The sequence below is a fragment of the Streptomyces sp. WAC06614 genome, from assembly GCF_003949795.1.
GTDB lineage: Bacteria > Actinomycetota > Actinomycetes > Streptomycetales > Streptomycetaceae > Streptomyces.
Genome location: NZ_RPRY01000021.1, coordinates 1 through 45,062 on the forward strand (window position 1 = coordinate 1; position 45,062 = coordinate 45,062).

Below are 45,062 nucleotides of genomic sequence, written 5' to 3' on the forward strand. Positions count from 1 at the left end.
CCGCCGCCCGCCCCGACGTATGGCTGCCCTTCCCCGCCGAGGAGGTCCCGGGGCTGCCCGACGCCTTCGACTACCGCCACTGGGACGGGGAGGAGGAGTTCCCCGCCGACCCGGCCGACTGCGTCTTCTACGTCACCCCGTACATGAAGTCCCCCGAGGTCACGCTGCGCCCCGTCGTGCACATGCCGCGGCTGGCGGTGCTGCAGACCCTCACCGCCGGCATCGACCACGTCCTCGGCGGGCTCGACCGGCTGGCCCCCGGCGTCACGCTGTGCAACGCGCGCGGCGTCCACGACGCGAGCACCGCCGAACTCGCCCTCGCCCTCACCCTCGCCTCCCTGCGCGGCCTGCCCGGCATGGTGCGCGGCCAGGACCGCGAGGAGTGGCGGTTCGGCTTCTACGAGGCCCTGGCCGACAAGGTGGTGCTGATCGTCGGCTACGGGGCGGTCGGCGAGGCGATCGAGGACCGGCTCGTGCCGTTCGAGTGCGCGCGGGTGCTGCGCGTCGCGCGCTCGGGGCGCACCACCGTGCGCGGCCCCGTGCACGCCCTCGCCGACCTGCCGGACCTGCTGCCCGGCGCGGACGTGGTCATCCTGTGCACCCCGCTCACCGAGCAGACCCGGGGCCTGGCCGGGGCCGAGTTCCTGGCCCGGATGAAGGACGGGGCCCTGCTGGTGAACGTGGCCCGCGGCCCGGTCGTGGACACCGGCGCCCTGCTCGCCGAGCTCCGGGAAGGCCGGCTGCGCGCCGCCCTGGACGTGACCGACCCGGAGCCGCTGCCCGCCGGGCACCCGCTGTGGCACGCCCCGCACGTCCTCATCACGCCCCATGTCGGCGGGAGCAGCTCCGCGTTCGAGCCCCGCGCCAAGCGGCTGCTCGCCCGCCAGCTCACCCGTTTCGCCGAGGGCGGGACGCTGGAGAACGCGGTATTGATCACCGAATGAGCCCGATGATGCACACTCCGCGATCACTCGGGCGCGGACTGTATCACCGACTCCTCATATCGTCACGCAGCGTAGAGCATCTATATCCCTGAGTGACGAAAGTGGTGTATCGTCCGGAACAAGGGGCTGCGCCACGAACGTCTGGCGCTGGGGAGTGATCGGACACTTTGGGGGGCGACGGGCGATGCACGGCCAATGGACGAACGACCCGACGCGGCAGAGCCGCCCGGAGCGCAGCGGGTGCGCACCGGACACCGCCCGAGGAGCGGACCGGTGAGCGCCCCCGGCACGCTCGTGGCCCGGCCGCCGGCCACCGGCGGCGCGGGCGGCACCGGCCGGAGCCTGATGGCCCAGCTGCTGCTCGCCCTCCTGTGCGGCGGGTACGCCGTCGGCGCCGGCCTCGGCTGGGGCTCGCCGGAGATCGCCCTCGTCATGGGCGACTTCGGCCTGGCCGCCGCGGGCGCGCTGGCCGCCGTCTCCTGCTACCACTACGCCCGCACCCACCGCTCCCGCGAGCGCCCCGCCTGGCTGCTGTTCGCCTTCTCCTCCCTCATGGGCGCCTGCGGCAACACGGTCTGGGGCTGGTACGAGGTCGTCCTCGGCCGGGAGGTGCCGCAGCCCTCGGTCGCCGACTTCGCCTTCCTCTGCTTCGCGCCGCCCGCCATCGTCGGCCTGCTCGTCCTCGCCAAGCGCCCCGTCACCCGGGCCGGCTGGGTCTGCCTCGCCCTCGACTCCTGGCTCATCGGCGGCTCGCTGCTCACCCTCTCCTGGAGCCTGGCCCTCGCGCACGCCGCGCAGACCGCCCAGGACGGCGCCCCCGGCAGCGTCCCGCGGGCCGCCCTCTCCCTGGCCTACCCGCTGCTGGACATCGCCCTGGTCTCGATGGTGCTGGTCCTGCACTTCCGGCGCTCCCCGGGCAACCGCTCGGCGGTCAACACCGCCATCGCCGCGCTCGCCCTCACCGTGCTCAGCGACGCCCTGTTCACCTCGCCGCTGCTGCGCGCCAACTACCAGTCCGGCCAGCTCCTCGACGCCGGCTGGTTCGCCGGCTCGCTGCTGCTCGCCTACGCGCCCTGGGGGGCCCGCCGGCTCGGGTACGGCCAGGAGGGCTCCGGGCCGCCGCGGGGTCCCCGCCCGGTCAGCCGCCCCCTCACCGGCTCGCTGCCCGCCCTCACCCCGTACCTGGCCGCCGCGGTGTGCACCCTCGGCATCCTCTACAACGTGGACGGCCGCAAGATCGACCGGATGGTCGTCTTCACCGGCTGCACGGTGGTCCTCGCGCTGGTGATCCGCCAGGGGATCATGCTGCTCGACAACATCGCGCTCACCCAGGAGCTGGCCCAGAAGGAGAACCACTTCCGCTCCCTGGTCCAGGGATCCAGCGACGTCATCATGATCGCCGCCCCCACCGGCACCCTGCGCTACGTCAGCCCCGCCGCGGCCGGGGTCTACGGCCGCGACGCCGAGGAGCTGGTCGGCACCCAGCTCGCCGACCTGATCCATCCCGACGACCTCGGCGGGGTCGTCCACGAGGTCCGCCGCTTCCTCGCCGCACCGCCCGCCGAGGAGCCGACCACCCGCATCGAGTGCCGCTTCAAGTCCGGCAGCGGCGAATGGCTGAACGTCGAGTCCACCGTCAACCGCCACCAGGGCGGCCTGATCCTCAACAGCCGGGACGTCACCGAACGCGTCCGCCTCCAGGCCCAGCTCCAGCACAGCGCCGAGCACGACCCGCTGACCGACCTGCCCAACCGGGCCCTGTTCACCCGCAGGGTCCGCCAGGCCCTGACCGGCCGGCGGGCCGGCGACCACAGCACGGCCGTGCTCTTCATCGACCTCGACGGCTTCAAGGCCGTCAACGACACCATCGGCCACCAGGCCGGCGACGAACTGCTCGTGGAGGCCGCGCGCCGGCTCCACGACTCCGTCCGCGCCGGGGACACCGCCGCCCGCCTCGGCGGCGACGAGTTCGCCGCGCTGATCCTCGGTGACGGCAGCCGGGACCGCAGTGCCCGCGCCCACCAGGTCCACGAGATCGCCGACCGGCTGCGCACCACCCTGTCCCAGCCGTACCGGATCTCCGGGCACGAGGTCCGGGTCGCCGCCAGCATCGGCGTGGCCTTCGCCGACCCCGGCATCACCCCCTCGGACCTCATGCGCAACGCCGACCTGGCGATGTACCGCGCCAAGGCCGGGGGCAAGGACCGGGTCGAGCTGTACGCCCCCCAGATGCAGGCCGAGGTGGTCCGCAGGGCCGAGCTGGCCGGGCGGCTGCGCACCGCGCTCCACGAGGGCGAGTTCGCCCTGCTCCACCAGCCCGTCGTCTGCCTGGCCACGGGTGAGATCACCGCGGTGTCCGCCCAGGCCCGCTGGCGTTCCGCCCAGGGCATCCTCTTCACCCCCGCCGAGTTCCTCCGGGTGGCCGAGCAGAACGAGGGCGCAGCCGCTCCCGACCACCCGGCCGGGGCGGCCGGCCGTACTGCCGAGCTGGGCCGCTGGCTGCTGGAGGAGGCCGTGGAGCAGGCCGCCGACCGCCGTCACGCCGGGCACGACGTCCCCGTGGCCGTCCGGATGACCGCCCAGCGGCTCCTGGACCTGGGAGTCCCCACGGCGGCAGCCGGGGGAGGCGTCCCGCTGGGCTCGGTGGAGGCCCTGCTGTCCCGGCACGGCGTCCCCTCGGGCGCCCTGGTGCTGGAGCTGGCCCTGTGCGACCCCCGGGTCCCCTTCGACGACCTGGAGCGCCGCCTGACCGCCCTGCGCCGCCTCGGGGTGCGCATCGCCCTGGACGGCTTCGGCAGCGGCTACGCGGCCATCAGCGCGCTGCGCCGGCTCCCCGTGGACCTGCTCAAGCTCGACCGGGGGCTGGTCGAGGGAGTGGTGGAATCGGCCAGACTGCACAAGATCACAGCAGGTTTGTTGCGCATTGCAAATGACTTGGGCATGCAATCCGTGGCCGACGGGGTGGACCTTCCGGAGCAGGTGCTCGCCCTGCGCGCCATGGGCTGCACGCACGGCCAGGGCATGGCCTTTTCCGGCCCCCTGGACGAATACCGGCTGCGGCGCGCCCTGGCGAGGAGTACGTTTCCAGTACCGGGCGGGGCGGCCCAGCCTGCCTTGGCCGGTGGTTCCCTGGGGGGTTCGATGGCCATCCACAGAGGCTCAAATAATGAGACGCCCGTCCCACCCACTTGACATCCACCTCCCGGCGGAGGGAGGGTCTGTGCCATGCGCACCCGAATTCTCGTACTTGGAAAGCGCGTCGGCTGAAGCCGGGACCGACCTGTCCCCGCTCCGCACACCCGACGCGCTCCCCTCGCTTGCCTGACGGCACGAGGGGTTTTTTGTTGCACTGGCACACGTCGCATACCGCCACAAACGCCGCTAACGCCGAATCCTCGTAAAACCCTCAGCTTCGAGAAGAGAATGCCGATGACCGAGCAGGCCTCCGGGGCCCACCATCCGCAGCCGCGGGCCCGTTCCGCCGGCGGACCGCAGCCCGCCGCAGTTGAGCACGTCACGGGTGCGCAGTCCCTCATCCGTTCTCTCGAAGAGGTGGGGTGCGACACCGTCTTCGGCATCCCGGGCGGCGCCATCCTCCCGGCGTACGACCCGATGATGGACTCGCAGAAGGTCCGTCACATCCTGGTCCGGCACGAGCAGGGCGCCGGCCACGCCGCCACCGGCTACGCGCAGGCCACCGGCAAGGTCGGCGTCTGCATGGCCACCTCCGGGCCGGGCGCCACCAACCTGGTCACGCCCATCGCCGACGCCCACATGGACTCCGTCCCGCTCGTCGCGATCACCGGCCAGGTCTCCTCCAAGGCGATCGGCACCGACGCCTTCCAGGAGGCGGACATCGTCGGCATCACCATGCCGATCACCAAGCACAACTTCCTGGTCACCAAGGCCGAGGACATCCCGCGCACGATCGCCGAGGCCTTCCACATCGCCTCCACCGGCCGCCCCGGCCCGGTCCTGGTCGACATCGCCAAGGACGCCCTCCAGGCCCGCACCACCTTCACCTGGCCGCCCACCACGGACCTGCCCGGTTACCGGCCGGTCACCAAGCCGCACGCCAAGCAGATCCGCGAGGCGGCCAAGCTGATCACCCAGGCCAAGCGGCCGGTGCTGTACGTCGGCGGCGGCGTGATGAAGTCCGGCGCCACGGCCGAGCTGAAGGTCCTCGCCGAGCTGACCGGCGTCCCCGTCACCACCACCCTGATGGCGCTGGGCTCCTTCCCCGACAGCCACCCCCTGCACGTCGGCATGCCCGGCATGCACGGCGCGGTCACCGCCGTCACGGCCCTGCAGAAGGCCGACCTGCTCATCGCGCTCGGCACCCGCTTCGACGACCGCGTCACCGGCAAGCTCGACAGCTTCGCCCCGTACGCCAAGGTCATCCACGCGGACATCGACCCGGCCGAGATCGGCAAGAACCGGGCCGTCGACGTCCCGATCGTCGGGGACGCCCGCGAGGTCATCGCCGACCTGGTCCAGGCCGTCCAGCAGGAGCACACCGAGGGCAACACCGGCGACTACAGCGCCTGGTGGAAGGACCTCAACCGCTGGCGCGAGACCTACCCGCTGGGCTACGACCTGCCCGAGGACGGCATGCTCTCCCCGCAGCAGGTCATCCAGCGGATCGGCCAGCTCGCCCCCAAGGGCACCGTCTACGCGGCCGGCGTCGGCCAGCACCAGATGTGGGCCTCGCACTTCATCGACTACGAGGAGCCCCGCACCTGGCTCAACTCCGGCGGCGCCGGAACCATGGGCTACGCGGTCCCGGCCGCGATGGGCGCCAAGGTCGGCATGCCGGACCGTACGGTCTGGGCGATCGACGGCGACGGATGTTTCCAGATGACCAATCAGGAACTGGTCACCTGTGCCCTGAACAACATCCCGATCAAGGTCGCGATCATCAACAACGGTGCGCTGGGCATGGTCCGACAGTGGCAGACCCTGTTCTACAACCAGCGGTACTCCAACACCGTCCTGCACGCCGACGACACCGGCCACGACACGGTCGGCTCCCAGCTCGGCGAGTCCACCGCCCCCCGCAAGGGCACCCGCGTCCCGGACTTCGTGAAGCTCTCCGAGGCCATGGGCTGCGTGGCCCTGCGCTGCGAGGACCCGGCCGACCTGGACAAGGTCATCGCCGAGGCCAACGCGATCAACGACCGTACGGTGGTCATCGACTTCATCGTCCACGAGGACGCCATGGTCTGGCCGATGGTCGCCGCCGGCACCTCCAACGACGAGGTCATGGCAGCCCGGGGCGTCCGTCCCGACTTCGGCGACAACGAAGACGACTGAGCCGAGAGAGCGAAAGAGAGAGAACGACGCACATGTCCAAGCACACGCTCTCCGTCCTGGTCGAGAACACGCCCGGCATCCTCGCCCGGATCGCCGCCCTGTTCTCCCGCCGCGGGTTCAACATCGACTCCCTCGCGGTCGGGGTCACCGAGCACCCCGACATCTCGCGCATCACGATCGTCGTGAACGTCGAGGACCTCCCGCTGGAGCAGGTCACCAAGCAGCTCAACAAGCTGGTCAACGTCCTGAAGATCGTCGAGCTGGAGCCGACCGCGGCGATCCAGCGCGAGCTGGTCCTCGTCAAGGTCCGCGCCGACAACGAGACCCGCTCGCAGATCGTCGAGATCGTCCAGCTCTTCCGCGCCAAGACGGTCGACGTCTCCCCGGAGGCCGTCACCATCGAGGCCACCGGCGGCGCCGACAAGCTCGAAGCGATGCTCAAGATGCTGGAGCCGTTCGGCATCAAGGAGCTCGTCCAGTCGGGCACGATCGCCATAGGGCGTGGCGGCCGGTCCATCACGGACCGCAGCCTGCGGGCCCTGGACCGCAGCGCCTGATCCGGGCGGTGCCGGGGCCCCCTCCGGGGCCCCGGCCGCCGACCTCTCGCATCCCGAGACCAGCACACCGAATTCCGTTCCCCGCCGTACGGTGGGAGCAACACCAGCGCACCAAGGAGATATCCCAGTGGCCGAGCTGTTCTACGAGAACGACGCCGACCTGTCCATCATCCAGGGCCGCAAGGTCGCGGTCATCGGCTACGGCAGCCAGGGCCACGCCCACGCGCTGTCGCTGCGCGACTCCGGCGTCGACGTCCGCGTCGGCCTGCAGGAGGGCTCCAAGTCCAAGGTGAAGGCCGAGGAGCAGGGTCTGCGCGTCGTCTCGGTGGCCGAGGCCGCCGAGGAGGCCGACGTCATCATGATCCTGACCCCGGACCCGATCCAGGCGAAGGTCTACGAGGAGTCCATCAAGAACCACCTCAAGGACGGCGACGCGCTGTTCTTCGGCCACGGCTTCAACGTCCGCTACGGCTTCATCAAGCCCCCGGCCAACGTGGACGTCGCCCTGGTCGCCCCCAAGGGCCCGGGCCACCTGGTGCGCCGTCAGTACGAGGAGGGCCGCGGTGTCCCGTGCATCGCCGCCGTCGAGCAGGACGCGACGGGCAACGCCTTCGCGCTCGCGCTGTCGTACGCGGCCGGCATCGGCGGCACCCGCGCCGGCGTCATCAAGACCACCTTCACCGAGGAGACCGAGACCGACCTGTTCGGTGAGCAGGCCGTCCTCTGCGGCGGCGCCTCCGCGCTGGTCAAGGCGGGCTTCGAGGTCCTGACCGAGGCCGGCTACCAGCCGGAGATCGCCTACTTCGAGTGCCTGCACGAGCTGAAGCTCATCGTCGACCTCATGTACGAGGGCGGCCTGGAGAAGATGCGCTGGTCCGTCTCCGAGACCGCCGAGTGGGGCGACTACGTCACCGGCCCGCGCATCATCACCGACGCCACCAAGGCCGAGATGAAGAAGGTCCTCGCCGAGATCCAGGACGGCACCTTCGCCGAGACCTGGATGGCCGAGTACCAGGCCGGTCTGCCCAAGTACAACGAGTACAAGAAGGCGGACGAGGAGCACCTGCTGGAGACCACCGGCAAGAAGCTCCGCAAGCTGATGAGCTGGGTCTCCGACGACGAGAGCTGAGCCCGGCGGTAGGGGCCGGGACGCGAGCGTCCCGGCCCCTTCGTCCCTACGGTCCGTAGCCGCTTGTCCACCCTGGCCAACCCCGGACGGGTGATCTCTCCGGACAGGCGGAAAACCGGTCCCTCCGCGCCACTACACTGCTCAACACATACGCGTCAGGCCCACAGTGTCGTGCGTCTTCCACGCGGCTAGCCCCTCCACCGCCTGCGGCCGTCGGGACGGCCGTCCTCCCCCGCAGCGCTGCGCGCGCGGGAGGTGCCCCCATGGATATGTGAGGACCCACGTGAGCTCGAAACCTGTCGTACTGATCGCCGAGGAGCTGTCGCCCGCCACCGTCGAGGCGCTCGGCCCGGACTTCGAGATCCGGCACTGCAACGGCGCCGACCGCGCCGAGCTGCTGCCCGCGATCGTGGACGTCGACGCCATCCTGGTCCGCTCCGCGACCAAGGTCGACGCCGAGGCGATCGGCGCCGCGAAGAAGCTGAAGGTCATCGCCCGGGCCGGGGTCGGCCTCGACAACGTCGACGTCTCCACCGCCACCAAGGCCGGTGTGATGGTCGTCAACGCCCCGACCTCCAACATCGTCACCGCCGCCGAGCTCGCCTGCGGTCTGCTGATCGCCACCGCCCGCCACATCCCGCAGGCCAACACCGCCCTGAAGAACGGCGAGTGGAAGCGCAGCAAGTACACCGGTGTCGAGCTCAGCGAGAAGACCCTCGGCGTCGTCGGCCTCGGCCGCATCGGTGTCCTGGTCGCCCAGCGGATGGCCGCCTTCGGCATGAAGGTCGTCGCCTACGACCCCTACGTCCAGCCCGCGCGCGCCGCCCAGATGGGCGTCAAGATGCTCTCGCTCGACGAGCTGCTGGAGGCCGCCGACTTCATCACCGTGCACCTGCCCAAGACCCCCGAGACCCTCGGTCTCATCGGGGACGAGGCCCTGCACAAGGTGAAGCCGTCCGTCCGGATCGTGAACGCCGCCCGTGGCGGGATCGTGGACGAGGCCGCGCTGTACACCGCGCTCAAGGAGGGCCGGGTCGCCGGCGCCGGCCTCGACGTGTACGCGAAGGAGCCCTGCACGGACTCCCCGCTGTTCGAGCTCGACCAGGTCGTGTGCACCCCGCACCTCGGCGCGTCCACGGACGAGGCCCAGGAGAAGGCCGGTATCGCGGTCGCCCGTTCGGTGCGCCTGGCGCTCGCCGGTGAGCTGGTCCCGGACGCGGTCAACGTCCAGGGCGGGGTCATCGCCGAGGACGTCCGCCCGGGCCTGCCGCTCGCCGAGAAGCTCGGCCGCATCTTCACCGCGCTCGCGGGCGAGGTCGCGGTCCGGCTCGACGTCGAGGTCTGCGGCGAGATCACCCAGCACGATGTGAAGGTGCTCGAACTCTCCGCGCTCAAGGGCGTGTTCGAGGACGTGGTCGACGAGACCGTCTCCTACGTCAACGCTCCGCTGTTCGCGCAGGAGCGCGGTGTCGAGGTGCGCCTGACCACCAGCTCGGAGTCCCCGGACCACCGCAACGTGGTGATCGTGCGCGGCACCCTGGCCGACGGCCAGGAGGTCTCGGTCTCCGGCACCCTGGCGGGCCCCAAGCACCTGCAGAAGATCGTGGGCGTCGGCGAGTACGACGTGGACCTGGCGCTGGCCGACCACATGGTCGTCCTGCGCTACACCGACCGCCCGGGTGTCGTCGGCGCGGTCGGCCGGGTGCTCGGCGAGGCCGGGCTGAACATCGCCGGCATGCAGGTCGCCCGTACCGAGGAGCACGGCGAGGCGCTCGCGGTCCTCACCGTGGACGCGGCCGTACCGGCGACCGTCCTGACCGACATCGCCGAGGAGATCGGCGCCACCTCGGCCCGCTCGGTCAACCTGAGCTGACGCGGCGCACGGCACAGGCCGGAGAAGGCCGAAAGGGCCCGGGGATCTCCCCGGGCCCTTCGTCGTCCTCGCAGCACAGCGGCTATACGTTCGTATGAGACTTCCGTCTGGAACGCTTGTCTTGATAAGGTCCCGGCATGGGACACAAGGAAGATCTCCTCGAAGGTGCCAAGAAGTGCCTGGTCGAGAAGGGTTTCGTGCGCACCACGGCACGCGACATCGTCAACGCCTCGGGTGCCAACCTCGCCTCGATCGGCTACCACTACGGCTCCAAGGACGCCCTGCTCACCCAGGCGTTCGTGGAACTGGTCCAGGAGTGGGGCGACGCCTTCCCGGCCGACCGCCCGGGGGAGGGCGGCTCCCTGGAGCGCTTCCGCGGGTTCTGGGAGGGCGTGCTGGCCCAGCGGGACACGGCCCGCCCCGTGTGGAGCGCCAGCCTGGAGGTGGCCCTCCAGCCCGACCGGATGCCCGAGCTGCGGACCCTGCTCGCCGCCTCGCAGGGCGAGGGCCGGCGCGGCCTGGTGGCGATGCTGACCGACCTCCCGGAGGAGGACCTCTCCGACCGTGACACCCGGACCCTCGGCGCCTTCTACCAGGTACTGCTGAACGGCCTGATGGTCCAGTGGATGTTCGACCCGGACACGGCCGTCTCCGCCGAGGAACTCACCGAGGGCATGCGCCGGGCGGCCGAGGCCATGGTGGGACGGCAGGCGTAGTCGCGCCCCGGCTCAGCCCAGCAGCCGGGCCGACTTCAGGGCCATGTGGAGGAGCAGGCGGTCCTCGCCCTCGTCCAGGTCGAGGCCGGTGAGCTGCTCCACCCGGGACAGGCGGTAGTACAGCGTCTGGCGGTGGATGCCGAGGGCGGCCGCCGCGCGGCCGGCCTGGCCGGCGCAGTCCAGGAACACCTCGGCGGTGCGGGCCAGTTCGGGATGGGCCGAGTTCAGCAGGGCCCGGGTCGCCGGATCGGGCGGGGCCGCCGCGGCGAGGGTGGACAGCATCCGGTACGGGCCGATCTCCGCCCAGCGGGCCACCGGCCCCAGCCGCGGCTGGGCCGCCCCGGCGCGGGCCGCCGCCACGGCCTGGTCCCAGGCCCCGGCGAGCTCGGCCAGGTTCCGTACGGGTTCGGACACCCCGGCGGTGCGGACGGGCCCCGACGCCGCGCCCGTGCGCGGCCCGGTGGGGGACCCTTGCGGGTCCTTCGGCAGCAGGCGGCCGGCCGTGTGCAGCGCGGGGGTCAGGGTGTCCGGCGTACGCAGGCGCACCAGTACGGCCAGGACCTGGCCGGAGCCGCTCTCCGCCGGGGCCCCGGCGCCGGGGCCCGGGCCGGGGGCGTCGCCGGGCTCGGGGCCGTCCGCGGGGCGCAGGGCCGGCGCCACGCAGACCGCTGCCGCCCCCGGTACCGACGGCGGCGCCTCGCCGGGCCACGGTGCCACGCAGACCAGGGCGTGCGGGCCGTCCGCCGCCGCGCCGAGGGCCACCCGCAGGGCGGCCACCGCCATGTCCCGCTGCCGGCCGGGGCCCGCGGTGAGCACCGCGCGGAACTCCCGCGAGAGGTCGGCGCCGGCCTTGGCCTCCTCGGCCAGCAGCACCCCGATCCGGGCCGCCACCTCCATGGCCGCGTCCAGCTGGGCGGCGTCCGGGCCGGGGCCGCCGCCGGGGCCGGACTCGGCGTCGAGCAGCCAGACGTAGCCCTGGACGATCCCGCGGTAGCGCACCGGCAGGCAGATCCGGCCCCGGAACACCCCCGCCTCCGGGGCGGCCGGGATCCGGACCGGGCCGGTGGCCCGGGCGATCCCGAAGCCCTCGAACCAGGAGCGGACGGCCGGCGTCGACTGCCGGGTGAGGATCGAGCGGGTCCGGACCGGGTCCATCGCCAGGTCGTCCTCGCTGTCGTGCGCGCCGAAGGCGATCAGGCGGAAATCCCGGTTCTCCAGGGTCGCGGGGGCGCCCAGCAGCGCCGAGATCTCGTCCACCAGGTCCTGGTAATCGCCCTTCACCCGCACATTCTCCCACCCGGGGGCCCCGTCCTCAGACATCTGTATGAGATCCGGGACACGGATGCGTGACAGCTGTCGATGGCCGACGATCGTGGAGATCCTTAGGTTTCACGGTGGTTCTACTTGCGTTCCTTTTACGGACACGGCCTTCACTGGCGCATGTGTCCGGCCTTTCTGCCACCCGTTGGAGGTGCCCCGTGCTGGGTCCCGCGATCCTCGCCGCCTCGCGCAGCGACAAGATGCGCCGAATCGTCTCTGCCGCCCCGGTGACCAAGCCCGTGGTGAACCGGTTCATCCCCGGTGAGACGGTCGACCAGGTCATCCCGATCGTCTCGGACCTGGCGGCCAAGGGCCTGGAGGTCACCCTCGACGTGGTCGGCGAGGACATCACCACGGTGGAGCAGTCCTACGCCGCCCGGGACGCCTACCTGGAGCTCGTCGAGCGCCTGAAGGACCTGGGCCTGGGCGAGCGCGCCGAGATGTCCGTCAAGCTGTCGATGTTCGGCCAGGCCCTCCCCGGCGGCCACGAACTGGCCCTGGCCAACGTCCGCCCGGTCGTCGAGGCCGCCGCCGCCATCGGTACCACCGTCACCCTGGACGCCGAGGACCACACCACCCTCGACTCGATGTTCGCCATCCACGAGGAGCTGCGGAAGGACTTCCCGCAGACCGGCTGCGTGATCCAGGCCTACCTGTTCCGCACCGAGGCCGACGCCCGGCGCCTGGCCGCCGCCGGCAGCCGCGTCCGCATCGTCAAGGGCGCCTACAAGGAGCCCGCCGAGGTCGCGTACCAGAACAAGGCCGAGATCGACAAGGCGTACGTCCGCATCCTCAAGGTCCTCATGGAGGGCGAGGGCTACCCGATGATCGGGTCCCACGACCCGCGGCTGATCGCCATCACCCAGGAGCTCGCCCGACAGACCGGGCGCAAACTGGACGAGTACGAGTTCCAGATGCTGTACGGCATCCGCAGCGAGGAGCACCTGCGGCTCGCCGCCGAGGGTCACCGCATGCGCGTCTACACCGCGTACGGGACGGACTGGTACGGCTACTTCATGCGCCGCCTCGCGGAGAAGCCGGCCAACCTCCTCTTCTTCGTCCGCTCGATGATCACCAAGAACTAGGCCCGAGAAACTAGGTCAAGGAGTTAGAAGACTCATGGACGCTGTGACCCAGGTCCCCGCGCCGGTCAACGAGCCGGTCCACTCGTACGCCCCCGGCAGCCCGGAGCGCGCACGGCTGGAGGCCCAGCTCAAGCTGCTGGCCGAGAACCCGATCGAGCTGCCGATGACGATCGGCGGCGTCAAGCGGATGGGCGGCGGCGAGCGCTTCGACGTCGTGCAGCCGCACGACCACCGCTCGGTCCTCGGCACCTACGCCAACGCCACCCAGGACGACGCCCGCGACGCCGTGAACGCCGCCCTGGCCGCCGCCCCGGCCTGGCGCGCGATGTCCTTCGACGACCGCGCCGCGATCATCCTGCGCGCCGCCGAGCTGCTCGCCGGCCCCTGGCGCGAGAAGCTGGCCGCCTCCACCATGCTCGGCCAGTCCAAGACCGCCCAGCAGGCCGAGATCGACACCCCGTGCGAGCTCGTCGACTTCTGGCGCTTCAACGTGCACTTCGCCCGGCAGATCCTCGCCGAGCAGCCGGTCGCCAACTCCGCCGGCGTGTGGAACCGCAGCGACCACCGCCCGCTGGAGGGCTTCGTCTACGCGATCACGCCGTTCAACTTCACGGCCATCGCGGGCAACCTGCCCACCGCCCCCGCCCTGATGGGCAACGTGGTGGTCTGGAAGCCGTCCCCGACCCAGACCCACTCCGCCGTGCTGCTCATGGAGCTGCTGGAGGAGGCCGGCCTGCCCAAGGGCGTCATCAACCTGGTCACCGGCGACGGCATCGCCGTCTCCGAGGTCGCCCTGAACCACCCGGAGCTCGCGGGCATCCACTTCACCGGTTCGACCAAGACCTTCCAGTACCTGTGGAAGACGGTCGGCACCAACATCGAGACGTACAAGTCCTACCCGCGCCTGGTCGGCGAGACCGGCGGCAAGGACTTCGTCGTCGCCCACCCGTCGGCCGACCGCGCCGTGCTGAAGACCGCGCTGACCCGCGGCTCCTTCGAGTTCCAGGGCCAGAAGTGTTCGGCGTCCTCCCGCGCCTACATCCCGGCCTCCATCTGGAACGACGGCTTCAAGGAGCAGTTCGCCGCCGAGGTCGACGGCCTGACCATGGGCCCGGTCACCGACCTGTCGAACTTCATCGGCGCCGTCATCGACGCGCGCTCGTTCGCCAAGAACAAGGCCGCGATCGACCGCGCCAAGGCCGACCCGACCTGCACCATCGTCGCCGGCGGCACCTACGACGACTCCGAGGGCTACTTCGTGCGCCCCACCGTCATCGAGTGCACCGACCCGGAGAACGAGGTCTTCACGACCGAGTACTTCGGCCCCATCCTGGCCGTCCACGTCTACGAGGACGACCAGTACGACGCGATGCTGGAGCAGATGGAGTCCGTCTCGGCCTACGCCCTGACCGGCTCGGTCATCGCCGGCGACCGTTACGCGGCCGCCCACACGATGGACAAGCTCCGCTTCGCCGCGGGCAACTTCTACATCAACGACAAGTCGACCGGCGCCGTCGTCGGCCAGCAGCCCTTCGGCGGCGGCCGTGCCTCGGGCACCAACGACAAGGCCGGCGCGGCCTCCAACCTGCTGCGCTGGGTCTCGACCCGGTCCATCAAGGAGACCCTGGTCCCGCCGACCGAGTACGGCTACCCGCACATGGGCTGATCCGACGCCCCCTGCGAACCCCGCCCCCGTTCCGGACTTGGGGGTACCGGAGCGGGGGCGGTTTGCCTAGGCTGCGCCCATGACCCGCCACGCCACCCGGCCGCGCGCCTCAGGACACCTGCACTCCCTGCCCAGCTGGCTCCTGGGCCGGCTCGCCGCCCGCGGGCGGGCCGAGATGGGCCGGGCCCTGGCCGCCGAGGGGCTGCGGCCGCCGCACCACGCGGTGCTCGCCGCGGTCGCCGAGGACGGGCCGGTGGCCCAGGCCGACCTCGGGCGGCGGCTCGCCATCGACCCCAAGGACCTGGTGGGCATCCTGAACCACCTGGAGGACCGGGGCCTGGCCCTGCGCACGCCCGACCCCCGCGACCGGCGCAAGAACGCCGTCACCCTCACCCGGGCCGGGGCCAAGGTCCTGCGGCGCTGCACGGCGCTCGCCGAGGAGGCCAACGCCGCGCTGCTGGCCCCGCTCGCCCCCGCCGAGCAGGCCACCCTGACCGAGCTGCTGGCCCGGCTGTACGCGGCCGGACGCGCCGCGGACGAGCGGGGCGGGCAGGAGGGGGCCGGCGGCGAGCGGGCCGGGGACGACCGCGCCTAGACCTCGACCATCACCTGGTCGAGGGATTTGCGGACCAGGTCCGGCACCTCGCAGTCGTCCGCCGGATAGCCCACCGGGATCACTGCGAAGGCCTTCTCGTTCTCCGGGCGGTGCAGCACGTGCGCGAGGAAGCGCATCGGGCTCGGGGTGTGGATCAGCGCCGCCAGCCCGCTCAGGTGCAGGGCGGTCAGCAGCATCCCCACCGCGATGCCGACCGACTCGTCGACGTAGTAGTGCTTGCGCTTGGTGCCGTCCGGCCCGAGCCAGTACCGCTGCTGGAAGACCACGATCAGGGCCGGCGCGTCCGTCAGGTGCGTCTTGACCGCGTCCGTGCCCAGGGGGCGCAGCGCCGCCAGCCACTCGTCGCCGAGCCGGCCGTCGTAGGAGATCTCCTCCTCCTGCTCGGCCGCCGCCCGGATCTGCCGGCGCACCTCGGGGTCCTTGACCAGGACGAACGTCCACGGCTGCTGGTGCGCGCCGGAGGGCGCGGTCGCCGCACAGGCGATGGCGTCCTTGACGACCTGCTCGGGGACCGGGTCCGGGGCGAACCGGCGCACGGTGCGCCGCTCGTCCATCCGGATCCGCAACGCGGCGGCCCGGGCCAGGGATTCGGTGCTCGGCATGCGGTCGGGGCGGTACGCGACGGGCCGGTAGGGCTCGCCGTGGGTGGGGATCCACTGGGTCGTAGGCGACATGGGGTGAGTGTGCGACGGCCCCCGCGTCCGCTGCCAGGCACGCACCGGCCGAATCCTGGCGCGGGCAGACTGGTCGTATGACCGATACACGGACACGGCTGGCTCACACCGCTCGGCTCGGCAGAACCACCTTGGAGGAGATCCGCGGCCTGCTCGACGCCGCCTTCGACGGCGACTTCTCCGACGAGGACTTCGAGCACGGGCTCGGCGGGATGCACGCCCTGGTCCACCGGGACGGGGAACTGGTGGCGCACGGCAGCGTGGTGCAGCGCCGGGTGGTCCACGGCGGGCGGGCCCTGCGCACCGGCTACGTGGAGGCCGTCGCGGTCCGCGCGGACCGGCGCCGCCAAGGCCTCGGCACCATCGTGATGGACGCCTTGGAGCAGGTGATCGGCCGGGCGTACGTCCTGGGCGCCCTGTCCGCCTCGGACGAGGGCGCCGCCCTCTACGCCGCCCGCGGCTGGCGGGTCTGGGACGGCCGGATCGGCGCCCTCGCGCCCCGGGGGCCGGTCAGGCTCCCGCAGGAGGAGGGCTCGACCTGGCTGTGGACGCCGCCCGGCGGGTCCTGGCCTGACCCCGCCGGGCAGCTCCTGTTCGACTGGCGCGACGGCGACGTGCTCTAGCGCCGGGCTGCTACGAGCCCGAGACGCTGGGCCGGCCCGTCTCGATGTGGCCGGTGTAGCGGCGCGACCAGGTGCCGTCGATGTCGGCCAGGATCGTGAAGTCGTACCAGCCGTTGGAGTAGGCGACCGCGTTGAAGTAGTCCTCGCGGGAGGAGTTCGCCGGGACGGTGTACGTCCACGGGCCGTCCTGGCGGTAGGCGTTGGCGCGGACGGTGAAGGTGACCGGGGAGGCGGAGGTGTTGGTCATCCTGAACCAGATGGCCGTCTTCCCGGTGCCCGACTCCACGCCGTAGCGGGCCGCCACCTCGATCGCCCGGCCGGCCTTGGACGCGTCGCCGATGAAGCGCCGCAGGAAGCGGTTGGGGCCGTACATCGAGATGTCGTACTTGCCCGAGCCGCTGCCGAGGCCGATGTGGAAGAAGTCGGACGCGGTGCCGCCCGGGTCCACCGTGTACGGGTAGGGGGTGGTGTCCCGGTGCTGGTGCGGGTGGATCGAGAAGTGCGCCGCCCGGGTGGCCTGCGCGCCCTGGTTGGTCATCGAGAACCAGGCCAGGATCTGGCCCGCGGCCCCGAACTCCAGCCGGTCCAGGTTCCCGTTGGGCTGGTAGGGCAGCGCCCGGGCGGGGCGGGTGCCCGGCTCCTGGGCGGGCAGGGCGTTGTCCTGCGGGACCGGGTTGGGCAGCGGGGCGCAGGTGCTCTGGCCGATGACCTTGGCCGTGGAGGGCAGGCCCGCGGGGACGCCGTAGAGGGGGCGGGCGAAGTCGAAGACGCCGGTGAGGTCGCCGACGATTTTGCGCCGCCAGGCGCTGATGTGGGGGCACAGGGCCGGGGTGCCCAGGGCCGTCGTCCAGGTCTCCATGAAGCGCAGCACGGAGGTGTGGTCGAAGACCTCCGAGCTCACCCAGCCGCCGCGGGTCCAGGGCGACATCACCAGCATCGGTACCCGGAAGCCGAGGCCGATCGGGACCCCGTCGAGGAACTCGCCGGGGGTGCCGGCCGGGGGCACCGGCGGCGGGACGTGGTCGAAGAAGCCGTCGTTCTCGTCGTAGTTGAGGAACAGGACGGTGGAGTCGAAGACCTCCGGGTTCGCCGCGAGCGCCCGGTGGACCAGGTCCACGAAGTGCGCACCGTCGCCGGGCGGGGCGTACGGGTGCTCCGAGAAGGCCTCGCTGGCCACCACCCAGGACACCTGCGGCAGGGTCCCGGCGACCACGTCGGCGCGGATCGCGGCCGCGATGTCGTCCGGGGTGGAGCCGGTCACCTTCGGGACCGAGGCCATGCCGCGGTCCCACAGCGGGTCGCCGGGGCCGGCGTCGGTGAAGCGCTTGAAGTAGGCCAGGCCGTTGTCGCCGTAGTTGTCCTGGGCGTTCTGGTAGACCTTCCAGGTCATCCCGGCCCGCTGGAGTGCCTCGGCGTACGTCTCCCAGGTCAGGCCGTGCTCCTCGCCGCCGTCCTTGCTGGAGCCGTCGATCGTGCCGCTCCACAGGAAGGTGCGGTTGGGGCCCGTGGCGCTGAGCGTGGAGCAGTGGTAGGCGTCGCAGATGGTGTAGGCGTCGGCGAGGGCGTAGTGGAAGGGGATGTCACCGCGGTCGAGGTAGCCGAGGGTGCGGGTGTTGCCGACCCCCATGACCCAGTTGTCCATCCGGCCCTTGTTCCAGGCGGCGTGCTGCGAGGTCCAGCTGTGCGGCAGGTCGCCGTTGCACTGGGCGAGGGTCGCGCCGTCGACCCCGCCGGCCGGCGGGGTGGCGGACAGCTTCCACGGGTACTGCCGGCCGCCCCAGTTGGGCTGGTTGAAGGTCCCCCAGCCGCCGGGGATGTTCCCGGCGGCGCGGTCGCCGAAGCCGCGCACGCCCTTGAGCTTGCCGAAGTAGTGGTCGAAGCTGCGGTTCTCCTGCATCAGGATCACCACGTGCCGGACGTCCCGGATCGTTCCGGTCGCCGACTGCGCCGCCACCGACGCCGGCGCCGCCCCCGCGGGCAGGGCGGTCCCCGCCACGAGCCCGGCCCCGAGCCCCGCGCCGATGCCCACGAACCCTCTGCGGCTGATGGGAGTCATTGGCCCCGCCCGCCCTCCGTGTCCCGCGTGCCCCAGCGGCACGACCCAGGAAAGGGTGGGGGAGCGGCCTGCAAAGGTCTAGAACCGTGAGTGAAGGCTTTGGTTAATTTCCGGTGCAGGCCGTTCACCTGCCCAGCCGCACCAGCGTCTTGCCGGTGTTGGCCCCGTGCAGCATGCCGACGAAGGCGGCCACGGTCTGGTCGAACCCCTCGGTGACGGTGGCGTCCACACCGACCGCGCCGCTGCGCAGGTGCGGGACCAGGAACTCCTCCAGCTCGTCCTGGAGATTGGTGTGGTTCCGTACCAATACGCCTTCCAGACGCAGGGACTTGTGCACCACCTCGAACAGGTTGCGCGGCGCGGCCGGCGAACGGTCGCCGTTGTACATCGAGATGCCACCGACCCAGGCGATCCGCCCGTACTCCCGCAGGTGCGTGATGGCGCCCTCCAGATGGTCCCCGCCCACGTTGTCCACGTACACGTCGAGGCCGTCCGGGGCGGCCACCGCGAGCTGCTCGGCCACCGGCCCGTCGTGGTAGTCGAACGCCGCGTCCAGGCCCAGGTGTTCGGTGAGGTGGCGCACCTTGGCCGCCGAGCCGGCGCTGCCGACGATCCGCCGGGCCCCCAGCAGCCGGGCGAGGTGCGCGGTCGCGGTGCCCACCCCGCCCGCCGCGGCGGAGACGAACAGGTCCTCGCCCGCCCGCAGCCGCGCCGTCCGGGTCAGGGCCGCGTACGCCGTCAGGCCCGTACCGCCGAGGATGCTCAGGTAGGCCTCCAGCGGGACGCCCTCCCAGTTGCGCAGCTTGCGGGTGCCGGCGACGCCCGCGGTGACCACGGCATGGGTGCGCCAGCCCTCGCGGTGGAAGACCAGGTCGCCCTCGCTCAGGCCGGGGTCGCGCGAGGCGATGACCCGGCCGACCGAGCGGCCCTCCAGCGGGGCGTGGAGGGCGAAGCCGTCCGGGCCGCCGTCCATCAGGCCGCGGTGGTAGGGGTCCACGGAGAGCAGGAGGTTCTCGACCACGGCCGTGCCGGGGGCGGGGGAGGGGACGGGTGTGGTCACGTGGCGGAAGTCGGCGGCGGTGGGGAAGCCGGAGGGACGGGAGACCAGGTGCACTTCGTGTGCGGTGGCGTTCATGGACCCGACGCTAGGAAGGAATCGGCGGGCCGGGCAGAGGGTTGGGTTCATGGAAGCCGCACATCCATGAACGCCGCTCATACAACGAGGTGGGAGCCCCCGTGGCCGAGCTCGCTCCGCAGGAACTCCGGGTCCTGGTCGCCGTCGCCGACGCCGGCGGCTTCTCCGCCGCCGGGACCGCCCTGGGCCTGACCCAGTCCGCCGTCTCGCACTCCGTGCGCGGCAGCGAGGGCAAGATCGGGGCGGTGCTCTTCGAGCGGGGCCGCACCGGCGCCCGGCCCACCCCGGCCGGCGAGCGGGCGGTCGCCCACGCCCGCCGGATCCTGCGGCTCTACGAGGTCCTGGGCGCCGAGGCCCGCGGCGCCGGGCGCGGCGCCCTGGAGGGGACCCTGCGCATCGCGGCCTTCCGCAGCGCCGCCCTGCACCTGCTGCCCCCCGCCCTGGAGCGGCTCACCTCCCGGCACCCGGGCCTGCGCCCGGAGGTCCGGGTGGTGCGCGAACTCGGCGCCGGCACCGCCGGGGAGGTCGCCGAAGGGCGGGCCGACCTCGGCATCGCCACCCTGGGCGGCTCCGCCGCCGTACCGGCCGGGCTGCTGTCCGGGGCGCTGGTCGAGGAGCCGTACGCGCTGGTGCACCCGGCCGGGCATCCCGACCCGCGCTCGCTGCCGCTGCTGGACTGGGACGAGAACTGCGGCTCGTACACCCGGCAGTGGTGGGCCGCCCAGGACTGGATCCCGCGGGCCACGGTCAAGGCCGAGGACGACGGGATGGTGCTGACCATGGTCGGCCGGGGGCTGGGCATGGCGATCATGCCCGCGCTCTCCCTGGACGGAGCAACCGGCGCGGTCGAGATCGCCGACCTCGGGCCGGACCGCCCCACCCGCACCGTGGGCTACGTCACCACCCGCGAACAGGGCGCGACCCTGGCCGTCCAGGCGCTGATCAGGGAGTTGCGGGCGGGCCGGGAGCGCCCCGCCGGATGAGCCGGAGCCCCCGGGCGGCACCCTGCCGGGTGGTCGTCGTCTCAGATACTAGGAAGTCCGAGTAATTGCGCAGACATACAGCCCGTGCTGCCCTAGCTTGGTAGAAGCCGAACAGCTCGCCGATCCGGCGACGGCGGTCGACAGCGCGCGCCCCGCGCAGGCAACCCCTGCGGCGCACCGCTTCCCGCCCTCTACGGCGCCTTGAAGGAACCCCTCATCCGTGGCCCCGCCACGCCGTGATCTCAAGGAGTCGATCACCATGCACACGACCACCTCCGCCCCCGCCACCCGTCGCGTCCGGCACTCCTCCTCCACCGACGCCGACCGCCGCAACGCCGCCGCGGCCCTGCAGCGCGCCCTGGACCGCCGCGACAACGGCGGCGCCACCGGCCACTGAGGCCCGCGGACCGGACGAGCCCCAGACACGCCCCGTCCATATGGTGGACAGGGGCGTGTCAGGGGATGGGACAAGGAGTACGGTGCGGACATGGCGCACAGCATCAATCTCGCAGTGATCCCCGGCGACGGCATCGGCCAGGAAGTGGTGGCCCAGGGCCTGAAGGTCCTCACCGCCGTCCTGCCCGAGGACGTCAAGCTGGAGACCAAGCAGTACGACCTCGGCGCCCAGCGCTGGCACCGCACCGGGGAGACCCTCCCGGACGCGGAGCTGGAGGCGCTGCGGCACCACGACGCGATCCTGCTCGGCGCCATCGGTGACCCGTCGGTCCCCTCCGGCGTGCTGGAGCGCGGGCTGCTGCTGAAGCTGCGCTTCGCCTTCGACCACTTCGTCAACCTGAGGCCGTCGAAGCTGTTCCCGAACACCGCCACCCCGCTGGCCGGCCGGCCCGACATCGACTTCGTCGTCGTCCGCGAGGGCACCGAAGGCCCCTACACGGGCAACGGTGGCTCCCTGCGCACCGGCACCCCCGCCGAGGTGGCCACCGAGGTCAGCGTCAACACCGCGTACGGGGTCGAGCGGGTGGTCCGGGACGCGTACGAGCGGGCCAACTCCCGCCCCCGCAAGAAGCTGACGCTCGTCCACAAGAACAACGTCCTCGTGTACGCGGGCCACATGTGGAAGAACATCTTCGACAAGGTCGGCCAGGAGTACCCCGAGGTCACCACCGACTACCTGCACGTCGACGCCGCGACCATCTTCTTCGTGACCCAGCCCGAGCGCTTCGACGTCATCGTCACGGACAACCTCTTCGGTGACATCCTCACCGACCTGGCCGCCGCGGTCACCGGCGGCATCGGCCTGGCCGCCTCCGGGAACATCAACCCGACCGGCACCTTCCCGTCCATGTTCGAGCCCGTCCACGGCTCGGCCCCGGACATCGCGGGTACCGGCAAGGCCGACCCGACCGCGACGATCCTCTCCGTCGCCCTCCTGCTGCGCCACCTCGGCCACGAGGCCGAGGCCGCCCGGATCGAGGACGCGGTCTCCGCCGACCTGGCCGAGCGGGACGGGACGTTCCGTTCCACGGACCGGATCGGCGACGACCTCGCCGCGCGAGTAGCCGGCTGACCCGGCAGCTCCACCCCTGGAAGGCCGCCGGGCCGAGCACCACCCCCCGGCGGCTTTCCCTGTGCGGCCCCGGGTGCCACCATCTCCCTGGGCCGCTCCTTCCCGTTTCTCCGTGACCACCCCGCGCGCGATAATCGAACGCGAGGCCGCGGATTACGGGGAAGCTCGGACGTCCTGGTACGTCGTGAGAGCGGTCCGCCATACACAACCGGTGAAGGACAAGCACTCATGACGACGCCCACGATCGAGCTCAAGCCCTCCTCGAACCCGCTGTCCGACGCGGAGCGCGAGGCGATCCTGGCCAGCCCCGGATTCGGCCGCCACTTCACCGACCACATGGTGACGATCAAGTGGACCGAGGGCCGCGGCTGGCACGACGCGGAACTGGTCCCGTACGCGCCGCTGTCGATCGACCCCGCGAACATGACCCTGCACTACGCGCAGACGATCTTCGAGGGTCTCAAGGCCTACCGGCAGCCCGACGGCACCGTCGCCACCTTCCGCCCGCAGGCCAACGCCGAGCGCTTCCAGGCCTCCGCCCGCCGCATGGCCATGCCCGAGCTGCCCACCGAGCTGTTCATCGCCGCCTGCGACGCCCTGATCCAGCAGGACCGCGCGTGGGTCCCGGACTCCGGCGAGGCCTCGCTGTACCTGCGGCCGTTCATGTTCGCCTCCGAGGTCGGCCTCGGCGTCCGCCCGGCCAACGAGTTCCTGTTCATGGTGATCGCCTCCCCGGCCGGCGCCTACTTCCCCGGGGGCGTCAAGCCGGTCTCCGTCTGGCTCTCCGAGGAGTACGTCCGCGCGGTCAAGGGCGGCACCGGCGCGGCCAAGACCGGCGGCAACTACGCCGCTTCGCTGGTCGCCCAGGCGCAGGCCGCCGAGCACGGCTGCGACCAGGTGGTCTGGCTGGACGCCGTCGAGCACCGGTGGATCGAGGAAATGGGCGGCATGAACCTGTACTTCGTGTACGGGGACCGCATCGTCACCCCCGAGCTGACCGGCTCGCTGCTGCCCGGCATCACCCGCGACTCGCTGCTGACCATCGCCCGGGACCTCGGCTACACGGCCGAGGAGGGACGTATCTCCACCGAGGACTGGAAGCGCGACAACGAGAACGGCACCCTCACCGAGGTCTTCGCCTGCGGCACCGCTGCCGTGATCACCCCGGTCGGCTCGGTCAAGTCCGAGCGCGCCAACTGGACCCAGGGCAACGGTGAGCCCGGCGAGGTCACCATGAAGCTCCGCAAGGCCCTGCTGGACCTCCAGACCGGCCGCACCCCGGACACCCACGGCTGGATGCACCCGCTCGGCTGACCGGACCGGGATACGGGTCCGTAGGCCGACCCGGACGTACGACGACGAGGCCCGCCCCTCGACCGGAGGGGCGGGCCTCGTCGTGCACCGGGCGCGGCGGCTCAGGCGGAGGCGGGCTCCGGCCGGCGCTCCGGCGCCGCGCCGGTGGCCGGCGGGGCGGTGCGGCGCACGGTCAGGGCGGTGTACACCAGGCCGCCGACCAGGCCCGACAGGATGAAGGAGCAGTCCACGCCACCGGTGAGGGCGAGCAGCGGGCCCTGGTAGAAGGGGGTGGTGACGGCGAGCAGGCCGACGCCCGCGCCGACCGCCCAGGAGACGGTGGCCCGGAGGTTCCAGCCGGCCCGGTACCAGTAGGCCCCGCCGACCGAGCGGCGGTTGAAGACCTGGAGCGCGTCGGCGTCGTACACGCCACGACATCGGACGTACCCGATGAGCGTGATCACGGCCCACGGGGTGCCGATGGCGGTCAGCAGCAGGACGAACGAGGTCATCGCGGACTGCACGTCCCACTCGAAGGAGCCGACGAAGACGAACGCGGTCGCGACGGCCGCCGCGACCAGCGTGGCCGTGCTCCGGGTGGCCCGCGGCACGATGGCGTCCAGGTCCAGGCCCATGGAGTAGAGCATCAGCCCGGCGTTGCCCACCGACCCGGCACCGGCCGCGACCAGCAGCGGGAGCAGGTACCACCCGGGGGAGGCGGCCACGAGCGGGCCCGCGTAGTCCTCGCCGGCCCGGGCGGCCAGGGCGGTGACGGTGCCGAAGAGCTGCGGCAGCAGCAGGCCCACGAACAGGCCCAGACAGGTGGCCCGCAGGACCGAGCGGGAGCTGTGCCGGCGCGGGGAGATGTAGCGGGTGTAGTCGCCGAGCAGGGTGATGAAGGCGACCGGCCCGCTGAGCCCGGCGGCGACGGCGGCGAGCAGCCAGGTCGGCCAGAAGGAGCCGAGCAGGTACGGCGTGTCCGGCGGGGCGGCGGTGGTGAAGTCGCCGGAGTACGCGTAGACGCCGATCAGCAGCAGGACCACCATGCCCACCGACAGCAGCTTGCTCATGCGCAGCAGCAGCCGGTAGCCGAAGACCGCGGCGACCACGGTCAGGGCGGCCAGCGCCCCGTACATCCCGGCGCGGGTGGCCCCGGTGTCCGGCAGGCCGGTCAGCCGGGCGAGCACGCCCACCATGACGTCGCCGCCGATCCACAGCGTGAGCGCCGTGTAGCCGAGTGCGAGCAGCAGGCCGACCACCGACCCGACGAGCCGGCCCCGGACGCCGAACTGGGCGCCGCTCGAGGTCGACAGGTTGGTGGCGGTGCGCAGCGACACGAGGGCGAGCGGCGCGGTGAACGCGATGCCGATCAGCGTGCCCGCCACGATGGCGGTGACCGACGGCCACAGCCCGAGCCCGAAGGACGGGGGCAGCCAGCCGAAGACGATCACACCGAGGCAGAGGTTCGAGCCGAGCAGGATCGACAGCAGATCACGGGGACCGCTGGTGCGCTCCTCGTCGGGGATCGTGTCGACTCCGCGCTGTTCTATCGGCATGGGGGGACTCCCGTGGCAGAGGACAAGGGACTGGGGGCGGGGGAGGCTCTTTGAGTGACACTCAATGTGACCTAAGGCCCTGTCTGCGGTCAATGGTTTCCAGCCACGAGGTGAAGAGTTAGAGTGATGCTCTAAACCTGTGAGCTTGGAGGTGGACGTCGTGCGCCTGACCCCTACGGAGCGCGACCGGCTGCTGCTCTTCGGAGCCGCGGAACTGGCCCGTGCCCGCCGCGCCCGTGGCCTGAAGCTGAACGTGCCGGAGGCCACGGCGCTGATCGCCGACACGGTCTGCGAGGCGGCCCGGGACGGCAAGCGGCTCGCCGAGGCCATCGAGGCCGCGCGCAGCGTGCTGGGCCCGGACGACGTGCTGCCCGGCGTCGCCGACGTGGTCACCGAGGTGCACGTCGAGGCCGTCTTCGACGACGGGTCCCGGCTCGCCGTGGTCTCCGCGCCCATCAAGGGCGCCACCGGCCTCGGCGAGGACGCCCCCGGCGCGGTCGTGCCCGGCCCGCAGACACCGGCCCCCGCACCGGAGCTGACGCTGACCGTCCGCAACACCGCGACCGTGCCGGTCAGCGTGACCTCCCACTTCCACTTCTTCGAGGCCAACCCGCGGCTGGACTTCGACCGGGCCGCCGCCTACGGGATGCGGCTGTGCGTGCCGGCCGGCTCGTCGGTGCGGTTCGACCCGGGCGGCGAGGCCGAGGTGGGTCTCGTGCCGATCGGCGGGGATCGGGTCGCCATCGGTTTCGCCGGGTTGGTCGACGGTCCTCTGGACGCTCCCGGCGCCAAGGAGGAGGCGCTGCGGCGGGCGGTGGCCTGCGGTTACCTGGGTACGGACGGCACAGAAGGAACTTCGCGATGAGCAGGCCCACCAGGCACAGCGACCACTGTGCGCCCGGCAGTCGTCACATCGATCCGCACGAGTACGCCTCGGTGTTCGGCCCGCGTGCCGGGGACCGGGTGCGGCTGGGGGATTCGGGGCTGACGGTCCGGGTGGAGTCGGACGCGCAGAAGCCGGGGGAGGAGTTCCTGGCCGGGTTCGGCAAGACCGCCCGGGACGGGCTGCACCTGAAGGCGGCGGCGGTCCGTGAGACCTGTGACGTGGTGATCAGCAATGTGCTGGTGATCGACGCGGTCCTGGGCATCCGGAAGGTGTCGATCGGGATCCGGGAGGGCCGGATCCACGCGATCGGCCGGGCCGGCAACCCCGACACCCTCGACGGCGTGGACGTCGTCGTCGGGACCGGCACCTCGATCGTCCCCGGCGAGGGCCTCATCGCCACCGCCGGCGCCGTGGACACCCACGTCCACCTGCTCTCGCCCCGCATCATGGAGGCCTCGCTCGCCGCGGGCGTCACCACCGTCATCGGCCAGGAGTTCGGCCCCGTCTGGGGCGTCGGCGTCAACTCCCCGTGGGCGCTCAAGCACGCCTTCAACGCGTTCGACGCGTGGCCGGTGAACATCGGTTTCCTGGCGCGGGGTTCGTCCTCGGACGCGGCGCCGCTGGTGGAGGCGCTGGCCGAGGGCGGGGCGTCCGGGTTCAAGGTGCACGAGGACATGGGCGCGCACACCCGGGCACTGGACACGGCGCTGCGGGTGGCCGAGGAGCACGACGTGCAGGTGGCCCTGCACTCCGACGGGCTGAACGAGTGCCTGTCGGTGGAGGACACCCTGCGGGTGCTGGAGGGCCGCACCATCCACGCCTTCCACATCGAGGGCTGCGGCGGCGGACACGTCCCCAACGTGCTGAAGATGGCGGGTGTGCCGAACGTGATCGGCTCCTCCACCAACCCCACCCTGCCCTTCGGCCGGGACGCCGTCGCCGAGCACTACGGCATGATCGTCTCCGTCCACGACCTCAAGCCCGACCTGCCCGGTGACGCGGCCATGGCCCGCGACCGGATCCGGGCCGGGACGATGGGGGCCGAGGACGTCCTGCACGACCTCGGCGCGATCGGCATCACCTCTTCCGACGCCCAGGGCATGGGCCGCGCCGGTGAGACCGTGCGGCGCACCTTCGCCATGGCGGCCAAGATGAAGGCCGAACTCGGCCCGCTGGAGGGCGACGGCGACGGCGACGACAACGCCCGGGTGCTGCGCTACATCGCCAAGCTGACGATCAACCCGGCCATTGCCCACGGTCTGGCCCACGAGATCGGCTCGATCGAGATCGGCAAGCTCGCCGACATCGTGCTCTGGCGCCCGCAGTTCTTCGGCGCCAAGCCCCAGCTCGTGCTGAAGTCGGGCTTTCCCGCGTACGGGGTCACCGGCGACCCCAACGCCGCCACCGACACCTGCGAACCCCTCGTCCTCGGACCCCTGTTCGGTGCCCACGGGGCGGCTCCGGCCGATCTCTCGGTCGCGTTCGTCAGCCGTGCCGCAGCCGAGGCGGGCTCCGCCGGGGCGCCGTACGACGCTCTGACCACGCGTCGGCGCCGGGTCGCCGTCCGCGGCACCCGCGGCATCGGACCCGAGGACCTGGTGGCCAACGCCCGCCTCGGGGAGGTCCAGGTGGATCCCCGCACCGGCCTGGTCACCCTGGACGGCGACCCGCTGCGCTCCGGCCCGGCCGAGCAGATCTCCCTCAACCGCCTGTACTTCCTCTGAGTGACGAGCACACGGAGACGCCCGGACGCCCGGACGCCCGTGAGTCCGCGCTGCCCGCCTCACCGCCTCACCGCCGCATTTCCCTCTGCCCCCACCCTTGACTGAAATTTCAGTCGACTGCCAGACTCCGTCGACGCGAGAAACGAGACACCGCATGGCTGATTACCGTATGCCCGCCGAGTGGTCCGAGCACGAGGGCTGTCTGATGGCCTGGCCCACCCGGGAGGACCTGTGGGGCAGTGTCCTCGCGGCCGTGAAGGAGGAGTACGCCGAGGTCGCCCGCGCCGTCGCCGCGTTCGAGCCGGTGACCGTGGTCGCCCCGCCCGGGCACGGCGAGGACGCCCGCGCCCACTGCGGGGACACCGTCACCGTCATCGAGCTGCCCCTCGACGACTCCTGGTTCCGCGACTCGGCCCCGCTGTTCGTCCTCGACGGCGACGGCAACCGCGCCGGCGTGGACTTCCGCTTCAACGCCTGGGGCGGCAAGCACCACCCGTGGGACGCCGACGACCGCATCAGCGCCCTGCTGCTGGAGCGCCTCGGCATCGAGCGGATCGCCTCCCCGATGATCCTCGAAGGCGGTGCGATCACCGTCGACGGCGAGGGCACCCTGATCACCACCGAGCAGTGCCTGCTGCACCCCAACCGCAACCCCGGCATGAGCCGCGCCGAGATCGAGGCCGAGCTGAGGGACCGGCTCGGGGTCGGCAAGGTCATCTGGCTGCCGTACGGAGGCCTGCTCGACACCGAGACCGACGGCCACGTCGACGGTGTCTGCGCGTTCGCCGCGCCCGGCACCGTCGTGGTCTCCCTCCCCGCCGACCCGGACCACCCCGACCACGCCCGGATGCGCGCCAACCGCGCGGTGCTGGAGGCCAGTACCGACGCCCGGGGCCGCCGCCTGGAGATCATCGAGGTGCCGCAGACCGCCTTCGCGGACCTGGCCGGCGGCGAGATCGAGGTGTCCTACCTCAACTACTACGTCGCCAACGGCGGCGTCGTGGTCCCGGTGGCCGGGCTGCCCCAGGACGACGAGGCCCTCGCCGTGATCGCCTCCGCGTACCCCGGCCGCAAGGTCGTCGGGGTGCGGGCCCTCGCCCTCGCCTTCGGAGGCGGCGGGATCCACTGCATCACCCAGCAGGTCCCCCGCCCGCACGGCACCGCCGTCCTGGCCGCCCTGGCCCTGCTCCCGGCGTGCTCGGGCCCGCCGAAGAACGAGGGCACGGCCCTGACCGGGGCCCGGCTGTCCGCCTCCACCCCCGTCGCCCAGGGCGAGATCGACTCCTTCACCTGGGCCGTCTACGCCGAACCGCCCACCCTCGACCACACGATGGCGTTCGACTACCCGCAGAACACCGTCCTGTCCAACGTGTGCGAGAGCCTGATGCGCTGGACCCCGGGCCTGACCACCGAACCCGGGCTGGCGCAGAAGGCCTCGAACCCCGACCCCACCACCTGGGTGTACGACCTGCGGCCGGGCGTACGCTTCCACGACGGCAGGGAAATGACCGCCGACGACGTCGTCTTCAGCCTCGGGCGGCAGAGGGACCCCGACAACGCCGCCGCCTGGGCCCAGGTGTTCCAGAACGTCGCCTCCGTCACCCGGAGCGGCCCCCTCCAGGTCACCGTCAAGCTGAAGAGGCCCGACTCCCAGTTCCCCCAGTACATGGCCACCGCGGCCGGAGTCGTCGCCTCCAGGGCCGGCGTCGAAGCCGCCGGCAAGGACTACGGCACCAGCGGCGGTCTCGCCTGCACCGGCCCGTTCAAGCTCGGCACCTGGCACAAGGGCCAGTCCATCGAGTTGGAACGCTTCGACGGCTACTGGGGCACCCGCGCCAAGGCCAAGAAGGCGGTCTTCCGCTTCCTCACCGACCCCTCCGCCCGCACCAACGCCATGCTCAGCGGTGAGGTGGACGGCGGCTACCTCATCCCCACCGAGAGCTACGCCCGCCTGCGCGCCGGCGGCGTCGGCACCCTCTACTTCGGCGAGGGCCTGAGCACCGTCAACGTCAACGTCACCAACATGCAGGGCCCGCTCGGCGACGTCCGGGTCCGCCGGGCCCTGTCCCTGGCCCTGGACCGCACCGGCTTCGTCAAGGCCGGCCTCGGCGGGGCCGGCACCGCCACGAACTCCCTCACCCCACGGGCCGCCTGGGCCGCCGCCCCCGAGAAGACCCTCAAGACCGCCTTCGACGGGCTCCCCTCCAGCGCCCAGGACATCGAGCAGGCCAAGGCCCTGGTCCAGCAGGCCGGCGCCACCGGCAGGACCCTGACCATGGCCACCAGCTCCATCGGCCAGGACGTCTCCCTCCTCGCCACCGCCGTCCAGGCGGCCGGTACCCGGATCGGCCTGGACATCCGGCTGAAGACCATCGCCCCCAACGCCTTCACCGCCCTGTTCACCGACCCGCAGGCACGCGAGGGCATCGACATGTTCCCGCTCACCTACTACGACTCGATCACCGACCCGCTCGACCTGCTCACCAACTTCCGTACCGGCGCCTACCTCAACTTCGCCGGCTGGAGCGACCCGGCGTACGACCGCCTCGTCGACGAGGCGACCGCCGCCTACGAGCCCGGACCGCGGATGGACACCGTGGCGAAGCTCCAGCGGCAGGCCGCCGAGCAACTGCTGTGGATCCCCGTGGCCGAGTGGCCCACCGCCCTGTTCCTGAACAAGCGGATCACCGGCGCCCCCACCACGATCGCGTACATGTACTACCCGTGGGCCGCGGACGTGGGGGCGGCACAGTGACCCTCGCCCGATTCGCCGCCCGCCGCCTCGCGGAGATGGCCGCCACCCTGCTCGCCGCCTCGTTCGTGGTCTTCGGGGCCATGTACCTGGCGCCGGGCGACCCGGCCGGCTTCCTCCTCGGCGGCCGGTCGGCCTCGCCGGAGGCGCTCGCCGCCGTCCGGGCCCAGTACCACCTGGACGACCCCTTCCTCGTCCGCTACGGCCGCTGGCTCGGCGACGTCCTCCACGGCGACTTCGGACGGTCCCTCACCTACCGCACGGACGTCTCCCGGCTGCTGGCCGACCGGCTGCCCACCACCCTGCTCCTCGTCACCATGGCCCTCGTCGTGGTCGCGGTCGTCGGCCTGCTCCTGGGCCGGCTCGCCGCGGTCCGCGGCGGAGCCACCGACTCGGCCGTGCTCGTCGGCACCGCCCTCGCCGTCGCCACCCCCTCCTTCGTCGCGGCCGTGCTGCTCCAGGGACTGTTCGCGGTGAAACTGGGCTGGTTCCCCAGCAGCGGGGCCGGCGACGGCCTCCTGGACCGGCTCTGGCACCTCACCCTCCCCGCCCTCGCCCTCGCCCTCTTCCTGATCGGCCTGCTCGCCCGCGTCACCCGCTCCGCCATGTGCGAGGCGCTCGACAGCGAGCACGTCACCGTCGCCCGCAGCCGCGGCGTCCCCGAACGCCACATCGTCCGCCGCCACGTGCTGCGCAACTCCCTCGGCACCGTCCTGACCACCGGCGGCCTGATCGTCTCCACCCTGCTCGTGTGCACCGTCCTGGTGGAGAGCGCGTTCAGCGTCGGCGGCATCGGACAGCTCCTCGAACTGTCCACCAGCACCAAGGACTTCCCGACCGTCCAGGCCGTCTCCCTGGTGATCGTCGCCCTGTTCATGGTGGTGAACCTGGTCGTGGACCTGCTCCTGCCGCTCGTCGACCCCCGGGTCACCCTCGCCACCGGGGCCGCCGGATGACCGCCGTCCTCACCCGCAGAGGCGGCCTGTCCCGCATCCGGGCCACCGGCTCCCCGCTGCACCTCGCCTGCCTGGGGTTCGTCGGCCTGGTCGTCCTGGCGGCGCTGCTCGCGCCCTGGCTGGTGCCGCACGACCCCAACGCCGTCGACCTGGGCGACACCCTGGCCGGTCCCTCCGCGGCCCACCCCTTCGGGGTGGACGCCGCCGGCCGGGACACCTTCTCGCGGCTGCTGCTCGGGGCACGGACCTCGCTGCTCGGCCCGCTCGGCGTCGTGGCCTTCTCCACCGTCGCCGGAGTGGCCGTCGGCACCGCCGCCGCCTGGCGGGGCGGCTGGCTGGACTCGGTCCTGTCCCGCAGCACCGAGCTGGTCCTCGCCTTCCCCGGCATGCTGCTGGCCATCCTGATCATCTCCGTCCAGGGGGAAGGCCTGCTCGCCCCGGTGATCGCCCTCGCCGTCGCCTACCTGCCCTACGTCGGCCGCCTCACCCGCACCCTGGTCCTGGCCGAACGGGCCCGGCCGTACGTGAGCGCGTACCGGGTCCAGGGCCACTCCGCCCTCCAGATCTGCCTGCGCCACGTCCTGCCCAACGTCGCCCCCGTCGTCCTCGCCCAGTCCACCGTCAACTTCGGCTACGCCCTCATGGACCTCGCCGGGCTGTCCTTCCTCGGACTCGGTGTCCCCGCGCTCACCCCCGACTGGGGCCGCATGGTCTTCGACGGCCAGACCGCGATCCAGCACGGCTACCCGCTGTCCGCGATCCTGCCCTGCGCCGCCGTCGTGCTGACCGTGGTCGCCTTCAACGTCGTGGGCGAGCGCTGGGCCGACCGGGTCGCCGGGAGGAACCGTTGAACACACCGTCGAACACACCGTCGAACACGCCGATGAGCACCCCGCCGACCACACCGCTCAGCACCCCGACGACCACGCCGACGGGCGCACCGCCGGACACACCGGTGACCACTCTGGAGATCCACGGCCTGCGGATCACCCTGCCCGGCACCGCCCGCCCCGTCCTGGACGGGGTCGACCTCACCGTCGCACCGGGCGAGACCGTCGCCCTCGTCGGCGAGTCCGGCTCCGGCAAGAGCCTCACCTCCCGCAGCGCCCTCGGGCTGCTGCCCCCGGGAGCCCGGACCGAAGGCGCCGTACGGGTTTGCGGCCGGGACGTGCTGGCCATGAGCGCGGCCGAGCTGGGCGGCGTACGCGCCGGCACGGTGGCCATGGTCTTCCAGGACCCGCGCGCCGCCGTCAACCCGCTGCGCCGCATCGGGGACTTCCTCACCGAGAGCGTCGTCCTCACCGGCACCATGACCAGGGCCGCGGCCACCGACCGGGCCGTCGCACTCCTGCACGCCGTCGGCCTCGACCCGGCCGTCCTGCGGAAGTACCCCGGCCAGGTCTCCGGCGGCATGCTCCAGCGCGTGGTCGTCGCGGCCGCCCTCATGGGCGACCCCGCGCTCCTGCTGGCCGACGAACCCACCACCGCCCTGGACGTCACCAGCCAGGCGGAGGTGATCGCCCTGCTGACCGCCCTGCGGGAACGCTTCGGCACCGGACTGCTGTTCGTCACCCACGACCTCGACCTCGCCGCCGCGACCGCCGACCGGGTCTACGTGATGTACGCCGGGCGCATCGCCGAGACGGGCCCCGCCGGGGACCTCTTCACCCGCCCCCGCCACCCGTACACGGCCGCCCTGCTCGCCTCCACCCCGCGGATGCACGGGCCCCGGGGCCGGCTCGCCGCCATCGAGGGGCAGCCACCGGACCTGCGGGAGCCGCTGACGGGCTGCGCCTTCGCCGCCCGCTGCCCGCTCGCCACGGAGATCTGCGACCAGCAGCCGCCGCTGCCCGCAGCGGCCCCCGGCCGCCCCGGGCACCGGGCCGCCTGCCACCACAGCGACCGCCTCGACAGGAGCACGGCCGATGCCCGACCGCACTGACCCGGCCGCGGACCGGCCGTACGTCCTGGAGGCCAGGGGACTGCGCCGCACCTTCGACGCCGTCCACGCCGTGGACGACGTGACCTTCGCCCTCCCGGAGGGCGGCTCCCTCGGCATCGTCGGGGAGTCCGGCTCCGGCAAGACCACCACCGCCCGCATCGTCGTCGGCCTCGAACGGGCCGACGCGGGCGAGGTGCTGGTACGCGGCCGCCCCCGCGCGGTCCGCACCCGCGGCCGGGCCGCCCGGCTGGCCCGCGCCCGGGAGGTCCAGATGGTCTTCCAGGACCCCTACCTCTCCCTCGACCCGCGCACCGCGGTCGAGGAGACCCTCCGCGAGACCCTCGCCCTGCACTTCCCCGGCCGCGACCGGACCGCGCGGGTACGGGAACTGCTCGACCAGGTCGGCCTCGGCACCCGGGCCGCCACCGCCCGGCCGGGGGAGCTCTCCGGCGGGCAACGCCAGCGGGTGGCCGTCGCCCGCGCCCTGGCCGTCGAACCGGCCGTCCTCGTCCTGGACGAGGCCGTCGCCGCCCTCGACGTCTCCGTACAGGCCCAGATCCTCAACCTGCTGGCCGACATCCGGGAACAGACCGGGATCGGCTACCTGTTCATCACCCACGACCTCGGCGTGGTCCGGTGCGTCACCGACGAGATCCTCGTCATGCGCCACGGAAGCATCGTCGAGCGGGGCGCGACGGACCAGGTCCTCGCCGCGCCCCGGCACCCGTACACCCGGCTGCTGCTGGACTCCGTACCCCGCCCGGGCTGGGACCCGTACGCCATCGCCGAGGCCCGGCGCGCCCTTTAGCCGTCCGACCGGCCCCGCCCCTCCCGCGGGGAGTCGGAGCATCGAAGGAGACCCCTCATGGACGAGCACGCGAACGACCGGCCCCGCGCCGGGATCGACCGGCGCGGCTTCCTGGCCGCGGCCGGCCTCACCGCGGCCGGGGCCGCCCTCGCGGCGGCCGGGACCCCGGCCCGGGCCGTGGCCCGCCCGGTCACCGCCGCGGGCACCTTCCGGGTGCCGATCGAGGACGTCCGCCACACCCGCACCTGGATGGCCTGGCCGGACAGCACCGCCATCTGGGGCGGCAAGCTCTCCGGGGTCCAGTCCGACATCGCCCTGATCGCCCGCACCATCGCCAAGTACGAGCCGGTGTACCTGTGCGCCAACTCCGCCGGTGCCGCCCGGGCCCGCTCGCTGTGCGGCCCGACGGTCACCGTCCTCACCTCGATCCCCGTCGACGACTGCTGGATGCGCGACACCGGCCCGGTCTTCCGCACCGACGGCGCGGGCGGCCTCGACGCGGTCGGCCTGAACTTCAACGGCTGGGGCAACCGGCAGACCCATGCCAAGGACGCCCTGGTCGCGGGCCGGATCGCCGCCTACGCCGGGGTCCCGTTCAGCACCGCCGGCCTGGTCGGTGAGGGCGGGGCCGTCGAGCAGGACGGCGCGGGCACCCTCATGGCCACCCGCAGCAGCCTGGTCAACGCCAACCGCAACCCCGGGAAGTCCGAGGCGCAGATCGAGGCCGCCCTGCGCACCGCGTACGGGGCCTCGAAGGTCATCTGGTTCGACGGCGTCCGCGGCCAGGACATCACCGACGACCACGTCGACGCCACGTCCCGCTTCCTCGCGCCCGGCAGGGCCCTCGTCCAGATGCCGCTGTCCACGGACACCGACGTGTACGCCAAGGACGCCCGGCAGCAGTACCAGATCCTCTCCACCGCCACCACGGCGAGCGGCGCCCGCATCACGGCCGACAAGCTCCAGGGCCCCGACTACTACAGGATCCGCTCGGCCGACCCGAACTTCCTCGCCTCCTACGCCAACTACTACGTGTGCAACGGCGCCGTGATCTCGGCCCACTTCGGCGACACCCGTGCCGACGGCGCGGCCGTCGCCACCCTCACCCGCCTCTTCCCCGGCCGAGTGGTCGAACGGCTCGACATCGACCGGCTGGGCACCGGCGGGGGCGGCATCCACTGCGTCACCCAGCAGCAGCCGGCCCCGTAGCGGGAGCCGGATCAGCCCGACGCCGCCCAGGCCGTCGCCAGCCCCTCCAGCCAGGCGGGCGGCAGCTCGGCGGCGTCCCATTCCTCCCGCAGCTGCGCCCCCACCGCGTCGAGGCGCTCCAGCACCGCGACGCTGGTGGGGGAGTGCAGCAGGGAGTAGCGGCCGTGGATCGCGGTGGCGCTGCCCGGCCCGTACTCCGCGTACAGCCGTTCCAGGCGGGCGCGGTGCTCGGTGGCGAACGCGTCCAGACGTCCCGCGTACCCGGCCCGCTCCCTGGCGCCCATCGTGCCGAGGACCGCGGTGAGCACCTGTTCGGAGACCTCCGGGTCGAGGTCGGAGACCTCGGTGAACGACAGGTACGACCGCAGCACGGCCACCTTCGCCCGCTCCAGGTCCATCCGCCCGACGGGCCGCCGCGCCTCCGGCTCCCCGGCCGCCCGGTCCTCGCCCAGGACCTCGCGCAGCGCCCGCCCGGCGAGAACGCCGAGCGCCTCGGTGACGGCCCCCGCCCCGTCGAGCCAGCCGGCCGTGTACAGCTCGCCCTTCCCGTCCGGCGCGCTCCCGGCGGTGCCCGCGATCCCCGCGTGCGCGCCGGCCAGCGCGCCGGCCTCGACGAGCCCGATCAGCTCCTCCGCGTCGTCGGAGTGCAGGCCCGCCCGGCCGAGGAGCTGGACGAGCGTGGTCTTCGCGTTCAGGACGCTGACCGCGTCCAGTTGCTCCAGGCCTTCGCCGGCGCGGCTCATGGGGTCCTCCTTGGTCATCGGGGCGCCGGGTCGAGCCTAGTAGGCCGAAACCCGCGACACGTGGGGGACAGGAGGCCGAGGGGGCGGACGGGACCCCCGCCGAGGTCAGGGCCCCGGCACGGGGCGCCGCCCGCCCCACCGGATATTCGATTGCCGCGGCCCGGGCCGGCCGGATAGGAAGCTCGCATGCTGAGAGGAACCACGGTCGGGCTCCGGGCCCGGCACGAGGACGACATCCCGGTCCTGCGCACCGAGCTCTACGACGACGTGGTCAACGGTTCGCGGTCCGAGAGCGGCCCGTGGCGGCCGGTCACGCCCGGCTCGAAGGACCCGCGGCTCGTCGTGGACGACAAGGAGCAGCGCAGCGTCCCGTTCTCCGTGGTGGAGCTGGAGGGCGGCACCCTGATCGGCACCGCGACGCTGTGGGGCATCGACACCCACAACCGGTGCGCGCACATCGGCCTGGGCCTGCTGCCGTCCGCCCGCGGCAAGGGCTACGGCACCGACGTGGTGGCGGTGCTGTGCCACTACGGCTTCGTCGTACGCGGCCTGCACCGCCTGCAGATCGAGACCCTGGCGGACAACACCGCAATGCTGCGCTCCGCCGAGCGCAACGGCTTCGTCCGCGAGGGCGTGCTGCGTTCCTCTGCCTGGGTGCTGGGCGAGTTCCTCGACGAGGTGCTGCTCGGACTCCTGGCCCAGGACTGGAAGGCCGACCCGAGGGTCTGACAGGGGAGGCACCGAACGGATCGAGCCGGACGGCCGATTCGCATATGATCTTCACGCCCTCCTCGCGCGCACGGCGAAAGGGCTCCCCCGACTCCCCGCAGAACAGGCGGCTTTGCCATGCCCCGAAACCTCACGTTCGCTTCCGTCGCCCTGGCAGGCGTCCTCGCCGCCACCGGTCTGACGGCCGTCACCACCACGCCGGCCGCGGCCGCGCAGACCTGCCCCTGGCCGTACGTCTGCTTCCTCGACGGCAACGAGAACATCCTCACCATGTACAAGGACACCGGCTGGCAGACCACGAGCGCCAAGACCCGCACGGCCCGCTGGGTGACCAACGCGCGCCACGAGGACTGCGTGTACCTGAAGTACGCGAGCGGCTTCGTCGACAAGCTCCGCCCGGGGCAGACCTTCGGTCTCGGCGCCGGCGTCGTGGAGATCAACATCACCTACGGCTGCTGAGCCGGGCACCTCGGTAGAGTGACGCCGCGGCGGCCGCCGCAGGGGGCGGCCGCGCGGTCCGGGCGGAGGGGCGGTGCGATGACGGAACGTCACGCGGTGGTGGTGGGTGCCGGGATCGGAGGGCTCACGGCCGCAGTCGCGCTGCACCGCCGCGGCTGGCGCGTCACCGTCTGCGAACGCGCCCCCGAACCCCCCACCACCGGCGCCGGCATCGGCCTGGCCCCCAACGCCCTGCGCGCCCTCGACGCCATCGGGACCGACGCCGCCTACGCCGTCGGCCGGGCCGTGCCCGCCACGATGGGCGTGCGCCGCAGCGACGGCCGGTGGCTCACGCGCATGGCCACGGCGGACATGGCGGCCCGCTACGGCGTGCCCCCGATCGCCGTACCGCGGCCCGCCTTCACCGCGGCCCTGGCCGCGGCCCTGCCGCCGGGCACCGTGCGCCACGGCACCACCGTGACGGCGGTGGACGACGCGACGGGCCGTCCCACCGTCCGTACGACGACCGGCCGGGACGACCCCTCGGCACCCGCGGACCGGGCGGACCGGACGGATCAGGGGGAGCCCGTGGGCCCCGCCGATCTGGTCGTCGCCGCCGACGGCATCCGCAGCCCCCTGCGGCGGGCGTTCTTCCCGGCCCACCCCGGTCTGCACCACCTCGGCGAGACCGCCTGGCGCGCCCTGGTGGACGCACCGGACCTGCGGGTCCCGGCCATGAGCGAGACCTGGGGCAGCGGCGGGCGGTTCGGGGTGACCCCGCTCTCCGACGGCCGGTACTACCTCTACGCCACCGCGACCGTACCGCCCGGCACCCGGGCCGCCGACCCCCGCACCGCCCTGCGGCGCCGCTTCGGCACCTGGCACGACCCGATCCCCGCCCTGCTGGACCGCGTCGACCGCCTCGCCCCCGGCGACGTCCTCCAGAACGACCTCTACGACCTCGCCGCCCCCCTGCCCGCCCTGCACCACGGCCGGATCGCCTGGCTCGGCGACGCCGCCCACGCCATGGCCCCCAACCTCGGCCAGGGCGGCTGCCAGGCCATCGAGGACGCGGCCGTCCTCGCCCACCTGCTGCCCGCGGGGGACGGCCCGGCCGGCCCGGACGCCGTCCCGGCCGCCCTCGCCGCGTACACCGCCGCCCGCCGCGACCGCACCGACGCCGTCCGCCTCCGTGCCCGCCGCGTCGGCCGCCTCGGGGCCCTGCGCCACCCGCTCGCGGTCGCCGCCCGCGACCTCACCGTCCGCGCCACCCCCACGTGCCTGGCCGTCCGGGGCCTGGACGACCTCTTCGAGGGCTTCCACCTCCCGGCACATCCCAGCAGTCGCAGCCCCACGCGCCCGGTCGTGCCCCCGCGCGCCCGCGCACGCACCCGCAAGGACCCTGACCCCGGGGCGACCCCGCCCCGACCATGAACCAGGTCAGCACCGCGGCCGCACGGGCGGTCACGAGGACACCACGGGAGCGACGATGGGCAGACGCTGGCTGGTCACAGGATGCTCCTCCGGCCTGGGCCGCGCCCTGGCCACCGCCGCGGCCGCGGCCGGGGACCGCCTGGTGGTCACCGCCCGCAGGACCGAGGACCTGGCCGAGCTGGCCGGGGCCTGGCCCGGCCGTATCGTCCCGGTCCCCCTGGAACTGCGTGACGAGGCCTCCTGCGAGGCGGCCGTCCGTACCGCGGCCGACACCCTCGGCGGCATCGACGTCCTGGTCAACAACGCAGGCGTCGGACTCTTCGGCGCGGTCGAGGAGGTCTCGGACACGGAGTTGCGCGACCAGCTGGAGATCCTGCTCGTCGGCCCCTGGCGGCTCACCCGCCTGGTCCTGCCGCTGATGCGGGCCCAGGGCCACGGCCACGTCCTGAACGTCTCCTCGGTGGCGGGCCGGACGGCGTTCCCAGGCCTGGCCGCCTACGTCGCCGGGAAGCACGCCCTGGAAGGCATGAGCGAATCCCTGGCCGCCGAGGCCGCTGCGCACGGCATCCGTGTGACCGTGGTCGAACCGGGCATGTTCGCCACGCGCTACGGCACCTCCCTGGCAGAGGCGCGCCACCGGACCACCGCCTACGACGCGACCACCCGCGACGTCCTGGACGGCACCCGCGGCCTCGCGGAGAACCCGGAGACCGGCCGCCCCGAGGACTTCGCGGCCCGGGTCCTCGACATCGTCGCCACCGACGCCCCCACCCCGTTGAGGATCCCGATCGGCGACGACGCCTACGGGTACGTGGAAGCGGCCCACCGGACGGCCGACGAGGAACTCGCCGCGGCCCGCCTCCTCACGCTGCGCCGCCGCCCTCAGTCGAGGTAGCGCATCCTGCCGAGGGCCGACATGGGCCGGTCGTGGGCGCCGACCGGGGCCGGCAGGCACGTGGAGCCGGTCAGATGGCGGTCCACGGCCGCGGCGGCCGCGCGGCCCTCGGCGATGGCCCACACCACCAGCGACTGGCCACGGCCCGCGTCACCGGCCACGAACACCCCCGGCGCCCGCCCGCCGGCCGCCGCGAAACCCGCGTCCCGGGCGAAGTTCCCGCGCTCGTCGAGGTCGAGCCCCAGCCGCTCCCGCAGGCCGCCGGCCCGCTCCGGGCCCGAGAAGCCGAGGGCCAGCAGGACCAGGTCGGCCGGCACCACCTGCGCGGTGCCCGCCACGGGCGTACGGCCCACCGGTTCGACCGCGGTCAGGCGCAGCGCCCGTACCCGGCCGGCCGGGTCCCCGTCGAAGCGCAGCGTGGCGGCGGAGAACAGCCGGGGGTCCCGGCCGGCACGACCGCGGGCCTCCTCGTGCGCGTGCGAGATCCGGTACACCTTCGGGTACACCGGCCAGGGATCCTCGGCCGGGCGCTCCGGGCCGGGCTCCGGGTTGATGTCGAGCTGCACCACGGACAGCGCGCCCTGCCGCAGCGCCGTCCCGAGGCAGTCGGAACCGGTGTCACCGCCGCCCACGACGACGACCCGCCGGCCCCGGGCCGACAGGGGCGACTCGGCGCAGTCGCCCTCCTGGACCCGGTTGGCCCAGGTCAGGTAGTCCATGGCCGGGTGGATGCCGTCCAGGGTCCGGCCGGGGACCGGCAGCTCCCGGTGCTCGCCGGCACCGACCGCGACCACGACCGCGTCGTACCGGGCCCGCAGCGCGGCGGCATCGACCCGGCCGCCACCCGCGCCGGTGCTCCCGCCCTCGCCCTCGTCGCCGTGGCCGACGTCCGCCCCGGTGACGAACTCCGTTCCCTCGGCGGCCATCTGCGCGATCCGGTGGGTCAGCAGCCCCTTCTCCATCTTGAAGCCGGGGATGCCGTAGCGCAGCAGCCCGCCGAGCCGGTCGGCCCGCTCGTAGACCGTCACCCGGTGGCCGGCCCGCGTCAGCTGCTGCGCCGCGGCCAGTCCGGCCGGTCCCGACCCTATGACCGCCACGGAGGTGTCCGCGCGCCGCTGCGGCGGCCGGGGCACCAGGTAGCCGAGGCGCAGACCCTCGTCGGCGATCGCCTGTTCGACGTTCTTGATGGTCACCGGATCCGCGTTGATCGCCAGGACGCAGGCGTCCTCGCAGGGGGCCGGGCACAGCCGTCCGGTGACCTCCGGGAAGTTGTTGGTCGCGTGCAGGCGCTCGTACGCGGCCGGCCAGTCGCCCCGGGCGGCGTACGCGTTCCACTCCGGGATGAGATTGCCCAGCGGGCAGCCGTTGTGGCAGAAGGGGATCCCGCAGTCCATGCAGCGGCCCGCCTGCCGCGAGACGAGCGGCAGCAGCATGCGCCCCGCGTGGATCTCGCGCCAGTCGCCGAGCCTCTCCTCGACGGGACGGGCGGGGACGGCCTCGCGGGGGATCCGGAGGAAGCCGAACGGATCGGTCACGCGCCACCTCCCGTTGCGTGGCGGTCCGCCCAGCGTACGCCGGACCCCCGCCGCCCACCCGGCGGCCACCGACCGGTGACCGGCCGCCTGCGGAAGGTGACCGGGCGACGGTGTGTCGGCCCTGCGGCCGGGGCATCGGCACGCATGATGGCGGGATGAGCGGCAGCGCGGCGGACGTGCTCATGTACGTCTGGTTCTTCCTGGCCGGCCTGTCCACGGTCTACGTGGCCGTCGACGCGTTCACCAGGAACCCCGAACTCACGGTGATGAAGTGGGGCTGGGTCCTGGTCACCCTCTACATCGGCCCGATCGGCGCGTCCCTGTACGTGCTCTCCTGCAAGGAGCCCCGGCCGGGCACCCACGAACGTTTCGTCGCGCCGCTGTGGAAGCAGGCGCTCGGCTCGACGATCCACTGTGTGGCCGGTGACGCCACCGGCATCATGGTGGCGGCCGTCGCCGCGTCGCTGCTGGGCCTCCCGCCGTGGGCCGACGCCCTGCTGGAGTACGGGGTGGGGTTCGGCTTCGGGCTGCTGGTCTTCCAGGCGCTGTTCATGCGGGACATGCTCGGCGGCAATTACGCCGCGGCCGTGCGGTCGACGGTGTTCGCGGAGTGGCTGTCCATGAACTGCGTGATGGGCGCCATGGTGGCGGTGAACGTGATCGTCCGCAGCCATGTGCCGGGCGCCCGTGACGTCGCCGACGTCCGCTTCTGGGCGACGTTCTCGCTGGCGGTCCTGGCCGGGCTGGCCTTCGCCTACCCCGTGAACGTCTGGCTGGTCGCCCACCACCTCAAGCACGGGATGGGCACCGTACGCGCCCTGGGCGAGGGCGGTGAGCCGCTCCCGGCACCCGCGCCGACGGCGGGGGACGCGGCGATGGAGATGCCGCCGTCCGACGTGACGGCGGAGCAGAAGGCCGCCATGGCCACGCTGACGCTCGTGTTCCTCGCCTCGGGCGTGCTCCTGGCAGGGATCTTCGGCGGCCTGGCCTGAGGGGGGCGCGCCGGCGGGGACGACCGCGCCGGCGGGCGGGTCAGTCGGGCAGCTCCGTCGCGATCCGCACCAGCCAGTGGGTGAGTTCGGCCGTGTCGTCGTACGTGGTGTGCGCGGGCCCGTCCGGCGACCAGCAGCCGTCCGGGGCCTGGGCGGCCAGGAGGTGGTCGGTGGTGCCGGCCGCGAGGTCCGCGTGGCGGGGGTCCCCGGTACGGCGCGCCAGGACGGCCGCGCCCCAGGCGACCTTGTGGCTGAACAGGGTCGTGCGCAGGTTCTCGCCGCAGGAGAGGGCGTAGTCGGCGTAGCCGACGGCGGCGGCGAGCACGTCGTCGTCCCCGGTGGTCTCGGCCAGCCGGGTCAGGAACGCGATCGGGTACCCGATCATGAAGTACGGCTGCCCCGGCGCGCCGGTGGTCAGCACGTGCAGCGGTGAGTCGTCGTCCGCCAGCGGCCCGCCCGCGTCGGCGCGCAGCAGGAACCGCGACCGCGGAGCGGGCTGGGCGCGCAGGAGCGAGGCGAGCCACGCGCCCGCGCCCCGGGCGGTGGGCAGGTCGCCGAGGGTGAGGGCCACCTGCCCGATGTGGGCGGTGGTGATCGCGTCCGCCGGCGCCGCCCGGCGCGGGGCGAAGCCGCCCGAACCGTCGACGGCATAGCCCAGCAGATGGGCGTAGGCGCGCCGGGCGGTGCCGTACCGGCCGAGCTGATGCGCGCCCAGGGCCAGCCAGCCGTTGGGGTAGCACCAGAACTCCTGGAAGACCGGGTTGGCGCTCTTGAGGCCGCTGCCGGTGACGAAGTCGGCGTCCGGGGTGGCGAAGCGGCCCTCGGTGAAGTCCAGCACGCGCCGCGCCTGCCGGGGGAAGCCCGCGGCGGCCAGGGCCGCGGGGGACTTGTAGTAGCAGGCGAGGTCGTCCTCGCCGTAGGAGCCGTCGGCGCCGATGCGCGCCGTCAGCCATTGGGCGCCGCGCCGGGCCGCCGCTTCACAGGCCTCGGCGCGGCTCGTCCGGTGATCCGTCGTCATACGGCCACTCTCCCAGGGCGGATGCGTGGCGGTCGACGCACACGCCCCGGCCGCAAGGGCGCTTTGACGCGCGCGCGGCGCGCGCGGCTACGCTCCGAGCCGGCAGCGCACGCACGCAACCCCCTGCCGGGGACCCACGAGAAGGGCGCGTACCCGTGAACCAGCACTTCGGCGACTACCAGAACGAGATCTACCTCGACGGCCTGCGCGGGGTGCCACCCACCCTGCCGATGGCCTTCACGGAGCTGGAGGCGAGGGCCGAGGCCGCCCTCCCGCCGTCGGTGTGGTCGTACGTGGCCGGAGGCGCGGGCGCCGAGCACACCCAGCGGGCCAACGTCCGCGCCTTCGAGCGGTGGGGCCTCTACCCGCGGATGATGGCCGGCGCCGCACGGCGCGACCTCACGGTGGACCTGTTCGGGCTCACCCTCCCCTCGCCGCTGTTCATGGCGCCCGTCGGCGTCATAGGACTCTGCGCACAGGACGGCCACGGTGACCTGGCCACCGCCCGCGCCGCCGCCCGTACCGGCGTGCCGATGATCGCCTCCACGCTGAGCGTCGACCCGCTGGAGGAGGTGGCGGCCGAGTTCGGCGGCACCCCGGGGTTCTTCCAGCTCTACACCCCCACCGACCGCGACCTCGCCGCCAGCCTCGTCGCCCGCGCCGAGGCGGCCGGGTTCCGGGGCATCGTCGTCACCCTCGACACCTGGATCACCGGCTGGCGCCCCCGCGATCTGGCCACCGGCAATTTCCCCCAGCTACGGGGCCACTGCCTGGCCAACTACTTCACCGACCCGGTCTTCCGCGCGCGGCTGCGCACGAGTCCCGAGGAGGATCCGGGCAGCGCCGTCCTGGAGTGGGTGGGCCTCTTCGGCAACCCGCTGACCTGGGACGACCTGCCGTGGCTGCGCTCGCTGACCAGCCTGCCGATCCTGCTCAAGGGCCTCTGCCACCCCGAGGACGTACGCCGGGCCCGCGACGGCGGCGTCGACGGCGTCTACTGCTCCAACCACGGCGGCCGGCAGGCCGACGGCGGCCTGCCCGCACTGGACGCCCTCCCGGGCGTGGTGGAGGCCGCCGACGGCCTGCCCGTCCTGTTCGACTCGGGGGTGCGCAGCGGGGCCGACGTGGTCAAGGCGCTCGCCCTCGGCGCGACGGCGGTGGGTGTCGGCCGGCCCTACGCGTACGGGCTCGCCCTGGCCGGCACCGACGGCATCACCCACGTCCTGCGCACGCTGCTCGCCGAGGCCGACCTGATCATGGCCGTGGACGGCTACCCGACCCTGGCCGCCCTCACCCCGGAGGCCTTGGTCCGGCTGTGACCGGCCGGGCCGGCCTGACCGGCCGGATCAGCCGACGAGGACGCCCGGGTTGAGGATCCCGTGCGGGTCCAGCGCCTCCTTGGCCGCGCGCAGCGCGAGCGCGAAGGGGTCGGGGCGCTGGCGGTCGTAGGCGGGGCGGTGGTCGCGGCCCACGGCGTGGTGGTGGGTGATCGTGGCACCGTGCCGGTGCAGGACCTCGTTCGCCACGGCCTTGAGGTCGTCCCACACCGCGACCTCGTCGCCGGGCCGACCGGCGGCGAGGACGGTGAAGTAGGGCGCCGCTCCGTCGGGATAGACGTGCGTGAGGCGGCAGTTGACGATCGCGGGGTGCCCGGTGGCCTTGAGCGCGGCCGCGCCGACCTCGCTGCGGACCGCCTCGATCAGCCCCGGGACCCGGTCCCAGGTGGCCGCCGTCTCGAAGGTCTCCGCGACGACCCCCATCCGGGCGAGGCCGTCCCGCAAGTACGGCATCCGCAGGAACGCCGCCCGCCAGGCCTCGACGGCCCCGTCCCCGGAACCCCCGGCCCCGCTGCCCGCACCGGCCCCTTCGGCGCGGGCGGCCCGGCCCGCCCCGTCCGCGCCGAAGGGGCCGGTGCGGGCAGCGGGGCCGGGGGT

The 45,062-nt window shown here is 73.0% G+C and carries 38 protein-coding genes; 29 read left to right on the forward strand and 9 right to left on the reverse strand.

What is annotated here, in order from left to right:
• Nucleotides 1-23 precede the first annotated feature (23 nt).
• The 7 genes from EF918_RS04855 to EF918_RS04885 all read left to right on the forward strand — a co-directional run bounded on the left by EF918_RS04855 (nucleotide 24) and on the right by EF918_RS04885 (nucleotide 10,532).
• Nucleotides 24-944: a 2-hydroxyacid dehydrogenase gene (locus EF918_RS04855; RefSeq protein WP_125641366.1), complete on the forward strand. Its 921-nt coding sequence runs from the start codon at nucleotides 24-26 to the stop codon at nucleotides 942-944.
• 345 nt (nucleotides 945-1,289) lie between these two features.
• Entirely contained in the window at nucleotides 1,290-4,136 is a 2,847-nt protein-coding gene (locus EF918_RS04860) for a bifunctional diguanylate cyclase/phosphodiesterase (protein ID WP_260609799.1), read from the forward strand.
• Nucleotides 4,137-4,367: 231 nt separating this feature from the next.
• Nucleotides 4,368-6,257 carry an acetolactate synthase large subunit gene (locus EF918_RS04865; RefSeq protein ID WP_125641269.1) on the forward strand — a complete coding sequence of 630 codons (1,890 nt, stop codon included), beginning with the start codon at nucleotides 4,368-4,370 and terminating at the stop codon, nucleotides 6,255-6,257.
• Between the two features lie 32 nt (nucleotides 6,258-6,289).
• Nucleotides 6,290-6,814, forward strand: coding sequence for an acetolactate synthase small subunit (gene ilvN, locus EF918_RS04870; RefSeq protein WP_125641272.1), 525 nt, complete (start codon nucleotides 6,290-6,292; stop codon nucleotides 6,812-6,814).
• Between the two features lie 127 nt (nucleotides 6,815-6,941).
• Nucleotides 6,942-7,943 carry a ketol-acid reductoisomerase gene (gene ilvC / locus EF918_RS04875; RefSeq protein ID WP_125641275.1) on the forward strand — a complete coding sequence of 334 codons (1,002 nt, stop codon included), beginning with the start codon at nucleotides 6,942-6,944 and terminating at the stop codon, nucleotides 7,941-7,943.
• Between the two features lie 283 nt (nucleotides 7,944-8,226).
• On the forward strand, nucleotides 8,227-9,816 hold the full coding sequence (gene serA, locus EF918_RS04880) for a phosphoglycerate dehydrogenase (protein ID WP_125641278.1): 1,590 nt from the start codon (nucleotides 8,227-8,229) through the stop codon (nucleotides 9,814-9,816).
• 137 nt (nucleotides 9,817-9,953) lie between these two features.
• A complete protein-coding gene (locus tag EF918_RS04885; protein ID WP_125641281.1) occupies nucleotides 9,954-10,532 on the forward strand; it encodes a TetR/AcrR family transcriptional regulator in 579 nt (192 codons plus the stop codon).
• Between the two features lie 12 nt (nucleotides 10,533-10,544).
• On the opposite strand, the gene EF918_RS04890 is transcribed toward EF918_RS04885, so the two are convergent.
• Nucleotides 10,545-11,813: a CdaR family transcriptional regulator gene (locus EF918_RS04890; protein ID WP_125641284.1), complete on the reverse strand. Its 1,269-nt coding sequence runs from the start codon at nucleotides 11,811-11,813 to the stop codon at nucleotides 10,545-10,547.
• 197 nt (nucleotides 11,814-12,010) lie between these two features.
• Between EF918_RS04890 and EF918_RS04895 the strand changes: the two genes are divergently transcribed.
• From EF918_RS04895 to EF918_RS04905, 3 genes are all read left to right on the forward strand, one after another.
• Nucleotides 12,011-12,937, forward strand: a complete 927-nt coding sequence (locus tag EF918_RS04895; RefSeq protein WP_125641287.1) for a proline dehydrogenase family protein — start codon at nucleotides 12,011-12,013, stop codon at nucleotides 12,935-12,937.
• Nucleotides 12,938-12,971: 34 nt separating this feature from the next.
• Nucleotides 12,972-14,603 carry an L-glutamate gamma-semialdehyde dehydrogenase gene (pruA, locus tag EF918_RS04900; RefSeq protein ID WP_125641291.1) on the forward strand — a complete coding sequence of 544 codons (1,632 nt, stop codon included), beginning with the start codon at nucleotides 12,972-12,974 and terminating at the stop codon, nucleotides 14,601-14,603.
• Between the two features lie 79 nt (nucleotides 14,604-14,682).
• On the forward strand, nucleotides 14,683-15,198 hold the full coding sequence (locus EF918_RS04905) for a MarR family winged helix-turn-helix transcriptional regulator (RefSeq protein WP_125641294.1): 516 nt from the start codon (nucleotides 14,683-14,685) through the stop codon (nucleotides 15,196-15,198).
• Here the strand turns inward: EF918_RS04905 and EF918_RS04910 are convergent.
• Complete coding sequence (locus EF918_RS04910) at nucleotides 15,195-15,893, reverse strand: nitroreductase family protein (protein WP_125641297.1); 699 nt, start codon at nucleotides 15,891-15,893, stop codon at nucleotides 15,195-15,197. The two genes, EF918_RS04905 and EF918_RS04910, sit on opposite strands and share 4 nt — an antisense overlap.
• Before the next feature lie 77 nt (nucleotides 15,894-15,970).
• Here EF918_RS04910 and EF918_RS04915 point away from each other — a divergent pair, with 77 nt between their 5' ends.
• Nucleotides 15,971-16,516 carry a GNAT family N-acetyltransferase gene (locus EF918_RS04915; protein WP_125641300.1) on the forward strand — a complete coding sequence of 182 codons (546 nt, stop codon included), beginning with the start codon at nucleotides 15,971-15,973 and terminating at the stop codon, nucleotides 16,514-16,516.
• Nucleotides 16,517-16,526: 10 nt separating this feature from the next.
• Here the strand turns inward: EF918_RS04915 and EF918_RS04920 are convergent, their stop codons facing one another.
• Both EF918_RS04920 and EF918_RS04925 read right to left on the reverse strand, forming a co-directional pair.
• Nucleotides 16,527-18,572 carry a phosphocholine-specific phospholipase C gene (locus tag EF918_RS04920; RefSeq protein WP_125641303.1) on the reverse strand — a complete coding sequence of 682 codons (2,046 nt, stop codon included), beginning with the start codon at nucleotides 18,570-18,572 and terminating at the stop codon, nucleotides 16,527-16,529.
• Between the two features lie 124 nt (nucleotides 18,573-18,696).
• Nucleotides 18,697-19,707: an NADP-dependent oxidoreductase gene (locus tag EF918_RS04925; protein WP_125641306.1), complete on the reverse strand. Its 1,011-nt coding sequence runs from the start codon at nucleotides 19,705-19,707 to the stop codon at nucleotides 18,697-18,699.
• Nucleotides 19,708-19,808: 101 nt separating this feature from the next.
• On the opposite strand from EF918_RS04925, the gene EF918_RS04930 reads away from it, so the two are divergent.
• From EF918_RS04930 to EF918_RS04940, 4 genes are all read left to right on the forward strand, one after another.
• Nucleotides 19,809-20,690: a LysR family transcriptional regulator gene (locus EF918_RS04930; protein ID WP_125641309.1), complete on the forward strand. Its 882-nt coding sequence runs from the start codon at nucleotides 19,809-19,811 to the stop codon at nucleotides 20,688-20,690.
• Nucleotides 20,691-20,949: 259 nt separating this feature from the next.
• Nucleotides 20,950-21,087 (forward strand): hypothetical protein, encoded by a 138-nt coding sequence (locus tag EF918_RS36760; RefSeq protein WP_185921595.1) that lies wholly within the window; start codon nucleotides 20,950-20,952, stop codon nucleotides 21,085-21,087.
• A gap of 90 nt (nucleotides 21,088-21,177) precedes the next feature.
• Nucleotides 21,178-22,218 carry a 3-isopropylmalate dehydrogenase gene (locus EF918_RS04935; RefSeq protein ID WP_125641312.1) on the forward strand — a complete coding sequence of 347 codons (1,041 nt, stop codon included), beginning with the start codon at nucleotides 21,178-21,180 and terminating at the stop codon, nucleotides 22,216-22,218.
• Nucleotides 22,219-22,446: 228 nt separating this feature from the next.
• Entirely contained in the window at nucleotides 22,447-23,532 is a 1,086-nt protein-coding gene (locus tag EF918_RS04940) for a branched-chain amino acid aminotransferase (protein WP_125641315.1), read from the forward strand.
• 101 nt (nucleotides 23,533-23,633) lie between these two features.
• On the opposite strand, the gene EF918_RS04945 is transcribed toward EF918_RS04940, so the two are convergent.
• Entirely contained in the window at nucleotides 23,634-25,067 is a 1,434-nt protein-coding gene (locus EF918_RS04945; protein ID WP_125641319.1) for a cytosine permease, read from the reverse strand.
• Nucleotides 25,068-25,227: 160 nt separating this feature from the next.
• On the opposite strand from EF918_RS04945, the gene ureA reads away from it, so the two are divergent.
• The 8 genes from ureA (at nucleotide 25,228) to EF918_RS04985 (ending at nucleotide 35,344) form a co-directional block, all read left to right on the forward strand.
• Entirely contained in the window at nucleotides 25,228-25,932 is a 705-nt protein-coding gene (gene ureA / locus EF918_RS04950) for an urease subunit gamma (protein ID WP_125641321.1), read from the forward strand.
• Nucleotides 25,929-27,677: an urease subunit alpha gene (locus tag EF918_RS04955; protein ID WP_125641324.1), complete on the forward strand. Its 1,749-nt coding sequence runs from the start codon at nucleotides 25,929-25,931 to the stop codon at nucleotides 27,675-27,677. The genes ureA and EF918_RS04955 overlap by 4 nt, the downstream gene beginning before the upstream one ends.
• 154 nt (nucleotides 27,678-27,831) lie before the next feature.
• Nucleotides 27,832-30,432, forward strand: coding sequence for an agmatine deiminase family protein (locus EF918_RS37965; protein WP_125641327.1), 2,601 nt, complete (start codon nucleotides 27,832-27,834; stop codon nucleotides 30,430-30,432).
• Nucleotides 30,429-31,385 carry an ABC transporter permease gene (locus EF918_RS04965; protein ID WP_221889689.1) on the forward strand — a complete coding sequence of 319 codons (957 nt, stop codon included), beginning with the start codon at nucleotides 30,429-30,431 and terminating at the stop codon, nucleotides 31,383-31,385. The genes EF918_RS37965 and EF918_RS04965 overlap by 4 nt, the downstream gene beginning before the upstream one ends.
• Entirely contained in the window at nucleotides 31,382-32,236 is an 855-nt protein-coding gene (locus EF918_RS04970) for an ABC transporter permease (RefSeq protein WP_125641330.1), read from the forward strand. Before EF918_RS04965 ends, EF918_RS04970 begins: the two co-directional genes overlap by 4 nt.
• A 32-nt stretch (nucleotides 32,237-32,268) precedes the next feature.
• Nucleotides 32,269-33,327, forward strand: coding sequence for an ABC transporter ATP-binding protein (locus EF918_RS04975; protein WP_125641333.1), 1,059 nt, complete (start codon nucleotides 32,269-32,271; stop codon nucleotides 33,325-33,327).
• The gene (locus EF918_RS04980; protein ID WP_125641336.1) at nucleotides 33,311-34,135 is read left to right on the forward strand and encodes an ABC transporter ATP-binding protein; all 825 of its coding nucleotides are present in this window, start codon (nucleotides 33,311-33,313) and stop codon (nucleotides 34,133-34,135) included. The genes EF918_RS04975 and EF918_RS04980 overlap by 17 nt, the downstream gene beginning before the upstream one ends.
• Before the next feature lie 57 nt (nucleotides 34,136-34,192).
• Nucleotides 34,193-35,344: an agmatine/peptidylarginine deiminase gene (locus tag EF918_RS04985; protein WP_125641339.1), complete on the forward strand. Its 1,152-nt coding sequence runs from the start codon at nucleotides 34,193-34,195 to the stop codon at nucleotides 35,342-35,344.
• Nucleotides 35,345-35,355: 11 nt separating this feature from the next.
• Here the strand turns inward: EF918_RS04985 and EF918_RS04990 are convergent, their stop codons facing one another.
• Nucleotides 35,356-36,087, reverse strand: a complete 732-nt coding sequence (locus EF918_RS04990) for a hypothetical protein (RefSeq protein ID WP_125641342.1) — start codon at nucleotides 36,085-36,087, stop codon at nucleotides 35,356-35,358.
• Between the two features lie 186 nt (nucleotides 36,088-36,273).
• Between EF918_RS04990 and EF918_RS04995 the strand changes: the two genes are divergently transcribed.
• The 4 genes from EF918_RS04995 to EF918_RS05010 all read left to right on the forward strand — a co-directional run bounded on the left by EF918_RS04995 (nucleotide 36,274) and on the right by EF918_RS05010 (nucleotide 39,583).
• Nucleotides 36,274-36,816, forward strand: coding sequence for a GNAT family N-acetyltransferase (locus EF918_RS04995; RefSeq protein WP_125641345.1), 543 nt, complete (start codon nucleotides 36,274-36,276; stop codon nucleotides 36,814-36,816).
• A 117-nt stretch (nucleotides 36,817-36,933) separates the two neighbouring features.
• Nucleotides 36,934-37,275: a hypothetical protein gene (locus tag EF918_RS05000; RefSeq protein WP_125641348.1), complete on the forward strand. Its 342-nt coding sequence runs from the start codon at nucleotides 36,934-36,936 to the stop codon at nucleotides 37,273-37,275.
• A 78-nt stretch (nucleotides 37,276-37,353) separates the two neighbouring features.
• On the forward strand, nucleotides 37,354-38,688 hold the full coding sequence (locus EF918_RS05005; protein WP_125641352.1) for an FAD-dependent oxidoreductase: 1,335 nt from the start codon (nucleotides 37,354-37,356) through the stop codon (nucleotides 38,686-38,688).
• Nucleotides 38,689-38,743: 55 nt separating this feature from the next.
• Complete coding sequence (locus EF918_RS05010) at nucleotides 38,744-39,583, forward strand: SDR family oxidoreductase (RefSeq protein ID WP_125641355.1); 840 nt, start codon at nucleotides 38,744-38,746, stop codon at nucleotides 39,581-39,583.
• Here EF918_RS05010 and EF918_RS05015 read toward each other — a convergent pair.
• Nucleotides 39,571-41,118, reverse strand: a complete 1,548-nt coding sequence (locus tag EF918_RS05015) for a glutamate synthase subunit beta (protein WP_125641357.1) — start codon at nucleotides 41,116-41,118, stop codon at nucleotides 39,571-39,573. The two genes, EF918_RS05010 and EF918_RS05015, sit on opposite strands and share 13 nt — an antisense overlap.
• 155 nt (nucleotides 41,119-41,273) lie before the next feature.
• Here EF918_RS05015 and EF918_RS05020 point away from each other — a divergent pair, with 155 nt between their 5' ends.
• On the forward strand, nucleotides 41,274-42,110 hold the full coding sequence (locus tag EF918_RS05020; protein ID WP_125641359.1) for a DUF4396 domain-containing protein: 837 nt from the start codon (nucleotides 41,274-41,276) through the stop codon (nucleotides 42,108-42,110).
• Between the two features lie 40 nt (nucleotides 42,111-42,150).
• Here the strand turns inward: EF918_RS05020 and EF918_RS05025 are convergent, their stop codons facing one another.
• Nucleotides 42,151-43,128: a hypothetical protein gene (locus EF918_RS05025; protein WP_125641361.1), complete on the reverse strand. Its 978-nt coding sequence runs from the start codon at nucleotides 43,126-43,128 to the stop codon at nucleotides 42,151-42,153.
• 155 nt (nucleotides 43,129-43,283) lie between these two features.
• On the opposite strand from EF918_RS05025, the gene EF918_RS05030 reads away from it, so the two are divergent.
• Nucleotides 43,284-44,447: an alpha-hydroxy-acid oxidizing protein gene (locus tag EF918_RS05030; RefSeq protein ID WP_125641364.1), complete on the forward strand. Its 1,164-nt coding sequence runs from the start codon at nucleotides 43,284-43,286 to the stop codon at nucleotides 44,445-44,447.
• Nucleotides 44,448-44,474: 27 nt separating this feature from the next.
• Here the strand turns inward: EF918_RS05030 and EF918_RS05035 are convergent.
• Nucleotides 44,475-45,062 (reverse strand): FAD-linked oxidase C-terminal domain-containing protein (locus EF918_RS05035; RefSeq protein ID WP_312847810.1); only part of this gene is annotated, 588 nt, incomplete at its 5' end.

Bases quoted from the DNA above. Each gene is read 5' to 3' on its own strand.
- EF918_RS04860 (WP_260609799.1), top strand. From the start codon at position 1,290: ATGGCCCAGCTGCTGCTCGCCCTCCTGTGCGGCGGGTACGCCGTCGGC.
- EF918_RS04865 (WP_125641269.1), top strand. From the start codon at position 4,368: ATGCCGATGACCGAGCAGGCCTCCGGGGCCCACCATCCGCAGCCGCGG.
- ilvN (WP_125641272.1), top strand. From the start codon at position 6,290: ATGTCCAAGCACACGCTCTCCGTCCTGGTCGAGAACACGCCCGGCATC.
- EF918_RS04885 (WP_125641281.1), top strand. From the start codon at position 9,954: ATGGGACACAAGGAAGATCTCCTCGAAGGTGCCAAGAAGTGCCTGGTC.
- pruA (WP_125641291.1), top strand. From the start codon at position 12,972: ATGGACGCTGTGACCCAGGTCCCCGCGCCGGTCAACGAGCCGGTCCAC.
- EF918_RS04905 (WP_125641294.1), top strand. From the start codon at position 14,683: ATGACCCGCCACGCCACCCGGCCGCGCGCCTCAGGACACCTGCACTCC.
- EF918_RS04910 (WP_125641297.1), bottom strand. From the start codon at position 15,893: ATGTCGCCTACGACCCAGTGGATCCCCACCCACGGCGAGCCCTACCGG.
- EF918_RS04915 (WP_125641300.1), top strand. From the start codon at position 15,971: ATGACCGATACACGGACACGGCTGGCTCACACCGCTCGGCTCGGCAGA.
- EF918_RS04920 (WP_125641303.1), bottom strand. From the start codon at position 18,572: ATGACTCCCATCAGCCGCAGAGGGTTCGTGGGCATCGGCGCGGGGCTC.
- EF918_RS04925 (WP_125641306.1), bottom strand. From the start codon at position 19,707: ATGAACGCCACCGCACACGAAGTGCACCTGGTCTCCCGTCCCTCCGGC.
- EF918_RS36760 (WP_185921595.1), top strand. From the start codon at position 20,950: ATGCACACGACCACCTCCGCCCCCGCCACCCGTCGCGTCCGGCACTCC.
- EF918_RS04935 (WP_125641312.1), top strand. From the start codon at position 21,178: ATGGCGCACAGCATCAATCTCGCAGTGATCCCCGGCGACGGCATCGGC.
- EF918_RS04940 (WP_125641315.1), top strand. From the start codon at position 22,447: ATGACGACGCCCACGATCGAGCTCAAGCCCTCCTCGAACCCGCTGTCC.
- EF918_RS04945 (WP_125641319.1), bottom strand. From the start codon at position 25,067: ATGCCGATAGAACAGCGCGGAGTCGACACGATCCCCGACGAGGAGCGC.
- EF918_RS04955 (WP_125641324.1), top strand. From the start codon at position 25,929: ATGAGCAGGCCCACCAGGCACAGCGACCACTGTGCGCCCGGCAGTCGT.
- EF918_RS37965 (WP_125641327.1), top strand. From the start codon at position 27,832: ATGGCTGATTACCGTATGCCCGCCGAGTGGTCCGAGCACGAGGGCTGT.
- EF918_RS04970 (WP_125641330.1), top strand. From the start codon at position 31,382: ATGACCGCCGTCCTCACCCGCAGAGGCGGCCTGTCCCGCATCCGGGCC.
- EF918_RS04975 (WP_125641333.1), top strand. From the start codon at position 32,269: ATGAGCACCCCGCCGACCACACCGCTCAGCACCCCGACGACCACGCCG.
- EF918_RS04980 (WP_125641336.1), top strand. From the start codon at position 33,311: ATGCCCGACCGCACTGACCCGGCCGCGGACCGGCCGTACGTCCTGGAG.
- EF918_RS04985 (WP_125641339.1), top strand. From the start codon at position 34,193: ATGGACGAGCACGCGAACGACCGGCCCCGCGCCGGGATCGACCGGCGC.
- EF918_RS04990 (WP_125641342.1), bottom strand. From the start codon at position 36,087: ATGAGCCGCGCCGGCGAAGGCCTGGAGCAACTGGACGCGGTCAGCGTC.
- EF918_RS04995 (WP_125641345.1), top strand. From the start codon at position 36,274: ATGCTGAGAGGAACCACGGTCGGGCTCCGGGCCCGGCACGAGGACGAC.
- EF918_RS05000 (WP_125641348.1), top strand. From the start codon at position 36,934: ATGCCCCGAAACCTCACGTTCGCTTCCGTCGCCCTGGCAGGCGTCCTC.
- EF918_RS05005 (WP_125641352.1), top strand. From the start codon at position 37,354: ATGACGGAACGTCACGCGGTGGTGGTGGGTGCCGGGATCGGAGGGCTC.
- EF918_RS05010 (WP_125641355.1), top strand. From the start codon at position 38,744: ATGGGCAGACGCTGGCTGGTCACAGGATGCTCCTCCGGCCTGGGCCGC.
- EF918_RS05020 (WP_125641359.1), top strand. From the start codon at position 41,274: ATGAGCGGCAGCGCGGCGGACGTGCTCATGTACGTCTGGTTCTTCCTG.
- EF918_RS05025 (WP_125641361.1), bottom strand. From the start codon at position 43,128: ATGACGACGGATCACCGGACGAGCCGCGCCGAGGCCTGTGAAGCGGCG.